The following is a 57,671-nucleotide window of genomic DNA, read 5'->3' as shown; positions in this document are numbered from 1 at the left end:
AATCACAAAGGCCGTCTGGCGTTTCTCATCACCTCTGATGAAGAGGCCAGCGCCACCCACGGCACGGTAAAAGTGGTCGAAGCGCTGATGGCGCGTAACGAGCGTCTTGATTACTGCCTGGTCGGCGAACCCTCGAGTACCGAAGTGGTTGGCGATGTCGTGAAAAACGGCCGTCGCGGTTCACTCACCTGTAACCTGACGATTCATGGCGTCCAGGGCCACGTCGCTTATCCGCATCTCGCTGATAACCCGGTACACCGCGCGGCGCCGATGCTGGCGGAGCTGGTGGCTATCGAATGGGATAAAGGCAACGAATACTTCCCGCCAACCAGCATGCAAATCGCCAACGTGCAGTCCGGCACCGGCAGTAACAACGTCATCCCTGGCGATATGTTCGTTCAGTTCAACTTCCGTTTCAGCACCGAGCTGACCGACGAGATGATCAAGGCGCGCATCATCGCGCTGCTGGAAAAATATCAGCTGCGCTATACCGTCGAATGGTGGCTTTCCGGCCAGCCATTCCTGACCGGTCGCGGCAATCTTGTCGATGCGGTCGTGAACGCCATTGAGCACTATAATGAAGTAAAACCGCAGTTGCTAACCACCGGCGGTACCTCTGACGGACGCTTTATCGCCCGCATGGGCGCGCAGGTAGTTGAACTGGGCCCGGTGAATGCGACCATTCATAAAATTAATGAATGCGTCAACGCCGCCGACCTGCAGCTGCTGGCGCGGATGTATCAACGCATCATGGAACAACTGGTCGCCTGACGACAATAACGATTACCCCGCAGCGCCGCTGCGGGGTAAAAAGAGGACACAGCATGGAATGGCTTATCAACCACTGGTGGATTCTGGTGTTAGTATTTTTAGTCGGGGTAATGATCAACGTGATTAAAGATCTTAATCGCGTCGACCCGAAAAAGTATCTCGACAACAAACCGGATCTGCCGCCGCATCGCGACTTCAATAGCAAGTGGGATGACGACGACTGGCCGAACAAAGACCAGCCGAAGAAGTAAACCTGCGCTCCCCGTCATCGCGCAGGCTGGATGCATTCCCGGGTAGCGGCTGACGCCTTACCCGGGCTACGGCCCGTACCATTGCGAACTGAAACTGCCGGTGTTGGTTGCCTCAAAATTCCCCGGTGGCGCTGCCGCTTACCGGGGCTACAGCGCTGTGCGATTTGGTAGCCCGGAGAAGGCGCAACGCGCCGCGTCCGGGAAAACCCTTATAAAAGTTGTAAACCGATAACAGTATTTACCTAAACCAGCCTACGTTGTACCGCGGGGCCATTACAGCATTTCGATTATATCGTCATCTTTCGGCGTACCGCCGCTTAACGCTTCATCAAAATAGTGCTTCGGTACGGTATACCGCAGACGGTCGAGGGCAAACTGCATACTGCGATCATCAATGGCATGTCCGAGATCTTCAACGATATCCAGCGTAACATCTCCCCCCAACTCCTGCAGCCGCTCCTGCGCGGAAACCGCCCACGCCAGATCGATCACCCGATCCTCGCCACCGTGGATCAGATGCACGGTGGTTTGCGTAGTCGCCGTTTGCGGCAACGTCGCGTAACGGCCGTTAAAGGCAATCACCCGTGACGCCAGCCCTGGCTCGGCTTTAATACTCTCAAGCGACATAATCGCACCCTGCGAAAAACCGATCAGCGCCGTTGCCTGCGGGCCTAAACCGCTCTGTTTTTGCCAGTAGCGCACCGTTTCAATAAAGGTCGGCATAATGGCATCGATGCGTTGCTGACGATTCTCTTCCGTCACGCCTTGCACCGAAAACCACTGCCGCGCCGGCGCCGGACCGCAGGGTTCTGCGCCACCAATACTGACAATAAGCGCGTTGGGAAACAGCGGCGCAAACCAGCTACCTATTTGCCCCATCGAAACCGGATTATCGCCCACGCCATGAAACAGCAGCAGCAACTGTTGCGCAGGCGTCGCCGGGCTCTGAACAATAAAGTGATCGTGTTTCATGGTTGTCTCCTGATGTCTCAGATAAACAGGAATCTGGCTCCTGGTTGATGCAAGGCAGTTTACGCCGCGCAGGGAATATGACCATGCCATTTAACTGAATGAGTTAGTTAAAAAAATTGCAGCTTCCTGACCCACTCTTCCAGCTGTTGCGCGCGGGCAGGATCGAGTCCCGCCATGGCCGCCGCCGCCTCTTCCCGCAGTCGCGCCAGTAGCGCCTTTCGGCCGGATAAACCAAGGTTTGCGCACAGCGTTGCCTCATCCTGCTGCGCTAATCGCGCACGAAGCGCCACTGACGGCAGCGGCGTCGCCTGTAAGAGCCGGTTCAGACTCCCGACCGCCGTCAACAGCGGACGATGCGCAAAGGCAAAACCGGCGACCTCCAGCCAGTCCTCCTCAGTAAGCATAGTTGTTTCATCCGCCGTCACCGGAGCGCGTTCATCACGCCACTGACTTAGCCAGCGCTCATCCCGCGCCAGCCGTTGATGTTCACGCCAGGCCAGCTGGCGCCCCTCTTCGCTGAGCGGATAAAGCGCCATCGCCGTATAACAGCCGCTGCTCGCCTCGCGATGCGTTCCCATACGCACCAGCAGAAACCCGCAGCGCTGCCAGAAGCGCCATAGTTCAGGGGTAAAACCAAAGCTGACGGAGAGATAGTCACACCCATGCGTCTGCTTGACGGCATGGGCGATTAAACGCTGCCCCTGCCCTTCGCGCTGGCGCGCTGGATGTACGGCAATACGGCTGACGCGTCTGCCGGTCAGCGTCGCCGCCAGCGGGCTACCGCCGTGCGCGGCCAATGACTGGGCCACAAGATTGCCGCGCGGGCGGCGATATCCGGCCCAGACGGCGCGGCTAAGCTCAGGTTCGAGACCGCCCTCTTCCACCAGCCACACCGCGCCAGCGACGCCATCCGCGCAGCGAGCCAAGGTAAAATGCTGGCCCGGCGCATCCATCATCCTGCGCAAATCCAGCGGCGAAGTGCGGTAATGCGCGCCGGAAAGCAGTTGATAAGCCTCTGATGGGCGCGAGGGCTGTTCGCGCCAGGCACGCTGGCTTAACGTTTCCAGCTGCGGTTCCCCGTGCGGCGCCTGGAGAAACGCCTCATCGTTAAACAACAATAGCCGATCGATAACCGACTCCAGCGGGCAACCCGGCGCCCAGCGAATCGGCGACGACAGATGATACCGCCGTAGCGTTGGGAAACTGGCGCAGAACTTCAATAAGAAGCCACGACCGGTCCCCTCATAGCCCTGAACCGTCGTCGTCAACAGCGTATGGGGAAAACGCGCCGTCAGCTGGCGTAGCGTCGGCGCCGGGATAGCGGCGGCCTCATCGACCACCAGCCAGTCGGCTTTTGCGTCGCTTGCCAGCAGCGCATCAGGCGCCATAAAGCGCATCTTCTGTCCCGCAAAAGCGGCGATGACCGCTGTCGCGTCGCGCGTTGGCGCGGTGACGATGGCGGAACCAGCTAGTTGATGAATCAACATTCCCGCCAGCGCAGATTTACCGCGCCCGCGCCCGGCGGTGACGGCGGCAATGTGCGGGGGCGACGACGTCAGCGAATTGAGAATAGCGGCCTGTTCGGCCTGCGGGTAACCATCGGCAGCATGCCAGTGCCTGCGCGGCACGGCCTCCGGCAACCGTAAGCCGTAGCCCTGTCGCCACAGGGCGACCTCAGGATCCGCGCTAAAGAGTTGAAGACAACGGTGGACAAAGTTAGGGGTGGCGATCGGTTCAGACGTATCGCTCCAGCGCAGCGAATCGCCATCCGCCTGCTCAGGCCAGCGGGCAAAATCCGGCACCAGGAGCACTAACCAGCTGCCGGCGCGCAGCGTGCCGGCAAGCGCGGCAAAAGCCGCCACGTCAAAACCGTGGCGAGCGTCGAAAAAGGCATGCTGAAATTCGCGCCCGAGCAGCGTTTTCAGCGCGCCCGGCGCCACGCAGGGTTCCTGCTGCGGCAACGCGCCGACCCATAGACTATCGCCGCCCAGCCGCTCTCGCAGCTCAACGGCCTGCGCCAGACACCAATGTTCGTCACCGCTGAGCACCAGCAGGCGACGAATACCCTCGCGCGCCATCTGCGCGGTCAGGTCAAGCAGCGTTTCCATCGGCAAACGTTAGCGAAGCGCGCTGCCGAAGGTATTACACTGCGCAGGGTCGCCGCTATCGAAACCGCGTTTGAACCACGTATAGCGCTGCTGGGAAGTCCCATGGGTGAAGCTATCCGGCACCACGCGGCCCTGGCTCTGCTCCTGCAGACGATCGTCGCCGATGGCCTCAGCGGCATTGAGCGCCTCCTGCAGATCGCCGGTTTCCATCACATCCTGTTTCTGCATGTTATTGCCCCAGACGCCCGCAAAGCAGTCTGCCTGCAGCTCCATTTTCACCGACAGGCGGTTCACTTCGGTCTGCGAAGCCTGCTGCTGCATCTGACGGACCTTAGGTTCAATGCCGAGCAGCTTCTGCACATGGTGGCCGACTTCGTGCGCAATCACGTAGCCCTGCGCGAAGTCGCCGTCAGCGCCGAGTTTGTTTTTCATCTCGTCATAGAATGACAGGTCGATATAGACCGTGCTGTCCGCCGGGCAGTAGAACGGCCCCATCACCGATTGGCCGGTGCCGCAACCGGTACGGGTCGCTCCGCGATACATCACCAGCTTCGGCTGAACATATTGCCGCCCCATCTTTTCGAAAATAGGCCCCCAGGTGTCTTCTGTGGTGGCCAGAATAACGGAGGTGAACTTCGCCGCTTCGTCATCCTTCGGGCTGATGGAACGCTGGGTGGAGGTTTGCTGCTGCGGCATCGGTTCGCCGGTCAGCATGCCGGTTAAATCCACGCCATAATAACCCGCCACCAGAACGATAATCAGCAGGACGATGCCGCCTTTACCGCTTGGAATGCGAAAACCGCCACCGCCGCCGCCCAGCGGCGAACCTGAATCACTACGTCTGTCTTCCACGTTGTCGCTTTCACGACGCCCTTGCCAGCGCATAAGCACCTCTATTCCATCATGTTACGAATATGAGAGATCGTAGGCGGTTCAGCGGAGGATTACCACAGGAAACAACGAATAAGAGTGCCGGAAGAGACGATTTCTTCCGGCGCGGAGGGGATTAGTCGAGCTTGACGCCCAGACGATGGGCCACTTCTTCGTAAGCTTCGATCAGGCCGCCGAGGCTCTGGCGGAAGCGGTCTTTGTCCATTTTATCGAGGGTGTTTTTATCCCACAGACGGCTGCCGTCAGGAGAGAATTCATCGCCAAGCACCACTTCACCTTTGAACAGACCAAACTCCAGCTTGAAGTCGACCAGAATCAGACCGGCATCATCAAACAGCTTGCTGAGTACGTCGTTCGCTTTGTAGCTGAGCTCCTTCATGCGCGCCAGGTTTTCTTTATTCACCCAGCCGAACGTCTCACAGTAGGATTCGTTGACCATCGGGTCGTGCATGGCGTCGTTTTTCAGGAACAAATCGAACAACGGCGGAGTCAGTTCGATACCTTCTTCAATACCCAGGCGTTTCACCAGTGAACCCGCCGCGCGGTTACGAATCACGCATTCAACCGGCACCATATCCAGCTTTTTCACCAAGCATTCAGTATCGGAAAGCAGCGCTTCCATTTGGGTCGGGATACCGGCTTCTTCCAGCTTGCTCATAATGAAATGGTTGAATTTGTTATTCACCATGCCTTTACGATCGAACTGCTCGATGCGGGCGCCATCCCCTGCTGACGTATCGTTACGGAATTCAAGTACCAGCAGATCCGGGTTTTCGGTGCTGTATACCGTTTTCGCTTTGCCACGATACAACTCAGCTTGCTTTTTCATCTTTCACCACTCCAGTGATATTAAGCCAAAAAATTACCTTTCCGCCCGTAGGCAAAATCAGGCAAATTACCGGACTTTGCGGCTACGCACACGTTTGCGTCACTATACATTAAAAAGGGCCGGATTGCTCCAGCCCTTTTTATTACTTGTTAAATGCGGCCTGGAATACGGCTACCAGGGCGTCATTTTGCGACTGCGTCAGGGTGTGGCCTTTCGGGTCGATGAACTGCAGACTACTGCGGTTATCGAGATCGCCGACCTGCAGTTTATAGTCGCCAGAGACCAACTGCGGATCGCTTGCGCCCAGTTCCTGCCAGCTGCTGTCAGACAGCGGCTTGTAAGTTACCGCCATGCTGCCCTGGGAGCGAGTGCTGTCGGTCACCTTCATGCCCACTTTTTCAAGCGTGGCCGGCAGTTTCTGCCATACCATGTTGAATGGCGCGCGCACCACCAGCATCGGCAAGCCGGTGTCATCCGCCGCGCTCTGCACGTCAAAGGTCGCGCCAGCGCTTCTCTGCGCCGCATTCTGCGCATTGGTGGCGTTGGAATCAAGACCGGAGGAGATAACGTTCAGCATCGAGGTGCTGTAGCGCTGCAGAGAAGCCGGGTCAGACACGGGCTTGCCCGCCTGCTCCAGGTTCACGAGCTTCACCACCACCGCCTGCTGATAGCCCTGCGGCTTAACGGAGATTTGATAACGGCCACGGTACTGCTGGTCTTCATCAAGGCGGTTCCACTCTACCCAATCGGTATTCAGCGTCTGGCCTGCATCGTCACGCTTGGTGATGGTGTAGTTTTTCGCCTGTACGATGCTGACAACCTGCGCCCATAAAGAACCGCTACGGCTATTTTCAACCATCAGGGTGGAAGTGTCGCCGTTAAACTGGGTACGCGCGCCGCTGACCAGGGCTAACGCCTGAGCCGGAGGACGAATGTCCAGCGCTTTACCTACCGCACCGGTGCTGGCGGCAACCGGAATGTTGTAGTCGCCAGTCTGCAGCGGCAGGATCATCCCCGCCGGGGCGTGAAGTTCACTGAGCGGCGCGGCATCTAAATAAGCCTCGTCGCCGCTAACCTGACGCTTATAGCGCGAGTCAGAACTACAGGCCGCGAGGAGTAAAACCAGCGAAACACCCGCAACCTTCGCCAGGCGCGACTTCTGTACTGAGTAAGCCATCAAATCTCCCTAAACTCTACAGCAAACCGGCATGCTTCAGCGCTGCGGTAACCGCTTTCGTACCCGTTTCGGTAATCGGCGTCATCGGCAGGCGCAGCGTGTCGGTCGCTACAAGTCCCAACGCCTTACAAGCCCATTTGACTGGGATCGGGTTGGGTTCGACAAATAATTTTGTATGCAGCGGCATCAGACGCTGGTTAATCGCGCGAGCTTCCGCGAATTGACCCGCCATCGCCAGTCGGCACATGTCCGCCATTTCACGGGCGGCGACGTTCGCCGTGACGGAAATGACGCCGACGCCGCCGAGCTGGATAAAGTCCATGCCGGTCGCGTCATCGCCGCTCAGCAGAATAAAGTCGTCTGAAACCAGCTCTTTGATCTGGTGAACGCGACTTAAGTTCCCTGTTGCTTCCTTAATACCGACAATATTTTTAATTTCCGCCAGGCGACCAACGGTTTCCGGCAGCATATCGCAACCGGTACGGGACGGCACATTATACAGAATTTGCGGCAGGTCAGTATGCTCAGCGATAGCTTTAAAGTGTTGGAACAGGCCTTCCTGAGTCGGACGGTTATAATAAGGAGTGACCGTCAGGCAGCCGACAACGCCGCTATCGTTGAAACGTTTGGTCAGGCTAATCGCCTCTGCGGTTGCATTTGCACCGGTACCAGCAATGACCGGGATGCGGCCATCGGCCAGTTCAAGGGTCATCATCACGACGTCGCCATGCTCTTCATGGCTTAACGTTGCGGATTCGCCGGTAGTCCCTACCGAAACAATCGCCGAGGTTCCGTTGGCGACATGGTAATCAATCAGTTTTTTCAGGCTTGACCGGCAGACATTACCGTTATCATCCATCGGCGTGACAAGCGCTACAATACTTCCCGTGAACATGGGCCATCCTCAGAGCAGAAGTGGGACAAGATTCTCAATGTTACGTTTGGTGCCGCAATAAAAGCAAGAGACCCAACGCCATCTGGGATGTTGTACGCCGGTTTTTTTTATGCTTTCCTAATGTTACCTCACCTTTTTAAAGGAAGAACAGGTTTGACAGCCTCATTACAACACTATCTGGTGATTACCGCTCTGGGCGCAGACCGCCCCGGCATCGTAAACACAATCACTCGCCACGTCAGCAGCTGCGGCTGCAACATTGAAGACAGCCGGTTGGCCATGCTCGGCGACGAGTTCACGTTTATAATGCTGCTTTCCGGCTCGTGGAACGCGATTAACCTGATCGAATCAACGCTGCCGTTAAAAGGAGCCGAGCTGGATTTGCTGATCGTAATGAAGCGCACCTCCGCCCGGCCGCCGCAGGCGATGCCGAATACGGTTTGGATCCAGGTAGAGGTGCCGGACTCGCCGCATATCATTGAGCGCTTTACCGCGCTGTGCGACACGTGGAATATGAATATCGCCGAACTGGTCTCCCGTACTCAACCGGGCGAAGATAAAGACGCCGCTCAGCTATTTATTCAAATCACCGCACACAGTCCTGCCTCGCAAAACACGACAAATATCGAGCAAGCGTTCAAAGCCCTATGTACAGAACTGAGCGCACAAGGCAGTATTAACATCGTTAATTATTCACAGCATGATGAACAGGATGGAGTTTAACCAATGACCCCACTGAAAGCCGGTGATATCGCACCGAAATTTAGCTTACCGGACCAGGACGGCGAGGAAGTAAATTTAACCGACTTCCAGGGACAGCGTGTTCTGGTTTATTTTTACCCGAAAGCCATGACCCCGGGCTGCACCGTACAAGCGTGCGGTTTACGCGATAACATGGACGACCTGAAAAAAGCGGGCGTCGAAGTTCTGGGTATCAGCACTGATAAACCAGAAAAGCTGTCCCGTTTTGCCGAAAAAGAGCTGCTGAACTTTACGCTGCTGTCTGATGAAGATCATCAGGTCTGCGAACAGTTCGGCGTCTGGGGCGAAAAATCATTTATGGGGAAAACCTACGACGGTATTCACCGTATTAGCTTCCTCATTGATGCTGACGGCAAGATTGAACATGTGTTTGATAACTTCAAAACCAGCAATCACCACGACGTCGTGCTGAACTGGCTGAAAGAAAACGCATAACGTCTAAATGAAAAACGCCGGGGGATAATAAATCGCCCGGCGTTTTTTTGCGTCAATCAGCGTGTCACTCGTCTTCAATAACCATTCCGTCAGGCCAGGCGTGAACCACCGCTTTGATTAACGTCGCCAGCGGAATCGCGAAGAATACCCCCCAGAACCCCCACAGCCCGCCGAAAATCACTACCGACAGAATAATCACCAGCGGATGTAAATTCACCGCCTCCGAGAACAGCACCGGCACCAGCAGGTTGCCATCCAGCCCCTGAATAATCAGGTATACGGCAAACAGGCTCCAGAACTCAGTGCCCGCGCCGAACTGGAACAACGCCACGCCGATCACCGGAATGGTGACCACAAAAGCGCCGATATACGGGATTAACACCGAGAATCCTACCAGTACGGCCAGCAGCAGCGAGTAGTTGAGACCAAAGAGAATGAAGCCTATCCAGGTGGCGACGCCGACGACAATCATCTCCAGCACCTTGCCGCGGATATAGTTGGTAATCTGCTGGTTCATCTCCTTCCACACCTGCCCCGCCAGGCCGCGATTACGCGGCAATACGCGGCGTACGGCATTCAGCATCTGCTGTTTGTCTTTCAGCAGGAAGAAGACCATCAGCGGAACCAGGACCAGATAAACCGCCAGCGTCAGCAGGCCCACCAGCGAGGCGAGCGAATACTTCACCACCGAATCCCCCACGGTCAACATGCGAGTGCGCACATTTTCCGCCATCGCATCGATGATGCCGGCATCCACCAATGCCGGATAACGCCGCGGCAGCGTGGCGGCGAAATCGGAAAGCTTATTCAGCATGCCTGGCATATCGCGGATGAGATAAATACCCTGTTGCCAGGCCACCGGCATCACCACAAAGGCCATCAACAGCAAGATACCGACAAAAAGCACCAGCACCAACGACGTGGCCCAGGTTCGCGACAAACCGATACGCTCCAGGCGAACGGTCGGCCATTCCAGCAGATAGGCCAGCACGATGGCGACCAGCAGCGGCGCCAGCAGCCCGCTGAAAAAGAACATAATGCCGAAGCCGGCCAGCAGAATAACCAGCAGCGCTATCGCTTCCGGATCGCTGAAACGACGACGATACCACTGCATTAACATCTCAAGCATAAACCCTTCCCTGAAGCGCAAATCGCCACAATCCGGGGAATTGTATCTAAGTGTCACAAAAAAGACTTCGCTTTTTATTGGCTATGACACAAACCTGCACAACTGTGCGAATATCATATTTTCAACGCCATCAACCACAGCTAAACTCGCAGAATCTGCGGCACGGGAACATTGGGCCGCGCAACCGATCAAACTGGCACACCCACATTACAGGACAGAGGTTATGTTCAGGCAGTTAAAGAAAACGCTGGTGGCCGCCGCCGTCGCGTCGTTGACGCTGGGGACGATATTACCTGCCGCCGCTGACTCGGCGGATACGCTGCCGGATATGGGCACCTCGGCAGGAAGCACGCTTTCCATCGGGCAGGAAATGCAGATGGGCGATTACTACGTGCGCCAGCTGCGCGGTAGCGCGCCGCTGATAAACGACCCGCTACTGGTGCAATACATTAACGGGCTGGGCATGCGCCTGGTCGCCCACGCTAACTCCGTGCGTACGCCGTTCCACTTTTATCTGATTAATAACGATCAGATTAACGCCTTTGCTTTCTTCGGCGGCAACGTAGTGCTGCACTCGGCGCTGTTCCGCTACGCGGATAACGAAAGCCAGCTTGCCTCGGTAATGGCGCACGAAATCTCCCACGTCACCCAGCGCCATCTGGCGCGCGCGATGGAAGATCAAAAACGTAGCGCGCCGCTAACCTGGGTCGGCGCGCTGGGCTCTATTCTGCTGGCGATGGCCAGCCCGCAGGCGGGGATGGCGGCATTAACCGGCACCCTGGCCGGCACCCAGCAGGGAATGATTAGTTTCACCCGTCAGAATGAAGAAGAAGCCGACCGCATCGGTATTCAGGTACTGCAGCGCTCCGGGTTCGATCCGCAGGCGATGCCGGCTTTTATGGGTAAATTACTCGACGAATCCCGCTATTCCAGCCGCCCGCCGGAAATGCTGCTCACTCACCCACTGCCGGAAAGCCGTCTGGCCGATGCCCGTAACCGCGCCAACCAGATGCGCCCGGTAGTAGTCCAATCCTCGGCGGATTTCTATCTCGCTAAGGCCCGTACCCTCGGTATGTACAACTCCGGGGAAAATAAGCTCGGCAGCGATCTGCTTGACGCCTGGTCAAAAGGGAATATCCGCGAACAGCACGCCGCGCAGTATGGCCGCGCGCTACTGGCCATGGAGAGCAATAACTACGATCAGGCGCGCAAAGCGCTCCAGCCGCTGCTCGGCGCCGACCCGCAAAATCCCTGGTATCTGGATCTCGCCACCGATATCGATCTTGGGCAGAAAAAGACTACCGACGCGATTAACCGTCTGAAAAACGCCAAAGAGATCCGTACCGATCCGGTCCTGCAGCTGAACCTGGCCAATGCCTATCTGCAGGGCGGACAGCCGGCGGAAGCCGCGACTATTCTCAACCGCTACACCTTTAATAACAAGGATGACGGCAACGGTTGGGACCTGTTGGCGCAGGCGGAAGGCGCATTGGGTCATCGCGACCAGGAGCTGGCGGCGCGGGCCGAAGGCATGGCGCTGGCCGGTAGGCTTGACCAGGCCATCTCGCTGCTAAGCAGCGCCAGTTCGCAAGTGAAATTGGGCAGTTTGCAGCAGGCGCGCTACGACGCTCGCATCGACCAGCTGCGCCAGCTGCAGGAAAGATTCCGCCCCTATCAGAAAATGTAAGGAGACCACATGTCTGACGCGGTAAAAATTTACCACAACCCTCGCTGCTCGAAGAGCCGTGACACGCTCAGCCTGCTGAAAGCCAACGGCATCGACCCTGAAGTGGTGTTGTATCTGGAGACGCCGCCGGATGCCGCGACGCTGCGCCAGCTGTTGAAAATGCTGAATATGAGCAGCGCCCGCGAACTGATGCGCCAGAAAGAAGATCTGTATAAGTCGCTCAATCTCGCCGACCCACAGCTCAGCGAAGAGGCGTTGATTAAGGCTATGGTCGAGAACCCGAAACTCATCGAACGGCCCATCGTGGTCAGCCACGGTCAGGCGCGTATCGGCCGCCCGCCGGAACAGGTGCTGGAAATCGTCAGCTAACCCCCTACGCGCCGCCGGTGTTGCCCGCGGCGCGATTTTTTTCGTGGCCGCTTCCAGAAAAAACAGGCCAATCCCCTCCCCTTGCGCAGTAGTGCTACTGTCCGTCCATCACCTGAATCCACTGGACGGATTGCCAATGAATAAAGCTATTTCCACACCGCATGACGCAGTATTTAAAACCTATCTTTCCCATTCGGATACCGCGCGCGATTTTCTCCAGTTGTATCTGCCTGAAGCACTAAAGGAGATCTGCGATCTGCGTACGCTACATTTAGAATCGGGTAATTTTGTCGAAGAAGATCTCAGACCTTACTATTCCGATATTCTCTACTCGCTGCAAACCACCGCGGGCGACGGCTATATTTACGCGCTGATCGAACATCAAAGTAGCCCCGACCGACATATGGCCTTTCGCCTGATGCGCTATGCCGTCGCCGTCATGCAGCGCCACCTTGATGCCGGACACGAAAAACTCCCTCTGGTGATCCCGGTGCTTTTCTATCACGGCCTGGTGACGCCCTATCCGTTTTCAATGCGCTGGCTGGATGAGTTTGCCGCGCCGGAGCTGGCGACCACACTCTACCACGGCGAATTTCCACTGGCGGATATCACCGTCATACCGGATGATGAAATCGCCACTCATCAACGTATGGCAACGCTGGAATTACTGCAAAAACATATTCGACAACGCGATCTGGCGCAGTTACTCGACAAGCTGGGCGAATTATTATTGACTGGATTAGCCACGCAAACACAGGTGCAGGCGCTAATGCACTACCTGGTGCTCGCGGGAAATAGCCGCGAACCGATAAAGTTTATTCGTGAGCTGGCGCGCCGGACGCCGCAACATAAGGAGACGCTGATGACTATTGCAGAATATCTCGAGCAGCAAGGGCTGGAGCGCGGTTTGCTTCAGGGACGGCAAGAGGGCCGGCAAGAAGGCCGTAAAGAAGAAGCACAGCGTATCGCCGCCGCGATGTTACGTAGCGGTCTCGCCCCCGCGCTGGTGGCGCAGCTAACCGGGCTGGCAGAGCAGGAACTGGCGTCGCTTTCGGCCTAAAGCTTCAGGATCTCTTTAACAAATGGGATCGTCAGTTTTCGTTGAGCGGTAATTGACGCGTGATCGAGCTGATCGAGCGTCATAAACAGCGAGCGCATTTCTCTATCCAGACGCTTGAGCAGGAAACGGCAGACATCTTCCGGCATCTCGAAACCGCGCAGTCTGGCGCGCAACTGCAGCGCCTGCAGCTTATCTTCATCCGACAGCGGCTGTAGCTTATAGATTTGCCCCCAGTCAAGGCGCGAGGCGAGATCCGGCAAGCCAAGATGCAGCTGTCGCGGCGGGCAATCGCCGGTGATCAGCAGGCGAGTTTTACCTGATTCGAGAATACGGTTATAGAGGTTGAAAATAGCCATTTCCCAGGGCTCATCCCCGGCCACGCACTCGATGTTATCGATGCACACCAGCGCCAGTTGCTCCATGCCGTCCAGCACTTCCGGCACGAACCACGTGCGCTTATCCAACGGCACGTAGCCGACGGCATCGCCACGCTGGGATAGCTCAGCGCAGGCGGCATGCAAAAGATGGCTACGCCCCGCGCCTTCGCGTGACCAGATATAGATGTATCCGCTGTGTTCCTGCCGCAACACGTTCTGCAGAGCGGCAAGTAGGGAAGGATTATCACCCGGCCAGAAACTCGCGAACGTTTCGTCGTCAGGAAGATACAGTGGCAAAGAGAGCTGTGCCGGAGCGTTCAGATGGACCTCAACATAGGCTTACAGAAAAACGCGAAGAGTTTAACACAGTTTTAGGTCAGGAGAGAACCGGGCAGGATCGCTGCCCGGTATGAGGATCGTTATTTCGCTTCTTCGCTATCCGCGGCGTCCAGCACCACTTCTTCCGGACGCAGAACGCTGATCAGTTTAAAGATCAGGCTCAGGCAAATACCGACGATCGTCGCCAGCGCCATGCCTTTCAGCTCCGCCGCGCCAATATGTACTTTGGCGCCGCTCACGCCGATGATCAGGATGACTGAGGTCAGAATCAGGTTCTGCGCTTTGCTGTAATCGACTTTTGATTCGATCAGCACGCGGATACCGGATGCGCCGATTACCCCGTACAGCAGCAGAGAAACGCCGCCCATCACCGGAACCGGGATAATCTGGATCGCCGCCGCCAGCTTGCCGACGCAGGAGAGCAGAATCGCGATAATCGCCGCGCCGCCAATAACCCAGGTACTGTATACGCGGGTAATCGCCATCACGCCGATATTTTCCCCGTAGGTGGTGTTTGGCGTTGAGCCAAAGAAACCGGAGACAATCGTCGACAGCCCGTTGGCGAACATCGAGCGGTGCAGACCCGGATCGCGGATCAGGTCGCGCTTAACGATATTGGCGGTCACCACCAGGTGCCCCACGTGCTCGGCGATCACCACCAGCGCGGCAGGCAAAATGGTGAAAATGGCAAACCACTCAAAGCGCGGGGTGTAGAAGGTCGGCAGTGCAAACCAGTGCGCTTCGGCGATAGGCGTCGTATCGACAACGCCCATCACAAAGGAGAGCGCATAGCCCACCAGCACGCCGATAAGAATCGGGATAATCGCCAGGAAGCCGCGGAACAGTACGGAACCAAAAACCGTCACCGCCAGCGTCACCATCGAAATAATAATAGTTTTGCTGTCAGGCGATTGACCGTCAGCCGGCAGCAGCCCGGCCATGTTCGCCGCCACGCCCGCCAGTTCCAGGCCGATAACCGCCACGATGGCGCCCATCGCCGCCGGCGGGAACATCACATCCAGCCAGCCGGTACCGGCTTTTTTGACAATAAAGGAGACGATGCAAAACAGGACGCCGCACATAATGAAACCGCCGAGCGCCACTTCATAACCCAGCGGCAACAACAGCAGCACCGGGGAGATAAAGGCGAAGCTCGACCCCAGATAGGCCGGAATTTTGCCTTTACAGATAAAGAGGTACAACAGCGTACCGATGCCGTTAAACAGCAGTACAGTAGCCGGGTTAATGTGGAACAGGATAGGCACCAGAACCGTTGCGCCAAACATGGCGAACAGATGTTGCAAACTAAGCGGGATTGTCTGTAAAAGCGGCGGTCTTTCACTCACCCCGATTGCACGGCGCGTCATAATATTATCCTCTGAGAGTCGTTTGTTATTTGTTGTGGGCGTGATTTATTCAAAAAAAAGCCGACTCTCAAAGTCGGCTTTTTATCACTTCATCATTTATTTGGTACCGAAAATCTTATCGCCAGCATCGCCGAGGCCCGGAATAATGTATCCGTGCTCGTTGAGGCCCTGGTCGACGGAGGCGGTGTACAGCTCGACGTCAGGATGCGCTTTCTCCAGCGCGGCAATGCCTTCCGGCGCCGCCACCAGCACCAGCACCTTAATGCTCGAGCAGCCCGCTTTTTTCAGCAGGTCGATGGTCGCGATCATCGAACCACCGGTTGCCAGCATCGGGTCAACCACCAGCGCCATACGCTCGTCAATGTTTGAAACCAGCTTCTGGAAATAAGGAACCGGCTCCAGCGTTTCTTCATCACGGTAGATACCAACAACGCTGATACGCGCGCTCGGCACGTGCTCCAGCACGCCTTCCATCATACCCAGACCGGCACGCAGGATAGGCACCACGGTAATTTTCTTACCTTTGATCTGCTCAACTTCGACCGGACCGTTCCAGCCTTCGATAGTGACACGCTCGGTAGCGAGATCGGCGGTTGCTTCGTAGGTCAGTAAGCTACCAACCTCTGAGGCGAGTTCACGGAAGCGTTTAGTACTGATGTCATGCTCACGCATCAGGCCCAGCTTGTGTTTGACGAGTGGATGTTTCACTTCCACGATCTTCATTCTCTTTCTCCTCTGAGGGGCAGCCACAAAAAAAATCGCGGGATTATACCGCTTTTTGCGGATTGCGCCATACCCATCTTGCTTGACGTATATCAAACAAAGTGATTTATGGATTGTTACACATTATAAAACAAACAAAAAAAGCCGGAGGTTCCCCTTCGGCTTTTATCTTTAGCAACGTGACGCTTGCTGGCGGCTATAGGTTTTCGCCGTTACTGGCAATAACCTGCTGATACCAGGCAAAGGATTTTTTACGGCTACGGGCCAACGTGCCGCAACCGTCGTTATCTTTATCGACAAAGATAAATCCATAGCGTTTTTTCATCTCGCCGGTACCGGCGGAGACCAGATCGATACAGCCCCACGGGGTATACCCCATCAGATCGACGCCATCTTCCACTACCGCTTTTTTCATTTCGGCAATATGGGCACTAAGATACTCGATACGATACTGGTCATCCACGCTACCGTCAGCTTCACGCACGTCAATGGCGCCAAAGCCGTTTTCAACGATAAACAGCGGCAGTTGATAGTGATCCCAGAACCAGTTGAGCGAGTAGCGCAGACCAACCGGGTCAATCTGCCAGCCCCAATCCGATTTCTTGACGTAGGGATTGGAAACCAGGCTGGTGCTTTCGTCGTAATCCAGATGCGGATTATCGTCAGTCGCTTTGGTGGCGAAGGACATATAGTAGCTAAAGCCAATATAGTCGACGCAACCCTCTTTTAACGCCAGGCGATCGGCGTCGGTGATATCCAGCGTAAAACCGCGGCGCGCGAAGTAGTTGAGCAAATGCTGCGGATAGCGGCCACGCACGTGCACATCGGTAAACCAGTAACGACGATGCATAGCGTTCATCGCCATCATGATGTCGTCCGGCGCGCAGGTGAGCGGATAGATAGGACACATCGCGATCATACAGCCAATCTGCAGGTCCGAATTAATCTCGCGTGCCGCCTTCACCGCTAGCGCGCTGGCCACCAGTTCATAATGGGCGGCCTGAAACATCACCGGCTCACGGTCTTCTCCGGGCTGATACTTCAGACCGGAGTTGGTAAAGGGGGCGAAATCTTCATGGAAGTTGGCCTGGTTGTTGATCTCGTTAAAGGTCATCCAGTACTTCACTTTGTGCTGATAACGGGTAAACACCACCTTCGCAAAGCGGACGAAGAAATCAATGAGTTTACGGTTGCGCCAGCCGCCGTATTCAGTCACCAGGTGGTAAGGCATCTCAAAATGGGAGAGCGTGATCACCGGTTCAATACCATATTTCAGGCACTCGTCGAACAGATCGTCATAGAATTGCAGGCCCGCCTCATTGGGCTCCAGCTCATCGCCCAGCGGAAAAATGCGCGTCCAGGCAATTGAAGTACGGAAACACTTAAATCCCAGTTCGGCAAACAGCGCCACGTCTTCTTTATAACGATGATAAAAATCAATCGCCTCATGGTTGGGATAGTTATGGCCGGGCAGTACGCCGTCGGTGATCGTTCGCGGCACCCCATGGGCGCCTGCGGTCATCACGTCAGCGACGCTAATCCCCTTCCCTCCTTCTTGCCAGCCGCCCTCAAGCTGATGCGCCGCTACCGCGCCGCCCCACAGAAAACCTTCTTTGAATCCGGACATATACTCTCCCTATAGACGATCGTTATGCGCTTTTCACCAAACAGAAACCGGTTTCATTGGCATAATGATCATTCATTAAAGGCGAGGCAAGCAGAAGACTGTACCCGGTTTCATTTTCGTGAACAGTATCAAATTTGCTCATCTGTAAGCCGTTTTAAATCGAGTGTAAAGCAGGCTCGCAAACGTTTGCTTTCCCTGTTAGAATTGCGCCGATTTTTCTTGCTACCGCAAACGCGTGGAGACTTCGCAGTGACCGATAAAACCTCTCTCAGCTATAAAGATGCCGGCGTGGATATTGATGCAGGCAACGCTCTCGTCGACCGTATTAAGGGCGTGGTGAAGAAAACCCGTCGCCCGGAAGTGATGGGCGGACTGGGCGGATTCGGCGCGCTGTGCGCTCTGCCGCAGAAATACCGCGAACCGGTACTGGTCTCCGGTACCGACGGCGTCGGCACCAAGCTGCGTCTGGCGATGGACCTTAAACGTCACGACACTATCGGTATCGATCTGGTCGCCATGTGCGTCAATGACCTCGTAGTTCAGGGCGCCGAGCCGCTGTTTTTCCTCGACTACTACGCGACCGGTAAACTGGACGTGGATACCGCGGCAAGCGTGATAAGCGGCATCGCCGAAGGCTGCTTACAGTCCGGCTGCGCGCTGGTTGGCGGCGAAACGGCAGAGATGCCGGGTATGTACCATGGTGAAGATTACGACGTGGCCGGTTTCTGCGTCGGCGTGGTAGAAAAATCAGAAATCATCGACGGCAGCAAAGTGGCTGACGGCGACGTACTGGTCGCCCTTGCCTCCAGCGGCCCGCACTCTAACGGCTACTCGCTGGTGCGTAAGATTATCGAAGTCAGCGGCGTTGACCCACAAACCACCGACCTCAACGGCAAACCGCTGGCCGACCATCTGCTGGCGCCGACCCGCATTTATGTCAAATCGATTCTGAATCTGATTGCCAACGTCGACGTCCATGCTATCGCTCACCTGACCGGCGGCGGCTTCTGGGAAAATATCCCGCGCGTACTGCCGGACAACACCCAGGCGGTGATTGACGAGTCCTCCTGGCAGTGGCCGGAAGTCTTCAACTGGCTGCAAACCGCCGGTAATGTCAGCAGCCACGAAATGTACCGCACCTTTAACTGCGGCGTCGGCATGCTGGTCGCTCTGCCGGCAGCCGAGGCGGATAAAGCCATCGCCCTGCTGAACGAGCAGGGTGAAAACGCCTGGAAAATCGGTTACATCAAGGCATCCGATGCCGAACAACGCGTGGTCATTGAATGAAAAACATTGTGGTGCTGATTTCCGGTAACGGCAGTAATTTACAGGCGATTATTGATGCCTGCGCCCGGAAGCAAATCAACGGCACCCTGCGTGCGGTATTCAGCAATAAGGCCGAAGCATTCGGCCTTGAGCGCGCCCGCGAGGCCGGTATTCCAGCCTTTGCGCTCTCGCCGAAAGCGTTTGATAGCCGCGAAGCATTCGACCGCGAGCTGATGCAGCAAATCGATGTCTTCCAACCCGATCTGGTGGTGCTGGCGGGCTACATGCGTATCCTTAGTCCGGCCTTTGTTGGCCACTATCAGGGGCGCTTGCTGAATATCCATCCTTCTCTGCTGCCGAAATATCCGGGGCTGCATACTCATCGCCAGGCGCTGGAAAACGGTGATGAGGAACATGGCACCTCGGTACATTTCGTCACCGACGAACTCGACGGCGGGCCGGTGATTTTACAGGCTCGGGTGCCGGTATTTCCGGAAGACAGCGAAGATGACGTTACCGCCCGCGTTCAGGCGCAGGAGCACGACATCTACCCGCTGGTGGTGAGCTGGTTTGTTGATGGACGCCTGCGTATGGAAGCTAACTCTGCGTGGCTGGATAATCGCAAGCTGCCGCCGCAGGGCTATGCCGCCGAAGAATAAGTTCGACCTGCCCCGGAGCAATCGCCGGGGCACCTTCCTCTCTTATTTCCTCGCTAATTATCGCCGTTTTCCAGACATAGCGCGTTAGGGTTCCAGGCTGCCGGTAATGGTATCGGGCGCTGATAATCAAATTCGCGCAGTGTCAGACCCGCTACGCCGTTGGCGTACAGTACTGGCAAACCGCCGGGATAAGGTTCGACACCCCAAACGCGGCCGCTTTGCGGATTCAGACACCAGGCGTTATCAATCCCCATCCCGGTCGGCGACATCGGATTGCACGGCGGGCGGATATCATAAAGCCCCTGCTCCGCTGCCAGGTTCAGCTTCTGGGTTAGCTGCACGCCGTCAAACAGAATGCGCCGGATCTGACCTGGCGTTTCACTATGCAGGTTTATCGCGCCTTCGCACTCGCCAACCAGCCCGCGGAACTGGATCTGTGAGATTTCGCCGGGTTCAATCGCCGGATCGCGACGGCACGCGGAAAGGAAAACAGGGTCCGCCTCGCCCCAGTGACAGGCCGGCGCGCTCACGCAATCAAAAGCAATGCTGCTAAAAATCATCCGCCGTAGCCGCCCGCCGTCGCGGGATATCAGGCCGATGCCGCGATTGGAGTCAAAGATAGTGCAGTTACTCACCAGCACATCCTCAATATCCTGCCAGGTTTCAGTACCGATTTTAAAGGCGCAGCTTTTCGAGCGCAGCGTGCAGTTAACAATGGTTACCTGACGCAACGGTCGCTGGATGCGCTCAGGTTTATCGGTGGTCTTCAGACAGATGGCATCATCCGCCGCGCTGAAATAGCTATTGGCGATATGTACCTGCTGGCAGCTGTCGATATCCAGCGCATCGGTATTAGCCATCGTCAAATCATTGTCAACGGTGACACCGTCAACCACCACGCCCGTGCAGGAGACCAGATGAATTGTCCACATCGGGGCATGTCGTACGGTGATGTTTTCTAGCCGGACGCGAAGGCAATTTTCCAGCAAAATGATCCTCGGGCGCGCCGTGGCTGGCGTGCGGTAACCCATGGCATCAACGCGACGGGAAAACCAGCCGTCAGCGCTGCCGTAAATCTCACCGCCGCCGCAGATGGTAATATTCTGCGCATCCACAGCATACAGAAAGGCCCGATCTGAAGATTCCGCCCGGCTCAGCGCCGTCGCCTGGGCAAAGTCATCATAGTTTTCGCTAACGATAAGCTCGGCGCCCGGCGACAGCCACAGACAGGTGTTCGAGCCTATCCGTAAACCGCCGAGCGCGTACCTGCCGCAATCAACCACCAACCGGCCGCCGCCCGCCTGCGCCAGTTCGTCCAGCGCCTGTTGAAAGAGTTCGGTATCAGGCGTCACGCCATCCGCATGGGGATGGCGCTGCGAAAGATAAATGTTCATAGCATGTCCTGGAAAATCAACGTGGAGGCTATCTCACCATCTCTCTCACCCTCAGCGTAGGGTCGAAAGCGATATCGCGGAAATATCTGCGTACCCTTTCACAATCGCCGTCACGACCAGGGGCAAAACGTGATAACACCCGCAAACTTTACCCCTGACAAAAATGAAAAAAGGGTCCGCATCACATTTAAGGCCTGATTCAACCACAGAAAACGTGAGGCGCATCGCGGGGTTTATTTCATTTTGTCGCCATTTGGCATGCTGCTCGCAGAACGGTACGAAAAACCGTCTATCGGGATTTTCGCCCCCATCTCCCTCTTTTACTGTGCAACCTCTCATCCCTGATAAAAGAGATACGCGCATGACGAGGACAGTAACCCCGCAACGAGAAGTCAAAACCCGCAATATCCTCTGCTGGGGGATGGGCGATATTTTCGGCAGCGGCGCGATGACCATCACCGGCCTGTGGCTGCTCTACTTTTATATTGAAGTCGCCGGGCTCTCGCCCGCCGCCGCGGCCTCTATTTTCGCCATCGCCAAGATTTGGGACGGCATCACCGACCCGGTAATGGGCTACATTACCGACAACATTCGCACCCGTTGGGGACGGCGACGGATCTTCTTTATTGTCGGCGCGCCGCTATCGCTCTGTTTCGCTCTGATGTGGATAAGTGGTTTTGGCTACGCTTGGTACCTCGGTACCTATCTACTATTCAGCACCGTCTTCACCCTGCTGATGGTGCCTTACGATACCCTGCCTGCAGAGATGACCGCGCGCTATGATTTGCGCTCGAAAATGTCCGGGGCACGAATGCTATTTGCTCAGGCGACAGCCTTTCTCGCGGCGCTAATCCCCGGGCAAATCATGGCCCACGTCGCCGATAAATCGCAGGCGTTTCTCTATATCGGCATTATCTTTGCCCTGCTTTTTGCCTTGCCGTGGATCTTCGTCTGGCGCGGTACCTGGGAACGTGAGCATCTCCCACCACCGCAGACGCAGCAAGGTTTAGGTAAAACGCTGCGCTCGCTGTATCGGGAAATGGCCTCTACCTTCCGTCTGCGGACCTTCCGTATCCATATCATGATGTACGTCGGCGGCGCGGTGGCGCTGGATATTTTCGGCTCGCTGTTTATGCACTACATGACCTACGTGCTACGTGTCGGCACCTCGCTGGCTTCGCAGGCCATGAGTCTGATGACGCTGTTTCAATTCTTCGCGATCCCTTTATTTACCTGGCTTTGCATCCGCGTCGGCAACGGCAACGCCTATAAGGTCGCCATCGCGCTGATCCTCTGCGCGCTACTGTGGTTCAGCCAACTAACCGCTTCTTTCAGCCATCTTTCCTGGCTGCTGCTCGGCGGCGCAATCGTGATGGGCATCGCCCGCGGCGGCACCTATCTCATCCCATGGAATGTCTACAATTTCCTGCCCGATATCGATGAAGCCTACACCGGCGTGCGCCGCGAAGGGATCTACGCGGGGGTGATGATGCTGACGCGCAAATTCTCCCAGGCGCTGGCGCTGTTTATCGTCGGCCTGGCGCTGGAAACCTTTGGATTCACCAAAGGCGCCGAAACGCAGAATACCGCCGCGCTGAATGGTATCTGGTGGGTATTCCTCGTTGGCCCCGGCCTGCTGGCCTTACTGGCGATGTATGGCGCGTTTCGTTTTCGCTTGAGCCAGCCGCGACATCAAATCCTGATTAGCGAACTGGAGCGTCTGCGCGCCGGTGGTCATCCACAGAATGCCAGCCCGCTGGCACGCGAAACCATCGAGCTATTGACCGGCCATCCACATCACAACGATCGCTGGCAACACGCCGCTGTTTCTACTCAAGGAAATCACTATGTCGCAGAAAAACAACCGTCCTGAATTACAGTCACTCATCGAAGCGCTAATCGGCAACTTAACCGCGATTACCGATGATAGCGGCGAGTATTTGCAGCGGCTGGCGGATGGCCGGGTGGTTGATACCAAAGGTTGGGACGGCTGGGAGTGGACGCATGGCATCGCCCTGTTTGGCCTGTTTCGCTACCAGCACCTGACAGGATCGCTTCGGGCTGATGAACTTATCGACGGCTGGTTTAGCGCCCGTTTCGCCGAGGGCACGCCGGAGAAAAACATCAATACCGCTTGCCCGTTTTTAACCCTGGCGCTGCGCTATCAACAGACGCCTCGCAGCGACTGGCGCGCCTATCTGGAAAGCTGGGGAGACGCTATATATCGCCAGATGCCGCGTACCGATGAAGGCTGCCTGCAGCACGTCACCTATGAGGCTCCCCATCATCAACAAATCTGGGACGATACGCTAATGATGGCGGTGCTGCCGCTGGCGATGCTCGGCAAAATGTTTGCTAAATCGCGCTGGGTAGAAGAGGCGAAATTTCAGTTTTTGCAGCACCTGCACTATTTAAGCGACCGCCAAAGCGGCCTGTGGTTTCACGGCTGGCATTTCAACGGCAGACACCATTTCGCCGGCGCGCTGTGGGCTCGCGGCAATAGCTGGATAACGCTGGCGATACCGGAGCTACTGGAGATGCTCGCGCTCGACGAGCACGACGCCTTTTACCGCCAGTTGCAAAATACTCTGCAGATTCAGGTCAGCGCCCTTGCCCGCTGCCAGGCCGAAAACGGCCTATGGCCAACGCTGCTCAACGACCCCGATAGTTATCTGGAAGCCTCTGCGACGGCGGGGTTTGCCGCGGGTATTTTTAAGGCGGTGCGCCTCGGCTACCTCGACGACGCGTTTCTGCCGGTCGCCGAGCGGGCCTGCCGGGGTATAATCGAACATATCTCACCGCAAGGAGAGCTAACGCAGGTGTCGTTTGGCACAGCGATGGGCCGCGACCTCGACCACTATCGTAACATTCCCCTGACCGCCATGCCCTACGGCCAGGCAATGGCGATACTGTGCCTGGTTGAAGCGCTACACCGCACGCTTTAATACGGCTATCTGAGCGCCGTCAGTTCGGTGCTCAGGCTATCAGCCAGATGACGTGCTCGTACGGGATCGAACATCACGTAAAACGCCGGCGAGGCCTCTCCTGTCTGCTGACAAAGCGTTTCCATTTCCGATGCGCAGCGATACAGCGCCTGTACGTTGATATGACAAATTTCCCGCATGCTCCAGCTGTTTTCCACCTCTCGGGCGAAGTGCAGAGTAAAGAAGGCCTTTTGCGCGTGGGTAAATGTCTGGCAATAAAGCGCCAGTCCCTGCCACTCTTCACGCCACCGAAGCGCCAGCGCGGCGGGAAAATCCGCCGTGAGAGCGAACGCTTGCGCCGCTTTCCCCAACTGCTGCGCGCTGGCTGCGACGTCATCTTTTTCTTGCGCGATTTGCGTGAGATTAGCCATCGATTTCTGCGGATCGTCACGCTTGAAGTGGATATCGTGCGCCGAACCGGGTAACCAGTGACTGCGCGCCAGTTGTCCGTAAAGGCTCCACACCGCCTGGCCGTAGCTTTCAGGCAATTGGCTATGGCGATGGAACACATGGTCTCGCACATATATTGACTGATAGAGTGTCTGCGTCGCCTGCTCAAGCAGCGACTGGAACTGCTGCGCGACATCGGCTGGCGGACACCAGCCGTAACGCTGCGCCAGCCATTGCACCAGTAACTGCTGCTGATTTTTTGCCGCCCCTTCGCCCAGCAATTGGCTGCAGGCGAAGAGGTTACATTCGCTTAACGTCGCAGGGATCCAGTGATTATCGATGCTTTCCCAACTGGTTTTGCAGATAGCGCCGGTAATGCGCGGATTGCGGCTCTGGCACCACAGCAGTCGCCCCTGTAGCTCATCAATACGTAAAAACGGCATGACTCCCCATCCCACTTCCTCGCCGGCAAGATCGATATCGATCCATACATCTCGCGTCTGCACCGCCAGCAGCGCCGGATTATTAGGGAATGCAGGCCAGAAACGTTCCGGCGTGAGTTTTATCGATACCGAAACCGCAGGCGGCAGCGGTTCAATCGCATCCAGCACGGCGCTGAGATCGTCATTGCTGGCCGGGAAAACGCGCAGTACCAGATGTTTATTTTGCGCGGCTACCGCCTGGCTCAGGGCATTAAAGCAGCGGCGATACAGCATCAAGCTTTGCGCGGGCTGGCGGGGATCGTCGTGTTGTCTGGCCCACTGCGGGTGAGAGATTGGTAATAAGCCGTCGGTACTGGAGAGCGCGATAATCAAACCGGTGAGCGCTGGCACGCTTTGGCACACGGCGCGGATTTTGTCAGTTAACCAGCGGCTCCAGAAATCGACATCGAAACGCACCCCGCGCGGGGTATCCAGCAGTTCCGGATGCGCTAATAACAGTTCGGTTGGAAAGCTAAGTTCTTTCGCCTGCAGATAAAATCGCAACCCCTGTTCACGGCAGCGTAACGCCAGGCGATTGAGATAGATACAGCGCGCTCGTTGTTGGCTCGACAACCGGTCGTTATAGTCAAAAGGCGTATACCCCTGTGGCGAAACCAGCTTGCCAAACAGCTCGGCCTGCCCCACCACCACGGTATTAAAATCATGCTCAAGTGCGTATTCAATCAACCGGCAGGCCGACGGCCAGTGCCAGATATCCTGGTTGTTAAGCTCCAGCGCCCGCGTTTCCCACATCGTTTCGCCCTCCATTTCGCCCCTGACTGAACATAACGTAAGCAAACAAACGCGTCCGCTTTTTCCTGACATCTGATTGAAAGAAAACTGTCATATTGCTTTGACATAGTTGGACATTCAATGGCAAAGCTCGCCATAATGAAAAAGCGACGTCAATGATCCGGAGTGTGAGTTGTAATGGGCCAGGAAAAGCTATACATCGAAAAAGAACTCAGCTGGTTGTCCTTTAACGAGCGCGTACTTCAGGAAGCGGCGGACAAGAGCAACCCGCTTATCGAGCGCATGCGCTTCTTAGGAATTTACTCCAACAACCTTGATGAGTTTTACAAAGTGCGCTTCGCCGAACTTAAGCGACGCATTCTTATCAGTGAAGAACAAGGTAGTACCGCCCATTCACGTCATCTGTTAGGCAAAATCCAGGCCCGCGTGCTAAAGGCCGATCAGGAATTTGATGGTCTTTACAATGAACTGCTGCTGGAAATGGCGCGTAATCAGATCTTCCTGATTAACGAACGCCAGCTGTCCGTTAACCAGCAGTCCTGGCTGCGCAACTACTTCAAACAGTATCTTCGCCAGCATATTTCGCCGATTCTGATCAACCGCGAGACGGACCTGGTTCAATTCCTGAAAGATGATTACACCTATCTGGCGGTGGAGATTATCCGCGGCGACACCATTAATTATGCGCTGCTGGAGATTCCATCTGATAAGGTGCCGCGCTTTGTGAACCTGCCGCCGGAAACGCCGCGACGCCGCAAGCCAATGATTCTGCTGGATAACATTCTGCGTTACTGCCTGGATGATATCTTTAAGGGCTTCTTTGACTACGATGCCCTGAATGCATACTCGATGAAAATGACCCGCGATGCCGAGTACGATCTGGTACACGAAATGGAATCGAGCCTGATGGAGCTGATGTCCTCCAGCCTGAAGCAGCGCTTAACCGCCGAGCCGGTACGTTTTGTCTACCAGCGCGATATGCCGGACGCGATGGTTGAAATGCTGCGCGATAAGCTCTCCATCTCCAACTACGATTCAATGCTGCCGGGCGGGCGTTATCACAACTTTAAAGACTTTATCGGTTTCCCGAATGTTGGCAAGGCCAATCTGGTCAACAAACCGATGCCGCGCCTGCGCCATCTGTGGTTCGATAAATTCCGCAACGGCTTTGACGCTATCCGCGAACGCGACGTACTGCTCTACTACCCATACCATACCTTCGAGCATGTGCTTGAACTGCTGCGTCAGGCGTCGTTCGACCCAAGCGTGCTGGCGATCAAAATCAATATCTACCGCGTCGCTAAGGATTCACGGATTATCGATTCGATGATCCACGCCGCCCACAACGGTAAAAAAGTGACCGTGGTGGTTGAACTGCAGGCTCGCTTCGACGAAGAGGCCAATATTCACTGGGCCAAACGTCTGACAGAAGCCGGCGTACACGTTATCTTCTCGGCGCCGGGGCTGAAGATCCACGCCAAACTCTTCCTCATTTCGCGTAAAGAAGGCGATGAGGTAGTGCGTTATGCGCATATCGGCACCGGCAACTTCAACGAGAAAACCGCTCGTATCTACACCGACTATTCACTTCTCACCGCCGACGCGCGCATCACCAATGAAGTTCGTCGCGTATTTAACTTTATCGAAAACCCTTACCGGCCAGTTAGCTTCGACTACCTGCTGGTGTCGCCGCAGAACTCGCGTCGTCTGCTGTATGAAATGATCGACCGCGAAATCGCCAATGCGCAGAATGGGCAACCGTCCGGAATTACGCTTAAATTAAATAACCTGGTCGATAAAGGGCTGGTGGACAGACTCTACGCCGCCTCCAGCACCGGCGTGCCGGTGAACCTGCTTATCCGCGGCATGTGCTCGCTGATCCCCGGTCTTGAGGGAATAAGCGAAAATATTCGCGTGATTAGTATCGTTGACCGTTTCCTTGAGCACGACAGGGTCTATTGTTTTGAAAACGGCGGTGATAAACAGGTGTGGTTATCCTCCGCCGACTGGATGACGCGCAATATCGACTATCGTATCGAAGTCGCCGTACCGCTGCTGGACCCGCGTCTGAAGCAACGCGTACTGGATATTCTCGATATCCTGTTCAACGATACCGTAAAAGCGCGCTATCTTGATAAAGAACTGAGTAATCGCTACGTGCCGCGCGGCAATCGTCGCAAAGTACGCGCACAGATGGCGATTTACGATTATCTCAAATCACTCGAACAACCCGATTAACCTATGCCAATAAACGAAAAAACCCCTCGGCCGCAGGAGTTCGCTGCGGTCGACCTTGGTTCGAACAGTTTTCATATGGTGATCGCCCGTGTCGTCGACGGGGCAATGCAGATCATCGGTCGCCTGAAGCAACGCGTCCACCTGGCCGATGGCCTGGATGAAAACTCGGTGTTGAGCGAAGAAGCGATTACTCGCGGACTGAACTGCCTGTCGCTGTTTGCTGAACGTCTGCAAGGGTTCTCCCCTTCCAGCGTTTGTATCGTCGGGACGCATACCCTGCGCCAGGCGGCCAACGCGGCGGACTTTCTCAAACGAGCGGAAAAAGTTATTCCTTATCCCATCGAGATAATCTCCGGTAACGAAGAAGCGCGTCTGATTTTTATGGGCGTTGAGCATACGCAACCGGAGCGCGGTCGTAAGCTGGTTATCGACATCGGCGGCGGCTCGACTGAGCTCGTGATCGGCGAAGATTTCGAACCCCGCCTGGTGGAAAGCCGACGTATGGGCTGCGTAAGCTTCTCCCAGGCCTATTTCCCCGGCGGCGTTATCAATAAAGAAAACTTCCAGCGCGCGCGCCTGGCGGCGGTGCAGAAGCTGGAAACGCTGGCATGGCAGTTCCGTATTCAGGGATGGAACGTGGCGCTGGGCGCCTCTGGCTCCATCAAAGCCGCGCATGAAGTGCTGATCGCCATGGGGGAAAAAGACGGATTTATTACGCCTGATCGCCTGGAAATGCTGGTTAGTGAGCTGCTGAAGAATAAAAACTTCGATTCATTAAGCCTGCCGGGATTGTCGGAAGACCGCAAAGCGGTATTCGCTCCGGGCCTGGCGATTTTGTGCGGGGTATTCGACGCGCTGGCGATCAAAGAGCTGCGCCTGTCCGACGGCGCCCTGCGCGAAGGCGTGTTGTACGAGATGGAAGGCCGCTTCCGCCACCAGGATATTCGCAGCCGAACGGCCCAAAGCCTGGCGAACCAGTACAATATCGATCGCGAACAGGCCCGCCGGGTACTGGAGACCACCACTCAGATGCTGGAACAGTGGCAGGAACAAAACCCGAAACTGGCGAATCCGCATCTGTCTGCCCTGCTGAAGTGGGCGGTAATGCTACATGAAGTGGGGCTGAACATTAACCACAGCGGTATGCATCGCCACTCCGCCTATATCCTGCAAAATAGCGACTTGCCGGGCTTTAATCAGGAGCAGCAGATGCTGATGGCCACGCTGGTGCGCTATCATCGCAAGGCTATCAAGCTGGATGATTTGCCGCGTTTTACCTTGTTCAAGAAAAAACAGTTCCTGCCGCTTATCCAACTACTGCGTCTGGGCGTGTTACTGAACAATCAGCGTCAGGCGACGACGACGCCGCCAAAACTGACATTGAAGACGGAAGCCAACCACTGGACCTTAATTTTCCCGCACGACTGGTTTAGCCAGAACGCGTTGGTACTGCTGGATCTGGAAAAAGAGCAACAGTATTGGGAAGGCGTGCCGGAATGGCTGCTGAAAATTACTGAAGAAGAAGCGTAAAGCTGACATCTTTGACTAAAACGGCCGGGTCATACGCCCGGCCGTTTTTTATGCGACTTCAGCCGCACAGGCCAACTGTTCTATCGGAACCGGCATACCAATGTCATAGCCCTGCATATAATCAATCCCCAGAGAAATCGCCGCCTGGCGGATCTCCGGCGATTCCACATACTCCGCCACTACCTGCATATTTTTGATTTGCGCCAACCGGCAAATCGACGCCACAACCTGATAATCCAGGCTACTGGTCACCAGATTACGGATAAAGCTCCCATCAATTTTCAGCATGTCGACGTTGAGCGTTTTCAGCCGCGCATAGCTGGCATAGCCGGTCCCGAAATCATCAATCGCCACCCGGCATCCCAACTCCTGCAACCGCGCGAGCGTTTGTTGCGCCTGCTCCGGATTACTGAGCGAGTGATTTTCCGTCAGTTCAAAAATAAGCTGCCACGGCTCGATATTATAATGATGCAACATTTCCTCGACTTCGTCCGGGAACCGGCTGCGGCTGACCGAGACTGGCGACAGATTGATGGCCAGACGCATGCCTGGCAGCGTATGTCGATTATCGTTCATAAAAGCCAGCGTATTGTCGATAACCCAGCTGTCGATGCGCGAAGCCAGGCCAAATTCGTGCGCCGCGGGCAAAAAATTATCCGGCGCAACCAGTTCGCCCTGCTCGCCCACCATACGCAACAGGACTTCATGATAGCTATCGCCACGCATGCCGATAATGGGCTGCGCCATCAGCCGAAAGCGATTCTGCTCCAGCGCCTGCAGGATCTGGTTCATCATGGACACGCGTTCTTTTAATCCCTGCTGGACGTGAACGGCGCCGCGGCGCTGCACGTTTTCCGGTTGTCCGCTGGTTAACGACATATCGGCAATATTATTCAGTTCGCCGAGCAGTAAATACAGATGCTTGACCGGAGAGCGCACGTTGCAATAGCTGATCCCGACGGGCGGCTGCAGCGGAATACCATCCCAGATGAAACGGAACTGCTTAATCCGCACATCCAGCATCACGATGCGTTTTTGATGATCGTCGCTATTCAGGCGTACCACCAGATCATGGCCCGAAAGGTGATAGACCATTTCATTCGGCTGCAGCATGTGACTTAAGTATTCCGACAGCTGCTGCTTATACTGAATGCGTAGCATCACGCCATAGTGCCGACCAAGCAACTCCAGCTCCGGCATGCGTAAAAAGCATAGTACCGACCAGGTCGAGTGGTTTAGCGCTCGGCTCAGGGCCCGTAAATTTGGCATATGAACGACCGGGTCGAGAAAGGCCATCCTACGAACCCGACGGTGGATCATCCGCTGCTGCGTCGCCAGCATCGCCATATAAGCGATAATAAAGGAGAAAACCAGGTAGCTGGAGGAGGTAATCGCCAGCTGGTTATTGTAGATCGGGGAAAATGGCAGATAGCTGTAATGAAAATGGATAACCAGAATTAATATCGGCGGCCACACCAGGGAAATAAAACGATAACCGAAACGCATCGCTCCCCATAGCATGACCGGCATAAGTAATGAAAGTGTATAATTTGTGCTAAATATCGTGCTGTTGGCATTTAACGGCATGAATAATAAAGCCAGTATTATTAACAATACTATTGCCCAGACAATAATTTCCAGCGGTTTTATTTTTTGGTCGATTTGTAAACGTACCTGGGATATAAAGCCGCGTAAGTGTAGCGGATTACGAATAACGCGAAGCAAAAAATAGCACAGCGGCACGCCGGTCAGACAACCGACCATCAGCGCCTGAAAAGTGATTAACGATCGTAAACTAAATGGCGTTGTCCCAACCAGTTCCGCCGCACGCGGATGCAGGCCAAGATACTCAGCAAGTTGAGAAATAATGAGAAAAATCACCGAAGGCAGCAGCATTTGCCAGAACAACCGATGCGGCATCAGGGCAACATTGCCGTGGGAAATCTGCTGACGGCGCGGAACGAAAATACGATACCCGCCCCAGCACAGCACCGCGGGGATCAAAAAATGAAATAACACACCGATGGCTTGCTCAAAGGTCATGCCGCGCGTAATGGTCAGCAGCAAACCGATAACGATTCCCGGCAGCGCCGCCCAGCCAAAAAAAAGCATCAGGCTTAATACTAGCGCCAGTGGAAGGTAATACAGGAAGACGGTATGACCGTTAAGATTTGCAAATGTATTCGCGGCGCGCGCCAGCGGCAACAGCAGCGTAGGCAGGATGAGCGGTAGCGCCCACCATTTATCCTGATATCGTTTGTATAGTTTAATAATACTCATAGATGCTCGACAGATTACCCCAACTCCTGCGGAGTATATTCAGACAGGCATCCAACCCGACCAGGCTAACCGCGAAAGTAATAACGATGCGGAACAGATGGACGATTTTAGTGAGCAATGGAATCAAGCAATTGACGCAAATCAATAAACTATTTAGCTAATATTAATAAAACTTATTTTTTTGCGACCTCGTGCAACAACCAAAATCTGTGTAAATACGATATTCATCTTATATAACATTAAGTAATGTTTTAGCACTACGATTTTTACACCGCCGACAATTGACCCCACCGCTATACTATGACTTAATACCCCCATCGCCCGTCTTCGGGTATACTTCAAGGAACCTTTTGTGAGTCAGGCACCCAGTATGCGTAAACGACATCGATTTAACCGTCGCATGACCCGTATCGTACTACTTATCAGTTTTCTCTTCTTCTTTGGACGCTTTGTCTACTCCTCTATCGGTGCCTGGTACCATCATCAGGACAAACAAGAGTCGCAGCAATCGACCATCACCATTGACGCTCCGGCGACGCCAACGACTCCAGCCCAGGAATAACGCCTACGGCAAAATTTTTAGTTGTTGCAGCAGACGCAGCATCTCCGCTATCCCTTTGTTGATAACTTTATCCTGACGCATCACCACGCCCAGTTGGCGATAGAGCCGCGGCGATAGCGACTGTATACGTATTCCGGTGCGGTCATCTTCATCCGCCACCGCCATCTTCGGTACGATACTGTATCCCAGACCGGCACGCACCATACGCTTGATAGCCTCAATGCTACCGAGTTGCATCACCGGCGCCGAGTTTACCCCGGCAGCGCGAAACCAGCCATCGATTAGCCCACGGGTCCCGCTGCCGGCTTCAAATGCTATTAGCGAAAGTGCCTGTAGCAGTGAAGGCGTCACTTGCCCCACTAGCGGTTCATCATCGTTGGCAGTAATAAATACAAACTCTTCCTCCAGCACTGGCGTTACCGCCAGGCTGCGGCCGCTGGCAGGTAAGGTCACCAATCCCAGATCAAGCCGGCTCTCTTCCACCGCACGTACAATGTCAAGCGTATTACCGGTCGTGACGCCAACCGTTAACAGCGGATGCTTCTCGCGTAGATGGCGCAATAGCGGCGGCAGCAAATGAATACAGGCCGTCGCCCCGGTACCGAAGCTCATCGTGCCGTGCACTTCATGGTTAAACTCAGCCACCGACTGCACCGCCGTATTCACCGCCTGCTCAATAATTTCACTATGGGCCAGTAGCGCCAATCCGGCGGCAGTGGCTTTGACCCCTCGGCCGGTACGCTCAACCAACCGCGTCTTCAGGAACTGCTCAAGCTGGCGAACCTGCTGGCTTACCGCCGGCTGCGATATTCCCAGTACATCAGCGGCGGCGGAAAAACTGCCGCGCTGCGCCACCAGCCGAAAGGTCGTCAGATTTACCAAATTCAGCATCGTCATCACAAAGTTTCTCTTATGCAGGCTATAAGCCCCAGGGACTGCCTGCACAATAGCGCGCGCGATATGCTGCCGACAACTGCATAACGCTTTGGAATTCAATGAAAACGTCAACCTTGCCTGGCACCGCGCCTCTTTCCCTTACTCTCGCAGCCGGCGGCAACCAGCTCATCAACTGGGGGATCGTTTTTTATATGCCCGGTACCTTTGCCGGCGCTATTGCTAGTGATACTGGCTGGGGCGGAACGGAGATCTATCTCGGTTTGACCTTCGCCATGCTGATGATGGCGGCGATCTCGCCTTTTATCGCCCGCCTGTTGGCCTGGTTTGGCGGTCAGCGGGTGGTGTTCATCGGTTCATTAACCATCGCGGCAAGCTGCCTGGCTATGTCGCAGGCAGACAGCCTGATCTTCTGGTACGTCGCATGGCTACTGGCCGGTGTCGGTATGCGGCTGGCGCTATACGATGCGCTGTTCGCCGCGCTGGTTAACCTGTATGGTCAACGCGCGAGAATGACTATTTCACGGGTGACCCTGGCTGGAGGACTGGCCTCAGCGATATTCTGGCCGCTGGGCACCGCGCTGCTCGCGCTAATGGGATGGCGTGGAGCGCTGGTAATCTACAGCCTGTTTGGCCTGTTTAGCGCACTACTGCTGTGGCGGATGCCTAATCAACGCTTGCCCGACCGGAGCGCTCATCAGGAGAAAGTGCCGCTTTCCCGCCGCGACCAGCGCACAGGCCTGCTGTACGCCTCGCTTATCGCTTTGGTCACCTTTATTTCTAACGGCACATCCACCCATCTGCCTGAGTTTATCGCCAGCTACGGTCTGCCGGTAACAATAGGCGTACTATGGGGCATCGGACAGACCGGCGCCCGCTTTCTTGAGGTGATTTCAGGAGCGCGACTCACCCCACTCCGGCTAACGCTGTTGACCACAGCGCTATTGCCGCTCTGCTTTTTACTGGGCCTCAACGCCACCTCGCTAAGCTGGACCGTTGGCGGTTTTGTTTTCGCCTATGGGGCAATTAACGGCCTGACAACGGTATTTAAGGCAACATTACCGTTGCAGCTATTCGCAGCGGAAGATTACGCGCGGCGTACCGGACGGCTGCTGATCCCTGCGCAACTGCTGGCCGCCGTCTCGCCATTTGCCTATGCCTGGCTAAATCAACATCTGGGGATAGAAAGGAGCCTTGCTATTTCGGGTCTATTATCGCTGGTCGTACTGGGGCTGGCGCTGAGAATCGGCTGGCTGCAGCGGCGGCAGGTTGTGCGGATAAATCAGGGACAAAATGAAGAGAGGGTATGAAAAACCCTCTGTAAAACACACACATTTAGGGCTATCAGGCCATGATCAGACGATTAAACAGCAGCTGCTGGACGTCCTGACGATGTGCCAGGATCGCATGCGCGGTCACTAACGTTCCGTGTACGGAATACAAAACCCGGTAGCCTTCAGCGTGATTAAACTCCCGGTATTTGGCGCAGCCAATTTTCAGCAATTCGGGGCAAATCTGGCAGCCCAAGGGGAACTGGCCTACGGTGCTCTCAAACTGTGTAAGAATATCTGCGATAACCCAACCGAAATTTATCACATGGTACTTTTTCAAACCTGAATTCTAAATCAGAGAGTACCATCAAAAATTCCATTGAAAAAACAGTGCTTCCCGTTGCTAAAAGCTGCCAAAAAGTGCCAGGCACACAAAAAAAAGCCCGCATTTACGCGGACTTAGAGGTACTTTACTGCTTTTACGTGCAGGCTGTTGCCAGACGCGAAATCATTCCCACTCAATAGTCGCTGGCGGCTTACCGCTGATGTCGTACACCACGCGGGAAATACCGTTAACTTCGTTGATGATGCGGTTGGAAACACGGCCAAGGAAATCATACGGCAGGTGCGCCCAGTGCGCGGTCATAAAGTCGATGGTTTCTACCGCACGCAGGGAGACGACCCAGTCGTATTTACGGCCATCGCCCATCACGCCGACGGAGCGAACCGGCAGGAACACGGTAAATGCCTGGCTCACTTTGTCATACAGGTCGGCTTTGCGCAGTTCTTCAATGAAGATAGCGTCCGCGCGACGCAGCAGGTCGCAGTACTCTTTCTTCACTTCGCCGAGTACGCGAACGCCAAGGCCCGGCCCAGGGAACGGGTGACGGAACAGCATGTCATACGGCAGGCCCAGCTCCAGGCCAATCTTACGCACTTCGTCTTTGAACAGCTCTTTCAGCGGTTCAACGAGGCCCATCTTCATCTCTTTCGGCAGCCCGCCCACGTTGTGGTGAGACTTGATGACGTGCGCTTTACCGGTCGCGGAAGCGGCGGATTCGATCACGTCAGGGTAGATAGTGCCCTGCGCCAGCCATTTCACGTCTTCCAGCTTCAGCGCTTCTTCGTCGAACACTTCAACGAAGACGCGGCCAATGATTTTACGCTTCGCTTCCGGATCGTTTTCGCCCTTCAGCGCGGTCAGGAAGCGGTCTTCCGCCGCAACATGCACGATGTTCAGGCCGAAACGGTCGCCGAACATATCCATAACCTGCTCGGCTTCGTTCAGGCGCAGCAGGCCGTTATCCACGAATACGCAGGTCAGGTTTTTGCCGATGGCGCGGTGCAGCAGCATCGCGGTAACGGAAGAGTCAACGCCGCCGGACAGGCCGAGGATGACTTTATCTTCACCCACCTGCTGACGAATACGCTCAACCGCGTCGTCGATGATCTTCGCCGGCGTCCACAGCGCTTCACACTGGCAGATATCGCGCACGAAGCGCTCCAGCATACGCAGCCCCTGACGGGTGTGGGTGACTTCCGGGTGGAACTGTACGCCGTAGAAGCGTTTTTCTTCATTAGCCATGATGGCGAACGGGCAGCTTTCAGTGCTGGCGACGGTCACAAAGTCGGAAGGGATAGCGGTGACTTTATCACCATGGCTCATCCACACGTCCAGCAGCGGCTTACCGTCAGCGCTCAGCGCATCTTCGATGCCCTTGATCAGCGCGCTATCGGTCTGCACTTCCACCTGCGCGTAACCGAACTCACGCTCGTTGGAAGCTTCAACGTGGCCGCCCAGCTGCATGGCCATGGTCTGCATGCCGTAGCATACGCCGAATACCGGTACGCCGGCTTCGAAGACGTACTGCGGCGCGCGCGGGCTGTTGTCTTCGGTGGTGCTTTCCGGGCCGCCGGAAAGAATAATGCCGTTCGGGTTGAACTCGCGGATTTGAGCTTCGGTCACGTCCCAAGCCCAGAGCTCGCAATAGACCCCTAATTCACGTACGCGACGCGCAACCAGCTGGGTGTACTGAGAACCGAAGTCCAGGATAAGAATGCGATGTTTATGAATGTTATCCGTCATTGACGTTAATTCCAGAGAAGTAGCGATGATTGAATAAAAATCGCCCGGCGCGTAGCCGGGCGATGAAAATCAGGAGCCCATGCGGTAGTTCGGGGATTCCTTGGTGATCGTCACGTCGTGAACGTGGCTCTCCTGGATGCCCGCGCCGCTGATGCGCACGAACTCTGCTTTGGTACGCAGTGCGTCAATAGTACCACAACCGGTCAGACCCATACAGGAGCGCAGGCCGCCCATCTGCTGGTGAATGATCTCTTTCAGGCGGCCTTTATAGGCAACGCGGCCTTCGATACCTTCCGGTACCAGTTTGTCAGCGGCGTTATCGCTCTGGAAGTAACGGTCGGAGGAACCTTTGGACATCGCGCCCAGGGAACCCATACCGCGGTAGGATTTGTAAGAACGACCCTGATAGAGCTCGATTTCACCCGGGGATTCTTCGGTACCGGCCAGCATGGAGCCAACCATCACCGCGGCGGCGCCTGCGGCAATCGCTTTTGCGATATCGCCGGAGAAGCGGATACCGCCATCGGCGATAACCGGAATACCGGTGCCTTCCAGCGCTTCAACCGCGTCGGAAACGGCGGTGATCTGCGGAACGCCTACGCCGGTAACAATACGGGTAGTACAGATGGAGCCTGGGCCGATACCCACTTTCACCGCGCTGACGCCAGCTTCCGCCAGGGCACGAGCGCCCGCGCCGGTCGCCACGTTACCGCCGATGATTTGCAGGTCAGGATATTTAGCGCGCGTTTCGCGAATACGCTGCAGAACGCCTTCGGAGTGACCGTGAGAGGAGTCGATCAGCAGAACGTCAACGCCTGCGGCAACCAGCGCGTCAACGCGCTCTTCGTTACCGGCGCCAGCGCCAACGGCCGCGCCAACGCGCAGACGACCGTGCTCGTCTTTACACGCATTCGGTTTACGTTCCGCTTTCTGGAAATCTTTTACGGTGATCATGCCGCGCAGATGGAAGCTATCATCCACTACCAGCGCTTTTTCTACGCGTTTTTCGTGCATTTTAGCGAAGACCACTTCACGGCTTTCGCCTTCACGCACGGTAACCAGGCGCTCTTTCGGCGTCATATAAACGCTGACCGGCTGATTCAGGTCGGTAACAAAACGCACGTCGCGGCCGGTGATAATGCCGACCAGTTCGTTGTCTTCGGTCACTACCGGATAACCGGCGAAACCGTTACGTTCGGTCAGTTCTTTCACTTCGCGCAGGGTGGTAGTCGGCAGAACGGTCTGTGGATCGCTTACCACGCCGGATTCATGTTTCTTCACGCGACGGACTTCTTCAGCCTGGCGCTCGATTGACATGTTTTTATGAATAAAGCCGATGCCGCCTTCCTGGGCCAGGGCAATCGCCAGGCGCGCTTCAGTTACGGTATCCATCGCCGCGGAGAGCATAGGAATATTCAGACGAATAGTTTTCGTCAGCTGCGTGCTGAGATCGGCGGTATTCGGCAGAACGGTAGAATGAGCGGGAACAAGGAGGACGTCGTCAAACGTCAGGGCTTCTTTAGCGATACGTAGCATGGGCAATATCTCGACCAGGGTGGATAAATATTGCCGTGGCATTATACAGAGCGTAACCGATTGCATCCACCCTTTTTTGCAAATAATACTTGCGATCCCCTCTCAGCGCGTTACTATCGACTGAATAACCTGCTGATTTAGAATTTGATCTTGCTCACATGTTGCCATCTCAATCCCCTGCAATATTTACGGTCAGCCGCCTGAATCAGACGGTTCGCTTACTGCTGGAACGCGAAATGGGCCAGGTCTGGATAAGCGGCGAAATCTCTAACTTCAGCCAGCCCTCTTCCGGCCACTGGTACTTCACCTTAAAAGACGATAACGCACAAGTGCGCTGCGCGATGTTTCGCAACAGCAACCGCCGCGTCACGTTTCGCCCGCAGCATGGCCAGCAGGTGCTGGTTCGCGCCAACATTACCCTTTACGAGCCGCGCGGCGACTACCAGATCATCGTCGAAAGCATGCAACCCGCCGGTGAAGGCCTGCTGCAGCAGAAATATGAGCAGCTCAAGGCGCTCCTGACGGCGGAAGGGTTATTCGATCAAAGCCACAAGCAGGCGCTCCCCTCTCCCGCGCACTGCGTCGGCGTCATCACCTCCAAAACCGGCGCCGCGCTGCATGATATTTTACATGTTTTGAAACGCCGCGACCCCTCGCTGCCGGTGATCATTTATCCAACGGCGGTGCAAGGCGATGATGCGCCGGGGCAAATCGTGCGCGCGATAGCAGTAGCCAACCTGCGCCAGGAGTGCGACGTGCTGATCGTCGGGCGCGGCGGCGGTTCGCTGGAAGATTTATGGAGCTTTAACGACGAACGGGTGGCGCGGGCGATTTTCGCCAGCCGCATTCCGGTAGTGAGCGCCGTCGGCCATGAAACCGACGTCACCATCGCCGATTTCGTCGCCGACCTACGGGCGCCGACGCCCTCTGCGGCGGCAGAGATCGTCAGCCGCAATCAGCAGGAGCTTCTGCGTCAGCTACAGTCAGGCCAGCAGCGCCTGGAGATGGCGATGGATTATTTCCTCGCCAACCGCCAGCGCCGCTTTGCGCAGTTGTTTCACCGCTTACAGCAGCAACATCCTCAGCTGCGCTTAGCGCGTCAGCAAACCGAGCTGGAACGCCTGCGGCAGCGGATGCGCTTTGCGCTGGAAAGCCAGCTCAAACGCGCCGACCAGCGTCAGCAGCGCGCCGCGCAGCGGTTGAATCAGCAAAACCCGCAGCCGCGCATCCATCGCGCGCAGTCGCGTATTCAGCAACTGGAGTATCGTCTGGCGGAAAATATTCGCGCCCGCCTGAGCGAGCAGCGCGAGCGTTTCGGCAATACCGTGACGCATCTGGAAGCCGTCAGTCCGCTGGCGACGCTGGCTCGCGGCTATAGCGTCACCTCAGCCGGTGACGGCAAAGTGCTGAAAAAAATTAAACAGGTGCAGGCTGGCGATGTCGTGACTACCCGGCTGGAAGATGGTTGGGTCGAGAGCGAAGTGACAACCATCACTCCAGTGAAAAAAACGCGCGCCCGCAAAAAAGTCTGATTATCCTCCCGATTCATGCGGGGATAACTATACTGCTGTCATGCCCTTTTAAAACCGTTCATCCGGCCAGGGAGCGTGATATGCCAGATACTTGTCCTCGTTTCGTGATTCCACCCTACATTTTACGCCGCATTGTCGATCATGGTTCCGTTCAGCAGCAGCGCTGCGCGCAGCAAACGCTGAGCCATGTACAAACCCTGATGACGCACGTGCCGGGCCGCCCCGCCGCCGCCCATGTCGCCACGCCAGGCCAGCTTGAGCGCGACATTTACGATGCCAGGCAGACTCAGGAACTTCCAGGATTCCAGGTGCGCTTTGAAGGACAGCCTTCCAACGGCGATGTCGCCGTGGATGAGGCCTACGACTATCTCGGCATCACCCATGAGTTTTTCTGGACAAGCTATCATCGTGATTCGCTGGACAACCGCGGATTGAAGCTGACCGGCAGCGTCCACTATGGTCACGAATATCAAAACGCTTTCTGGAACGGGCAGCAAATGGTGTTTGGCGACGGTGATGGTGAAATCTTTAATCGCTTTACTATTGCGATTGATGTGGTGGCGCACGAGTTAAGCCATGGCGTTACGGAGAGCGAAGCCGGGCTTATCTATTTCGAACAATCCGGCGCGCTCAATGAATCGCTTTCCGATGTTTTTGGCTCACTGGTCAAACAATATCAGCGCCAGCAAACGGCAGATAAAGCAGACTGGATAATTGGCGAGGGGCTACTTGCGAAAGGTATTCACGGCCAAGGACTGCGATCGATGTCGCATCCCGGAACCGCCTATGATGACCCCATTCTTGGTAAAGACCCGCAACCCGCCCATATGAAAGATTTTGTGCATACCCAGCAGGATAACGGCGGCGTGCATATTAACTCCGGCATTCCTAATCATGCTTTCTATCTCGCCGCCAGTGCGCTGGGTGGTTTTGCATGGGAAAAAGCGGGATATGCCTGGTACGACGCGGTTTGTGATAAGTCACTGGCCAAAGACGCCGATTTTTCAGCCTTTGCCAGACTGACGATTCAACATGGCGAAAAACGTTTTGGTAAAACGGTCGCCGAGGCGATTCGCCAGGCCTGGGAGGGCGTTGGAGTCACATCATGAACGAGGCCGACCTCAGCGATGACGCAATTATTGAACTGGCGCGCGAGGGCGGCGTCGCCTGGATCCCGACGCTGAGCGGCATGCGTAAGATTGTCGTGGCGCAGCTTAACGAGCAACAAAAACAGCGCATCGCCGCAATACTGCAGCAGTCGTTGCCGCTGGGCAAGCCGCCGGGGCAGCCGGATTCTCCGGGTAGCGGCGACCAGCGTTTTTTTCGCATTCAGATAATCAGCGCCCAGCACTATCACAGCCTGATTATTCTCATCCCGGAAGAGCGCGCGCCGCAGGCGCTGGTTGAACTCTGGCGTAATGGTGAAGGCTGCGTTAGCGATTAGACAGGCACAAACTCGACGCGCTTTTTCGAGATCAGCCCGTGGCCTTGCTGGCAGAAATAATCCACCGCGCCGCAGGCCTTCAGCACTTCCAGCGGCTGATGGCAGTCCGGGCAGCGCGCCTCTAAAGCAAAATTTTTCTCACAGTGCGCGCAATGCGCGCTGTTGCCTTGTGCTTCCAACCGGGCATGACAAACGGGGCAATTGAGTTCCATGGCGTCTCCTTCTCATAATGAATAGCATGAGTTTATCACGTCATACGTCAGCGTTGCTGACCCGGCGAAGCGTTGAATAGGGTAGATAAAAAAACCCGCCGGCGGCGGGTTTCTGCATTATTTGCTTTTCTTGATATGCTTAATCAAGCGTTTACGCTTACGCATCTGGTTCGGCGTCAGGGTATTACGTTTATTGGCAAACGGGTTCTCCCCTTCCTTGAACTGAATGCGGATCGGCGTTCCCATGACATCCAGGGATTTACGGAAGTAGTTCATCAGGTAACGCTTGTAGGAATCCGGCAGGTCTTTCACCTGGTTGCCGTGAATCACCACGATCGGCGGGTTATAACCACCGGCGTGCGCATACTTCAGCTTCACGCGGCGACCGCGTACCAGCGGCGGCTGATGGTCTTCTGCCGCCATGGTCATAATGCGGGTCAGCATGGCGGTACCCACGCGACGGGTGGCGCTGTCGTAAGCTTCGCGCACCGATTCGAACAGGTTGCCAACGCCGCTGCCGTGCAGAGCGGAGATAAAGTGCACGCGGGCGAAGTCGATGAAGCCCAGACGGAAGTCGAGGGTCTCTTTCACCTGCTCTCTCACTTCCTGGCTCAGGCCATCCCATTTGTTAACCACGATAACCAGGGAACGACCGCTGTTAAGAATAAAGCCCAGCAGCGACAGATCCTGATCGGAGATGCCTTCACGGGCATCAATGACCAGCATCACCACGTTGGCGTCTTCAATCGCCTGCAGCGTCTTGATGACCGAGAATTTCTCCACGACGTCGGTAATTTTGCCGCGCTTACGCACGCCGGCGGTATCGATAAGCACATATTCGCGTTCATCGCGCTGCATCGGGATGTAGATACTGTCGCGGGTTGTACCCGGCATATCGTAAACCACCACGCGGTCTTCGCCGAGAATACGGTTAGTCAGCGTTGACTTACCGACATTTGGACGACCGACGATCGCCAGCTTAATCGGGAGATCTTGCGGGTTGAAGTCGTCTTCCGGCTCTTCAACTTCTTCGCCGTTTTGCTCGGCTTCAAACTGCGCCCAGTATGCGGCGTCTTCATCCACTTCTTCCTGAGGATTAACCTCATCTACCCACGGCAGCAGCACGTGTTCCAGCAGGCTGGTGACGCCGCGGCCATGCGAAGCGGCAATCGGATAAATATCGCCCAGCCCCAGCGACCAGAAGTCGGCCATCGCCTGATCGACGTCGATGCCGTCAGTTTTGTTCGCCACCAGGAAGGTCGGTTTTTCGCGAGAACGCAGATGTTTGGCGATCGCGGAATCCGCCGGCATCAGGCCCGCGCGCGCATCAACCATAAACAGCACCACGTCGGCCTCTTCAATCGCCAGCAGAGACTGTTCCGCCATCCGGGTTTCCACGCCTTCTTCCGTACCGTCGATACCACCGGTATCGATACAGATGAATTCGCGGCCTTCCACTTCAGCACGACCGTACTTACGGTCGCGAGTCAGCCCCGGGAAATCCGCGACCAACGCGTCACGAGTGCGCGTTAAGCGGTTGAAGAGCGTGGATTTTCCAACGTTAGGGCGCCCGACAAGCGCGACCACAGGTATCATGTTAAATGCCTCATACAAATTGCAATACAACCTCATTTTACGAGGTTTTTTAAAAAATCAAAACGGCCCCTGTCTGCCAGGAGCCGTTTATTAAAGCGATACTACCGCGCGAGTTAACGCGTGATCGAATACAGCGTACCGTCTTTGGCCTGGATAAGCAGGCGACCATCGGCGATAACCGGGTCGGTCAGGAAGCCGGAACTATCGACTTTCTGCTGCGCCACAAAGTGGCCGTCTTCCGGATTAATCCAGTGCATGTAGCCTTCGCTGTCGCCTACCACCAGGCTGCCGTTATACAGCGCCGGAGCGGTCAGCAAACGGTGCAGCAGGTCGCTCTGGGTCCACAGCGTTACGCCGCCATCGGTGGTCAGCGCCAGCAGGCGGTCATTCTGATCGACCAGATAGATACGGTTGCCGTCAACGATGAAATCGTTCACTGAACCCAGTTCGCGTTTCCAGATAATCTGGCCGCTGCGCAGATCCAGCGCGGTCAGGTTGCCATTATAAGCCAACGTATAAACAACGCCATTAACGATAACCGGCGTGGTGTCAACATCGTTCAGACGGTCGATTTCAGTCGGGCCGGTGGCCGTAGAAATACGCTGCTGCCAAATCATCTGCCCCTGTTGCATCAGCACGGCGCTGACACGACCGTTGTCGCCGCCGACAATCGCCGCGCCATAGGCGGTAGCCGGAGCGGATTCACCGCGCAGGGAGAGCGCAGGCATGTCCAGGTTCACGGTCCATTTCACCGCGCCGTCGGTTTCGTTCAGCGCCTGCAGCTGACCGTTACTGGTATGCACCAGTACCATGCCATCGCTAACGACCGGACGAGAAATCGCTTCACCCGCAACACGGCTCTGCCACGCGACGGTACCGTCACTGGTATTCAGCGCGAACAGCTGCGCCTTTTCAGTACCAACATAAACGTGGCCGCCGGAAACGGTCAGCCCGCCGGAGAGCAGCGCCGGAGCGCGCGAGAACCAGCCGTCTTTTTCCGCCAGGTTCACTGACCAGACTTCTTTACCGTCTTCAGCGTGCAGCGCTTTCACGGTGCCTTTACGGTCAGCCGCATACACAACGCCGTCGGCAAACGCCGGGTGCAGGTTGGAATAGAAATCACCGATACCATCGCCAACTGAAGTGCTCCAGGACGTGGACGGCGTAAACTGATTTTCCACCGTCGGCAGCGGTGACATTTTCACCACATCTTCTTCGCTGTTAAACAGCGAGCAACCGCTCAGTAAGGTGACGGAAAGCAGCCCTGGCAAAAGTAATTTACGCAATTGCATCGAGTCCCTCTCAGATGGACAAATTATTTATTTTCATACGCATCATTTCGCTGAGCGCTGGCGATGCATCGCTTTTCACGCCTGCTTCCCAGGCCGCGCGGGCGCCCTGCTTGTCGCCTTTGCTCAGCAGAATTTCACCACGCAAATCGGCGACGATAGCGGTCCAGCCTTCGCCTTTAATGCCTTCCAGGGTTTTCAGCGCCGCATCCGGCTGCTTGAGCTGCAGCTGTACGCGCGCCAGACGCATATTGATAACTGATTTCAGATTATCATCAGAGGCGGCAGCCAGCCCTTGTTGCAGCTGCTTCTCCGCGCCCTGCAGATCGTTTTTATCGACCAGACGCTGCGCGAGCTCCAGCGATGCGAACGCGCCATAGGTGTTTTTACTGTCGGCGGCGAATTTCTCCGCCGCGGTCAGCGTTTCAGGCGAACCTGACTTCAGCGCGGAAATGGCATTCTCATAGGCCAAAGAGGAATCCCGGGCCGAATCCAGCTGATGGGAAGTCCAGTAGCGCCAGCCAACCAGCGCGCCGATCCCTAAAATCACCCCGACGGCCAGCGCTTTACCGTTCTCGGCAAAGAAACGCTTGAGGGCGTCGACCTGCTCGTTTTCGTTGTTGAAAGTTTCCACGCAGTCCTTCTCCTGACTAATGGTTTCCGGGAAATTAACCCAGAAGTGTGCGCAAATGCGCGGCAACGCTATCCTGCGTTACGGTAGTTTGCTCACCTGAGCGTAAATCCTTCACTACCACGTTTCCGTCAGCAATTTCTGACTCACCGACCACCAGCGCGACGCGCGCGCCCCACTTGTCAGCGCGGGCGAACTGCTTCTTAAAGTTACCGCCGCCGTGGTTAGTCATCAGCTTAACGCCGGGCAGCGCATCGCGAACCTGCTCAGCCAGACGCATTGCTGCGGACTGAGTATCGGTACCGGAGGCTACCAGGTATATATCGACAACAGGATCGGCTTTAAATTCCGGATTGACGGCCTGAACCAGTAAAACAAGACGTTCCAGGCCCATCGCAAAGCCAACGCCAGGCGTTGCGCGACCGCCAAGCTGCTCAACCAGACCGTCGTAACGGCCGCCGGCGCAGACGGTGCCCTGCGAACCGAGGCTGGTGGTGACCCACTCAAATACGGTGCGATTGTAATAGTCAAGCCCGCGCACCAGACGCTGGTTGACGGTATAGCGAATTCCGGCCGCGTCGAGCAGCGCGCACAGACCGGCGAAGTGTTCTTTGGACTCGTCGTCCAGATAATCGCCCAGCGCCGGCGCATCGTTCAGCAGCGCCTGTACTTCCGGATTTTTAGAGTCCAGCACACGCAGCGGGTTGGTATACATGCGGCGTTTGCAGTCTTCATCCAGCTTATCTTTGAATTGTTCCAGATAGGCCACCAGCGCGTCGCGATAGGCGGCACGCGCCTCCAGCGAACCGATGGAGTTCAGCTCAAGGCTGACGTGATCGGAAATGCCAAGCTCGCGCCACCAGCGCGCGGTCAACATGATAAGCTCGGCGTCGATGTCCGGGCCCTGCAGGCCAAAGACTTCCGCGCCAATCTGATGGAACTGACGGTAGCGCCCTTTCTGCGGACGCTCGTGGCGGAACATCGGCCCCACGTACCACAGACGCTGTTCTTGATTGTACAGCAGACCATGTTCGATGCCGGCACGTACGCAGCCCGCCGTTCCTTCCGGACGCAGCGTCAAGCTATCGCCATTGCGGTCTTCGAAGGTATACATCTCTTTTTCAACCACGTCGGTCACTTCGCCGATCGCGCGTTTGAATAACGGGGTCTGCTCTACAATCGGCAAACGAATTTCGCTGTAACCGTAGCTACCGAGCACCTGCTTCAGTGAGCCTTCAATGCGCTGCCAGAGAGCGGTTTCGCCCGGCAGATAATCGTTCATGCCACGGATGGCTTGAATGTTCTTTGCCACGTTTATTCTCTTTATATATAAAAATGAACCCCGGCGCCTTGCGCCCGCAGGTTCAATCATACACGGGAAGCGTATTGCTTCCCAACACGTTATTTTGCTTCAACCTGCTGAACTTCAATACGACGCGCTTCATCCAGCATGGTAGCTTTCGCGCGGATACGCGCTTCCAGCTGGTCGATCATGTCGTTATTGTCCAGTCGGTCTTTGCGCACGCCGTCTTCGTACAGGCCGCTTTTCTTGTTGCCGCCGGTGACGCCGAGGGTGGAAACCAGCGCTTCGCCTGGGCCGTTAACCACGCAACCGATGATCGAAACATCCATCGGAGTGATGATATCTTCCAGACGCTGTTCCAGCGCGTTCACCGTACCAATGACGTCAAATTCCTGACGCGAGCAGGTCGGGCAAGCGATGAAGTTAATACCGCGAGAGCGGATGCGTAGCGACTTGAGGATATCGAAACCGACTTTGATCTCTTCCACCGGGTCGGCGGCCAGCGACACGCGCAGGGTATCGCCGATCCCTTCAGACAGCAGCAAACCTAAACCGATTGCGGATTTCACCGCGCCGCTACGCGCGCCGCCGGCTTCGGTGATCCCGAGATGCAGCGGCTGATCGATCTGCTTCGCCAACAGGCGATAGGATTCAACGGCGAGGAAGACATCAGAGGCTTTTACGCTAACTTTGAACCGATCGAAGTTCAAACGATCGAGATGATCGACGTGACGCATGGCGGACTCTAACAGCGCCTGCGGCGTCGGCTCGCCGTATTTTTCCTGCAGATCTTTTTCCAGCGAACCGGCGTTGACGCCGATGCGGATAGGAATGTTTTTGTCGCGCGCGCAGTCCACGACCATGCGGATACGCTCTTCGTTACCGATGTTGCCTGGGTTGATGCGCAGGCAATCAACGCCATATTCCGCGACTTTCAGCGCAATACGGTAGTCAAAGTGGATATCGGCGACCAGCGGCACGTTGACCTGCTGTTTGATGAGCTTGAAAGCTTCCGCTGCGTCCATCGTCGGGACGGAAACGCGGACGATGTCCGCGCCCACGCGCTCCAGCGCTTTAATTTGATTTACCGTCGCGGCCACATCGGTGGTGCGAGTATTGGTCATCGACTGTACGGCGATGGGAGCCCCATCGCCAATCGGCACATTACCAACGTAAATGCGTTTGGACTTTCTACGTTGAATCGGAGCCTGGTTATGCATGAAAAATCTCCCGCGTTACCCGTCTGTTACTGCGCCGGTGATTGTTCGGCATTTAGGGTCAGACGCGCAACCTGGTTAGTTCTGATAAAACGACTCAAATCGACTGGTTTGCCCAGATACTGGATTTGTACCGCAGCCGGGGCGCCGATTTTCAGCTTATATGGCGCCTGACCGCTCAGGTTCAGGTTCCCGCCTTTACGCTGCAGGCCGCTGAACAGTTTTTTACCGGTCGCATCGCTCACTTCCAGCCAGCAATCGGCGCTAAAGTTCATTACCAGATCCTGAGCGGAAGCCGCCGCTGCGGCATTCGCCTGATCGGTCGGCAACGCGGAGGTCGGGGCTGGCGAAGCCGGCGCGGCGGCGGCGGTATCGACGTTAGCCTGCGAAGGGGCGACCACGGCGTTGTTATCCACCGGCGCGGAGGTAGCCGCTGGTGCGCTTGGCGCAGGTGCGGTGGAGGTATCGACCGGCGCGCTATTGGTATTGGCTGCCGTCGTATCCGGCGCGTTATTCGCCGAGCTGGTATCCAGCGGAATTGACTGACTGCCGTTCAGGTCGCTGGTGGATTGATCGGCCATGCTGGTGATCTCTTCCTGCTGCGCTTTGTGGTCTTGCCACCACCATGCGCCGCTCAGGCCGATAACCACAAACAAAATCAGCCAGGTAAAGCTCATCAGCCAACCGTCGCGTTTTTTACGACGTTTACCCAGCGAGAAGCTCTGCATCGGCGCCACTTTGGCGGCGCGAATTGGCGCTTGCTTCGCCATCATCGGCAGCAGTTCTTCTTCCGGGATATGTACGAGGCGAGCGTAGGAACGGATATAGCCGCGCAGGAAGGTCGAAGCGAGATCGGCTGGCGCCTTATCTTCTTCAATATCACGAACCGTGGAAACCTTCAGGCATAAGCGTTCAGCCACCGCTTGCTGGCTGAGTCCGAGTTGTTCGCGGGCGTTACGCAGGCGCGCGCCCGTAGAGTTTGCTTCTTGATGGTCTTGAGTGGCTTCAGTATTCATTCGCTACAACTACTGGTACGTGAAATTTAAAGTTCAGCGCGGGAAAGAGCCTGCGCCGCGAGACACTGCTCAACGTCAACCGACAGTATAAGGCTGTCCGGGCGACTATCACAGAGACTTATCAATATTGAATGCTAAGCGGTTGTTGTACCGCTACATACTGCCTCAAAGTCGACAAAAACGCACCGTAATTATTAACCGAATCAGCGTATTTCGCCTGGCAATTCGACATATTTATGCAGCGCGCAACGAAAGCTGTGCGCTGCATAACTTATCAGACGGCTTTAACGTCGATCGCTTCGCCCTGCATACGCTTACGCAGCGTACGTTTGGTGCGGTCGATAACATCGCCCGCCAGCTGGCCGCAGGCAGCATCGATATCGTCGCCGCGGGTTTTACGCACGATGGTGGTGAAACCATATTCCATCAGCACTTTGGAGAAACGATCGATACGGCTGTTAGAACTACGGCCATACGGCGCGCCCGGGAACGGGTTCCATGGGATCAGGTTGATCTTGCACGGCGTATCTTTCAACAGCGCCGCCAGTTCGTGGGCGTGCTCGGTACCGTCGTTGACGTGATCCAGCATGACGTACTCGATGGTCACTCGGCCCTGGTTGGCGTTGGACTTCGAAATATAGCCGCGCACCGAGTTCAGGAAGGTCTCAATATTGTACTTTTTGTTAATCGGTACAATTTCGTCACGGATGGTATCATTCGGCGCGTGCAGAGAAATCGCCAGCGCAACGTCGATCATATCGCCGAGTTTATCCAGCGCCGGCACCACGCCGGAAGTGGACAAGGTCACGCGGCGTTTGGAGAGACCAAAACCGAAATCATCCAACATGATTTCCATCGCCGGAACGACGTTGTTGAGATTCAGCAGCGGCTCGCCCATACCCATCATTACCACGTTGGTAATTGGACGCACGCCGGTAGTCTTCACCGCGCCGACGATTTTCGCCGCGCGCCAGACCTGGCCGATAATTTCGGAAACGCGCAGGTTACGGTTGAAGCCTTGCTGAGCGGTGGAGCAGAATTTACATTCCAGCGCACAGCCAACCTGTGAAGAGACGCAAAGCGTGGCGCGGTCTTCTTCCGGGATGTAGACCGTTTCAACGCGCTGATCGCCAACGGCAATCGCCCATTTGATGGTGCCATCGCTGGAGCGCTGCTCTTCAACGACTTCCGGGGCGCGGATCTCGGCGACTTCCTTCAGTTTGCCGCGCAGGACTTTGTTGATGTCGGTCATTTCATCAAAGTCATCGCAGCAGTAGTGATACATCCATTTCATCACCTGATCGGCGCGGAAAGGCTTCTCGCCCATGTTTTTGAAAAACTCGCGCATCTGCTGACGGTTTAAATCCAGCAGGTTGATTTTGGCATCTTTATTCGGCACCGTCAGAGCGGCGGTATCAGGTGTGACAATTTGTTCAGACATAATTTTTCCGGCCTCGTTATTACACGTTATGGCCCCAGGTGGGTTGAAAAAGAAACGCCCCGGAGAGCGACTGCTCGTCCGGGGGCGCTATATTCTACAAATTCTGGCGCATAGAAGCCATGCCTACACGCAGTCAATGATGAAAAAATCTGTTGCTGCGTACTTAATCCTCTAAGGCTTTTCGATTGTCGCAAGGCGGCAAGCTAGTGAATCCCCGGGAGCATAGATAACTATGTGACCGGGGTGAACGCGCGCAGCCAACGCCGCGACGGTCGAAAAGACGACGAGGATTAGCGAGTACGCGGGCAAACCTCGCCTTCAGCAAAGAAGAACGCGATTTCGCGAGCCGCAGACTCTACAGAGTCGGAACCGTGGGTGCCGTTCTCGGTGAAGCTGTCAGCGTAGTCAGCGCGCAGGGTACCAGCCAGGGCGTTGTCCGGGTTGGTGGCGCCCAGCAGGTCACGGTGACGCTGAACCGCGTTTTCGCCTTCCAGTACGGAAACCACGATCGGACCGGAGGTCATGAACTCAACCAGACCGTCGAAGAACGGACGGCCTTCGTGCTCAGCGTAGAAGCCGCGAGCCTGCTCAACGGTCAGATGCAGCATTTTGGTGCCGACGATTTTGAACCCTGCAGCTTCAAAGCGAGAAAAGATGCTGCCAATAACGTTTTTTGCCACCGCGTTTGGTTTGATGATGGAAAAAGTACGTTCAATAGCCATGATTACCTCTAATTAAATGTTCTGTTGTTGCACATACGATCGTATGGCCTGGCGCGCATTATAATGAGCAACGTCGGCGATGCCTACGGATGAAGGTAACATTTTGTTAAAATAAGATGAGTATTAGCAACACAAACCGCCAACAACAGATTTACCCTGTTTATTGTAAGGTAAAACTGGCGGCTGCCGTTTGCCCTGCCTCATCCATTACCACCAGTTGCCACTCGCCAGGTTTATCTATCGTAATTGTCGTTCTTGCGCCTGTCGCCTCTAACGGTTCGCCGTTAATAAACCACCAGCGCCGCCCTTCTCCACCGCTCGTTTGCACGGGTAACATCACCCGCGCCTCGCCCGGGAGCCGTTTTATCACCGCCCCTTCGCGAATGCCGGAAAGCACCAGCGGCGCGGCATCCTGAGTTTGCAGCGGCGGACACGTCCTCGATGCCATGCCCAGCCGCGCGCGGCGGCGCTCGCTAACCGGCAGCCAGGATTCCAGCGGTAGCGGCCAGACATCAACAGAAGTTTCTGTCGCGCCAGGACAATCCGCGGCGACCCTTTCTCCTGCTGCGTTGCGCCATACCGGGAAGCGGATACCGCGCACGCCCTCCTGACCCGGCAGCAGCAGCGTCGGCGGCTGGCTGGCATCCAGTAGCCAGCTGGCTAAGCGCCGGCGGCAGTTGCTATCGCCAACCGGCAGATCCTGCCCACCGGGCCAGCAGATAGTGCCGCGGCTGACCGACTTTGGACGCGGGTCGACCGGCAGCCCGCCACGGCTCATTAACGGACGCGCCAGCAGCATATTATTGACCTGGTTTAACAGCGGCACAGCGCTGGCAAAACCAAACTGCCCCACCACCGGCGTACCATCTGGCCGTCCGGTCCAGATGCCAATCAAATAACGCGCGTTGAGGCCTACCGCCCACGCATCGCGATAGCCGTAGCTGGTACCGGTTTTCCACGCCAGCGGCACCGCTTGCGGCAGCGACGCATCGGGTAACGGCTGGGCTTCGCCTGCCAATATCCGCCGGGTGATCCACGCCGCGCCCGGCGACATTAGCGCTCTTTCCACCAGCGGGTCGTCGGGTTTCATGCGCAGCCGCGCCGCCTTGCCATGGCGGGCGAAAGCGCCGTACGCCGCGACAATATCTTCCAGCCGCGCCCCGGCGCCGCCGAGGATCAGCGACAGATTCGGTTCGGCGCCGGAGGGTAGCATCAGAGGGAGCCCGGCATTACGTAAATTAGCCGCAAAGCGTTTTGGTCCATAGGCTTCGAGCACCTGCACCGCCGGCAGATTCAACGAACGCACCAGAGCCTCGCTGGCGCTCACCGGGCCATGAAACCCGCTGTCGAAATTACCTGGACGATAATCGCTAAAGCGCCGTGGCACATCCTGTAATAGCGATGCCGGGTGAATCAGCCCGTCATCCATCGCCATCGCGTAGATAAAGGGTTTCAGCACCGACCCCGGCGAGCGCACCGCCGAGACCATATCAATGTGGCCAAAGCGGCTATCATCGCGGATATCCACCGATCCCACCCAGCCGCGGACTTTCATATCAGTATGATCGACGACAACAATCGCCAGTGAGCTGCGCGGCGGCAGACGTGATTTCCAGTTCATCGCCAGATCTTCAAGCTGCCGCTGGAGCCCGGCATCGAGCGTTGTCGTCACCTTTTCATCACCGCTTGTCGCCAGCGCCCGGCGCGCAAACAGCGGCGCCAGCTGAGGCATCTGCCGTGGGAATAGCCATACAGGTTCTTCCATCGCTTCCTGTACCGCTCGCTGCGGCCAGACGCCCTGGCTGAGCATCCGCCCCAGTACCTTATCGCGAGCGGCCTGGGCCCGCTGCGGCCAGCGGTCCGGGCGTAAACGGCTCGGCGCCTGCGGGAGCACGGCCAGTAGCGCCGCCTCGCCGTAGCTAAGCTGAGCGGGCGGTTTACCAAGATAAGCCCAGCTAGCCGCGCCGATCCCCTGCAGGGTGCCGCCAAACGGCGCGCGGTTCAGATACAGGGTAAGAATTTCGCTTTTTGACAGATGCCACTCCAGCTGCAGCGCCCGCCATAGCTGGCGTAGCTTGCCGCCGAAGGTGCGTGGATGAGGGTCGAGCAGACGCGCCACCTGCATGGTGAGCGTGCTGCCGCCAGAAACCACCCGCCCGGAAGTCAGATCCTGCCAGGCGGCGCGCAGCACCGCGAAGGGATTGACCCCCGGATGTTTCCAGAACCAGCGGTCTTCATACTGAATGAGCGCCTGCAGATAGCGCGGCGAAACGTCGTCGATGGTGACCGGATAACGCCAGACGCCCTGCGCATCGGCAAAGCGCCAGAGCGGCGTGCCGTCTTCCGCCACCACCACGCGGGCAGGCGTGACTTCATGCAGCGGCAGCGGCCACAGACGATCGGCCGCCAATAGCGCCAGCCACACTAGAAAAATAAACGCCGCCAGCCAGCGCCAGCGACGTTTTATGCGAGGTAATGCGCGCATTTACGGCGTAACGGTAAGCGGGCCGCTGGCCGTTCCGGTTGCCCGCCACTGCGGTACATACATCGATTCCACCTGCGGTTGCGGAACCTGATAGGTGCCCGGCGTCACCGCCCGCGCCAGATAGACCAGCGTCACCGGCTGACCTTCATTAATGGCGACTGCGGCGACAAAGCGGTCATCGCGGAACTCGAGATGCTGAATATCCGCCTGCTGCATCTGGTTAAGCAGGTTTTGTACCGCTTCGCCATTCTCCTGCAGGCTGGCGCTGCTATTGGCCAGGTTCTGGTTTTCCAGCTCAAGTCCAGCCGGCAGCAGATCGACCACCAGCGCGTCAGGAACGTTACGTTTGGCGGTCACCTCCAGCTTGACCAGCACCAGTTCGCCGCTGCGCAGCGAGGTCAGCGATTTCTGCTGTCCGTGGGTATCGAAAATAGCGCGTTCAATCCCCAACACGTTGCCTCCCGACTGCGGCGCGCTTTGCGGATAACCGCTGCTATCGAGGCGCAGCCACAGCGGCTGATTGCCGGTATTCGTCACCTGCAGCGACGCCAGCCGATCGCCGTCGAGATTGCGGGTTTGCGCTTTGTCGCTGGCAAGCGGCTCCGCCTGCAGCGAGGTTTGCGCCTGCCAGTTGCCCGGCAGGTCGGCAAGCGTACGCCCGGCAAGGAACAGCGCGTTGGTTTCCTGCGTCGACAGCCAGCGCTGGCCATAGGCCTCTTCCGACAAGCTGCCCAACAGCTGGTTTTGCACCTCCGGCAGCAGCTTGTTTTCTTCCAGCAGCGCCAGCTTCAGCGCATCATCGCGAAGTTGGCTGCCGTAATCGCCCAGCCAACGATTCTCATCCTGGCGCGGCGTGGCAACCGCCAGCTTCATAGCCTCAGCGCCGCGCGGCGCATCGCCCATGGTTTTCAGCGCAATACCGAGTTGCAGCAGCGGCAATCCGGAGCGCGCCTGTTCGTGACGGCTCCAGATTTCACGCAAGGCGCCGAGCGGCGCTTTTTGCTGACGCGCCAGTACCAGCGCGGCGTATGCCTGAGCGGCAAATCGGCTGGCCTGGGCATCGTCGCTGTAGCGCACGGTCATCAACCCCGGTTCCTGCAGATAGCGCAGCAGGCGCTCGTTGCCTTTATTAAGGGCGTTGACCGGAACGCTATAGCCCTGCTCGCCCGCGCGGACGAGGAAGTCCATGGCGTAGGCGGTCAACCAGTACTCTTCCGGGCCCTCTTTATCCCATAGCGCAAAGCCGCCATTTTCCAGCTGCATCTGCAGCAGGCGCGAGATACCTACATCGACCGCCGCGCGGCGTTTTTCATCGCTATCGCCGCTGATCCCCAGCGCTTTTAGCTGCGCCGCGCTGGTGTATAAAGAAGGGAACAGGCCGCTGGCGGTCTGCTCAAGGCAGCCGTAAGGATAGGCTTTCAGCTCGCGAATATAGCGGGCGAGATTCAACGGCGGTTTACCGCTGAGCAGCAGTTGGCCCTGCAGCGTTTGCGGGGCGAACCCCTGACTCTGCGCCGCCGGCGCCAGCCAGCTTTCGCCAGGTTGTAGCACCGCGCCGCTATTGACGGTCTGCGCCGGGAACGCCGGACGCACGCCGATTTTCCACTGTTTTTGCAACGGCGCGAAGGTTTCGCCCGGCAGGTTCAGGCCGCTGATGGTGGCATTGACCTGACCATCGCCGAATCCCGCTAACGCGGTCACCGGTATAAACAGCGTGCTGCGCGCGCCCGGGGCCAGCTGTACCGGCGGCAGTTGGCCATCGGTCAACGTGACCAACCCGCTGGCGGTAAGATGCACCTGCAGGGTTTGCGGTTTGTCGGTCAGATTGCTGAGATCCAGCGCCAGACGCGTGGCGTCGCCGCTGGCAAGGAAACGCGGGGTATTCAGTTCCGCGATAACCGGGGCGGCAACCACCACTTTATCTTCGCTGCTGCCGAAGTCATCTGCCGTCCACGCCTGGGCCATCACCCGCAACTCGCCGTTAAAATCGCCGATGGGTAACGTCACCGTGCCTTCTCCCTGGTCATTCAACACCACCGGCTGCGCCTGCTGGGCGACGATCGTCACGTGATTAACCGGCGGTTTGCCGCCGCGTTTTAACTCGTCGCCATCGCCGCCGAAACGCAGGCTGGCTAAGCGTCCCTGCCCTTCGATCACCTGGCTGTAGATGTCATAAATATCCGCGCCGTAACGTTTCTGGCCGAAGAAAGCGTTCCACGGATCCGGCGTAGCGTAATCGGTAATATTCAGCACCCCGCTATCCACCGCCGAGAGCAGAACGTTAATCTGTTTCGGCACCTCGCCCTCTTTCACGCTGGCCTTCACTTTCACCGTCAACGGCTGATTCGGGCGCATTTTATCCGGCGCCTCCAGCGCCAGAGACAGACGGCGGTTTTCATCGCCCAGCGGCAGATGCAGCAGGCCGACCGCGCGTTTCGGCGTCGCCGAGCGCGATTTATCGCCGGGGCGAACCACCAACGTGCTGAGGTAGAGATCGTGGCGATTCCAGGCTTTATCGACCGGAATAGACAGATCCATGCCCTCCGCCGGGACGTCAATTTCCTGCCACCACAGCGGCCCTTCGCTGGATTCGACCATCGCGTAGCCTTTACCCGCCGCCGGGGCGGCAATATGCAGCTTGATGGTGTCGCCCGGTTTATAGCCAGGTTTGTCGAGCTTCATCGTTACGCGGTCAGGACGCGCCGCGCCGGCGCCTTCGCTGTTATCCTGCCAGCTATAGCCCGCCCAGAAGCGCACGCTGCTGACAACGTCATCCGGCCCTTTCACCTCCAGACGATACGAGCCCCACTCTACCGGGAAACTCACTTTACCTATCTGCCCGGCCTGCAAATCCAGCGACTCCTCGCCCTCCTGCAGATCTTTTTGATCGAACTGCGACTGCCAGCCTTCGCTATCGGACCAGTTCCAGTAGTAGTCGCGCCGCTCGCGGATCAACCGCACCTGCAGACCGGAGACCGCTTTTTTCTCGCCTTTGGCATCGGCATAGACGATGTCAAACGCGGCGTTACTGTTTTCATCGACTACCGGCTGTTTCACCGTGGTATCGGTGCGGTAGTCGTAAACGTCCTTCAGCGTAAATTGCGGACGGATCCCCGGCAGCGCCTCGGCAGGCCAGATCGGCTGCTGTACGGTACGGGTCACCGGACGGCCGCCGGATTCCAGCAGGCTGGCCTGCAACACGACCTGCAGCGGCGAATGGCTATCCTGCCACTGGCTCGCGGTGGTCACTTCGCCATGGCCTTTTTCATCCAGCGTCAGTTGGACTTCATCGAGGCTACGGGAGAGGTTTTCTTCCGCGATATCGCCGAACTGGAAGCCCGGCAGCGCAGCGACGGCATCGCGTAGCGGACGCAGGAATAGTTTGCCCTGCAGCTGATTGCCGCTGGCTGGCGCGCCGTAGAGATAAGCGCCGCTGACGCTAAAGGCGACGTCGGCATCAGGGGCGATAGGCGCGGCCTGCGGCGTCAGATTCAGCGCCATGCGCTCGGGCATAAAGTCTTCGACGTGGAAATCCCACTCGCGGGGTTGATTATCGCCGGTGCTGGCGCGAATGTGCCACATACCGGTGGCCGCGCCGCTGTCGAGCGGATAAGTAAACTGATACAGGCCATTGACCGGTTTGCTCATCACAGAGCGAATCACCTGGCCATCCGGCTGCACCACTTCCAGCTTCACCGGCTGCTCCGCCAGCGGTTTTCCATCGCCGTCACGCAACAGCGCGTTAAGGATAACCGTTTCCCCCGGGCGATAGAGATCGCGCGGGCCAAACATAAAGAACTGTTTGCTGAAGCCAGGAGCGCCAGCGATGGAGAACTCCGCCAGATCCAGCGCCGGCAGTTTAAGGTCAAGCAGCGTAGTCTGCCCGTCTTTTCGCGCCAGCAGCAGCGCCGCCTCTTTATCGGTTTGCAGAGTAACATGACCCTGGCTATCGCTTTTCGCCTGCGCCAGCGTCTGCCCTTTGGCGTTTAGCAATTGCACTTCAATTCCCGACTGCGCGGCGCCATTTTCGAGGCTCTGGGTAAAGACATCAAGCCGGTTATGGTAGCGATGCGCGGAGACGCCGATATCGCTGAGGGTGAACAGCGTTGCCGCGTTACTGTAGCTATAATGACCGGCCGGGTTCATCACCGCCACATAGACGCCTGGCTGCTGGAGCGGCTTGATGTCGTTAAGCGGCAGCAGCAGCTTTTCACGGGTATTCCGCGCCGGGTTGAGATCGAAGCGTCCGCTATAAACCAGGTCGGCCATCTTCAACAGTTCGTCTGATTCCCAATTGCTTAACGAGTTCCGGTATTCCCACTGACTGACGAAGGCCGAGAGTGATTCCGGCTTGATACGGAAGAAATTAACATCGACATTGTCGACGTTCAGCGCCATCACCGGCAGCCCGGCGACCACTTTCCCCGGCAGCAGCGAACCGCGGCTGGCGAAACCGACGCTCGGCGCGATATCGCGAGTGGCGATGGTTTTTTCAAAAGGGCTGCCGAGGGTGGCGTCATTGAGGGCAATGAGCGTTGGGTCAACGGTGACGATCAATTCACGCTTTGGCTCGAGGTGGCGCAGACGCAGCTCTTTGAGATTCGGCGCCAGCTCCCACGCGCCGTCAACCTTGCCGCTTTTCTTATCGACCAGATGGACGCTGCGAGAAAAATCCTGATCCGGTTTGAG

At 56.5% G+C, this 57,671-nt stretch carries 46 protein-coding genes and 1 pseudogene (2 of these 47 running past the window's edge); 18 read left to right on the top strand and 29 right to left on the bottom strand.

The annotated features are described in order from the left end of the window. Both dapE and ACSEMK_RS07455 read left to right on the top strand, forming a co-directional pair. Window positions 1-771, top strand: partial view of a succinyl-diaminopimelate desuccinylase gene (gene dapE / locus ACSEMK_RS07460; protein ID WP_113374476.1) — the 3' portion only. The gene continues 357 nt to the left of window position 1, outside the view; the window shows 771 of its 1,128 coding nt (coding positions 358-1,128); its start codon lies off the left edge, out of view; it ends in the stop codon at window positions 769-771. Between the two features lie 53 nt (window positions 772-824). Then, window positions 825-1,022 (top strand): YpfN family protein, encoded by a 198-nt coding sequence (locus ACSEMK_RS07455; protein ID WP_045362276.1) that lies wholly within the window; start codon window positions 825-827, stop codon window positions 1,020-1,022. A gap of 273 nt (window positions 1,023-1,295) precedes the next feature. Here the strand turns inward: ACSEMK_RS07455 and ypfH are convergent, their stop codons facing one another. The 6 genes from ypfH to dapA form a co-directional block, all read right to left on the bottom strand. Next, window positions 1,296-1,994: an esterase gene (ypfH, locus tag ACSEMK_RS07450; protein WP_047043485.1), complete on the bottom strand. Its 699-nt coding sequence runs from the start codon at window positions 1,992-1,994 to the stop codon at window positions 1,296-1,298. Window positions 1,995-2,101: 107 nt separating this feature from the next. Next, window positions 2,102-4,102, bottom strand: coding sequence for a tRNA(Met) cytidine acetyltransferase TmcA (locus tag ACSEMK_RS07445; protein WP_430914717.1), 2,001 nt, complete (start codon window positions 4,100-4,102; stop codon window positions 2,102-2,104). Window positions 4,103-4,111: 9 nt separating this feature from the next. Continuing rightward, window positions 4,112-4,987: a KPN_02809 family neutral zinc metallopeptidase gene (gene ypfJ / locus ACSEMK_RS07440; RefSeq protein WP_045392648.1), complete on the bottom strand. Its 876-nt coding sequence runs from the start codon at window positions 4,985-4,987 to the stop codon at window positions 4,112-4,114. A 121-nt stretch (window positions 4,988-5,108) separates the two neighbouring features. Next, entirely contained in the window at window positions 5,109-5,822 is a 714-nt protein-coding gene (gene purC / locus ACSEMK_RS07435; protein ID WP_015703148.1) for a phosphoribosylaminoimidazolesuccinocarboxamide synthase, read from the bottom strand. A 142-nt stretch (window positions 5,823-5,964) separates the two neighbouring features. Further along, window positions 5,965-6,999: an outer membrane protein assembly factor BamC gene (bamC, locus tag ACSEMK_RS07430; protein WP_087858426.1), complete on the bottom strand. Its 1,035-nt coding sequence runs from the start codon at window positions 6,997-6,999 to the stop codon at window positions 5,965-5,967. 16 nt (window positions 7,000-7,015) lie between these two features. After that, entirely contained in the window at window positions 7,016-7,894 is an 879-nt protein-coding gene (gene dapA, locus ACSEMK_RS07425) for a 4-hydroxy-tetrahydrodipicolinate synthase (RefSeq protein WP_032712143.1), read from the bottom strand. A 153-nt stretch (window positions 7,895-8,047) separates the two neighbouring features. Here dapA and ACSEMK_RS07420 point away from each other — a divergent pair, with 153 nt between their 5' ends. Further along, window positions 8,048-8,617, top strand: a complete 570-nt coding sequence (locus ACSEMK_RS07420) for a glycine cleavage system transcriptional repressor (RefSeq protein ID WP_015365463.1) — start codon at window positions 8,048-8,050, stop codon at window positions 8,615-8,617. Window positions 8,618-8,620: 3 nt separating this feature from the next. Continuing rightward, window positions 8,621-9,091: a thioredoxin-dependent thiol peroxidase gene (gene bcp / locus ACSEMK_RS07415; RefSeq protein WP_015365462.1), complete on the top strand. Its 471-nt coding sequence runs from the start codon at window positions 8,621-8,623 to the stop codon at window positions 9,089-9,091. Between the two features lie 64 nt (window positions 9,092-9,155). Here bcp and ACSEMK_RS07410 read toward each other — a convergent pair whose 3' ends face one another. Then, entirely contained in the window at window positions 9,156-10,220 is a 1,065-nt protein-coding gene (locus tag ACSEMK_RS07410; RefSeq protein ID WP_087858424.1) for an AI-2E family transporter, read from the bottom strand. A 223-nt stretch (window positions 10,221-10,443) separates the two neighbouring features. Between ACSEMK_RS07410 and bepA the strand changes: the two genes are divergently transcribed. From bepA to ACSEMK_RS07395, 3 genes are all read left to right on the top strand, one after another. Beyond that, on the top strand, window positions 10,444-11,907 hold the full coding sequence (gene bepA, locus ACSEMK_RS07405) for a beta-barrel assembly-enhancing protease (RefSeq protein ID WP_015703149.1): 1,464 nt from the start codon (window positions 10,444-10,446) through the stop codon (window positions 11,905-11,907). Between the two features lie 9 nt (window positions 11,908-11,916). Further along, on the top strand, window positions 11,917-12,276 hold the full coding sequence (arsC, locus tag ACSEMK_RS07400; RefSeq protein ID WP_047043470.1) for an arsenate reductase (glutaredoxin): 360 nt from the start codon (window positions 11,917-11,919) through the stop codon (window positions 12,274-12,276). Between the two features lie 136 nt (window positions 12,277-12,412). Next, window positions 12,413-13,336 (top strand): Rpn family recombination-promoting nuclease/putative transposase, encoded by a 924-nt coding sequence (locus tag ACSEMK_RS07395; RefSeq protein ID WP_308959147.1) that lies wholly within the window; start codon window positions 12,413-12,415, stop codon window positions 13,334-13,336. Here the strand turns inward: ACSEMK_RS07395 and ACSEMK_RS07390 are convergent. The 4 genes from ACSEMK_RS07390 to ACSEMK_RS07375 form a co-directional block, all read right to left on the bottom strand. Next, window positions 13,333-14,034 carry a DnaA inactivator Hda gene (locus ACSEMK_RS07390; protein ID WP_026612247.1) on the bottom strand — a complete coding sequence of 234 codons (702 nt, stop codon included), beginning with the start codon at window positions 14,032-14,034 and terminating at the stop codon, window positions 13,333-13,335. The genes ACSEMK_RS07395 and ACSEMK_RS07390 overlap by 4 nt on opposite strands. 98 nt (window positions 14,035-14,132) lie before the next feature. Further along, window positions 14,133-15,419 (bottom strand): uracil permease, encoded by a 1,287-nt coding sequence (gene uraA, locus ACSEMK_RS07385; protein ID WP_015370403.1) that lies wholly within the window; start codon window positions 15,417-15,419, stop codon window positions 14,133-14,135. A gap of 96 nt (window positions 15,420-15,515) precedes the next feature. Beyond that, window positions 15,516-16,142, bottom strand: coding sequence for a uracil phosphoribosyltransferase (gene upp / locus ACSEMK_RS07380; protein ID WP_015370402.1), 627 nt, complete (start codon window positions 16,140-16,142; stop codon window positions 15,516-15,518). A gap of 196 nt (window positions 16,143-16,338) precedes the next feature. Further along, a complete protein-coding gene (locus ACSEMK_RS07375) occupies window positions 16,339-17,769 on the bottom strand; it encodes a 6-phospho-beta-glucosidase (protein WP_316424311.1) in 1,431 nt (476 codons plus the stop codon). A gap of 249 nt (window positions 17,770-18,018) precedes the next feature. On the opposite strand from ACSEMK_RS07375, the gene purM reads away from it, so the two are divergent. Then, on the top strand, window positions 18,019-19,056 hold the full coding sequence (purM, locus tag ACSEMK_RS07370) for a phosphoribosylformylglycinamidine cyclo-ligase (protein ID WP_020078194.1): 1,038 nt from the start codon (window positions 18,019-18,021) through the stop codon (window positions 19,054-19,056). Continuing rightward, window positions 19,053-19,694 (top strand): phosphoribosylglycinamide formyltransferase, encoded by a 642-nt coding sequence (gene purN / locus ACSEMK_RS07365; RefSeq protein WP_015370398.1) that lies wholly within the window; start codon window positions 19,053-19,055, stop codon window positions 19,692-19,694. The genes purM and purN overlap by 4 nt, the downstream gene beginning before the upstream one ends. A gap of 53 nt (window positions 19,695-19,747) precedes the next feature. Here purN and ACSEMK_RS07360 read toward each other — a convergent pair whose 3' ends face one another. Then, window positions 19,748-21,088: a glycoside hydrolase family 28 protein gene (locus ACSEMK_RS07360; RefSeq protein WP_430914716.1), complete on the bottom strand. Its 1,341-nt coding sequence runs from the start codon at window positions 21,086-21,088 to the stop codon at window positions 19,748-19,750. A gap of 421 nt (window positions 21,089-21,509) precedes the next feature. On the opposite strand from ACSEMK_RS07360, the gene ACSEMK_RS07355 reads away from it, so the two are divergent. Together ACSEMK_RS07355 and ACSEMK_RS07350 are read left to right on the top strand one after the other, a co-directional pair. Continuing rightward, complete coding sequence (locus ACSEMK_RS07355) at window positions 21,510-22,961, top strand: MFS transporter (RefSeq protein WP_430914783.1); 1,452 nt, start codon at window positions 21,510-21,512, stop codon at window positions 22,959-22,961. Then, on the top strand, window positions 22,936-24,033 hold the full coding sequence (locus ACSEMK_RS07350) for a glycoside hydrolase family 88/105 protein (RefSeq protein WP_430914715.1): 1,098 nt from the start codon (window positions 22,936-22,938) through the stop codon (window positions 24,031-24,033). The genes ACSEMK_RS07355 and ACSEMK_RS07350 overlap by 26 nt, the downstream gene beginning before the upstream one ends. Before the next feature lie 5 nt (window positions 24,034-24,038). On the opposite strand, the gene ACSEMK_RS07345 is transcribed toward ACSEMK_RS07350, so the two are convergent. Next, a complete protein-coding gene (locus ACSEMK_RS07345; protein ID WP_087858445.1) occupies window positions 24,039-25,697 on the bottom strand; it encodes a hypothetical protein in 1,659 nt (552 codons plus the stop codon). Window positions 25,698-25,874: 177 nt separating this feature from the next. On the opposite strand from ACSEMK_RS07345, the gene ppk1 reads away from it, so the two are divergent. After that, a complete protein-coding gene (gene ppk1 / locus ACSEMK_RS07340; RefSeq protein ID WP_047043447.1) occupies window positions 25,875-27,935 on the top strand; it encodes a polyphosphate kinase 1 in 2,061 nt (686 codons plus the stop codon). Window positions 27,936-27,938: 3 nt separating this feature from the next. Further along, on the top strand, window positions 27,939-29,465 hold the full coding sequence (gene ppx / locus ACSEMK_RS07335; protein WP_087858415.1) for an exopolyphosphatase: 1,527 nt from the start codon (window positions 27,939-27,941) through the stop codon (window positions 29,463-29,465). Window positions 29,466-29,513: 48 nt separating this feature from the next. Here ppx and ACSEMK_RS07330 read toward each other — a convergent pair whose 3' ends face one another. Next, window positions 29,514-31,745, bottom strand: a complete 2,232-nt coding sequence (locus ACSEMK_RS07330) for an EAL domain-containing protein (protein WP_430914714.1) — start codon at window positions 31,743-31,745, stop codon at window positions 29,514-29,516. A 370-nt stretch (window positions 31,746-32,115) separates the two neighbouring features. On the opposite strand from ACSEMK_RS07330, the gene ACSEMK_RS07325 reads away from it, so the two are divergent. Beyond that, window positions 32,116-32,307: a YfgG family protein gene (locus ACSEMK_RS07325; RefSeq protein ID WP_015370389.1), complete on the top strand. Its 192-nt coding sequence runs from the start codon at window positions 32,116-32,118 to the stop codon at window positions 32,305-32,307. A gap of 3 nt (window positions 32,308-32,310) precedes the next feature. Here the strand turns inward: ACSEMK_RS07325 and ACSEMK_RS07320 are convergent, their stop codons facing one another. After that, the gene (locus ACSEMK_RS07320; protein WP_308958508.1) at window positions 32,311-33,204 is read right to left on the bottom strand and encodes a LysR family transcriptional regulator; all 894 of its coding nucleotides are present in this window, start codon (window positions 33,202-33,204) and stop codon (window positions 32,311-32,313) included. A gap of 98 nt (window positions 33,205-33,302) precedes the next feature. Here ACSEMK_RS07320 and ACSEMK_RS07315 point away from each other — a divergent pair, with 98 nt between their 5' ends. After that, on the top strand, window positions 33,303-34,511 hold the full coding sequence (locus ACSEMK_RS07315; RefSeq protein ID WP_113374483.1) for an MFS transporter: 1,209 nt from the start codon (window positions 33,303-33,305) through the stop codon (window positions 34,509-34,511). A 34-nt stretch (window positions 34,512-34,545) separates the two neighbouring features. On the opposite strand, the pseudogene ACSEMK_RS07310 reads toward ACSEMK_RS07315, so the two are convergent. The 3 genes and pseudogenes from ACSEMK_RS07310 to guaB all read right to left on the bottom strand — a co-directional run. Next, window positions 34,546-34,779: pseudogene (locus tag ACSEMK_RS07310) on the bottom strand (type II toxin-antitoxin system RelE/ParE family toxin); the annotation flags it as partial. Between the two features lie 201 nt (window positions 34,780-34,980). After that, window positions 34,981-36,558 (bottom strand): glutamine-hydrolyzing GMP synthase, encoded by a 1,578-nt coding sequence (guaA, locus tag ACSEMK_RS07305; RefSeq protein ID WP_015703162.1) that lies wholly within the window; start codon window positions 36,556-36,558, stop codon window positions 34,981-34,983. Between the two features lie 69 nt (window positions 36,559-36,627). Then, window positions 36,628-38,094: an IMP dehydrogenase gene (guaB, locus tag ACSEMK_RS07300; protein WP_015370334.1), complete on the bottom strand. Its 1,467-nt coding sequence runs from the start codon at window positions 38,092-38,094 to the stop codon at window positions 36,628-36,630. Window positions 38,095-38,252: 158 nt separating this feature from the next. Here guaB and xseA point away from each other — a divergent pair, with 158 nt between their 5' ends. The 3 genes from xseA to ACSEMK_RS07285 all read left to right on the top strand — a co-directional run bounded on the left by xseA (window position 38,253) and on the right by ACSEMK_RS07285 (window position 41,070). Next, the gene (gene xseA, locus ACSEMK_RS07295) at window positions 38,253-39,626 is read left to right on the top strand and encodes an exodeoxyribonuclease VII large subunit (RefSeq protein ID WP_430914713.1); all 1,374 of its coding nucleotides are present in this window, start codon (window positions 38,253-38,255) and stop codon (window positions 39,624-39,626) included. A gap of 80 nt (window positions 39,627-39,706) precedes the next feature. Continuing rightward, complete coding sequence (locus ACSEMK_RS07290) at window positions 39,707-40,735, top strand: M4 family metallopeptidase (protein ID WP_308958506.1); 1,029 nt, start codon at window positions 39,707-39,709, stop codon at window positions 40,733-40,735. Beyond that, on the top strand, window positions 40,732-41,070 hold the full coding sequence (locus ACSEMK_RS07285; RefSeq protein ID WP_045386960.1) for a protealysin inhibitor emfourin: 339 nt from the start codon (window positions 40,732-40,734) through the stop codon (window positions 41,068-41,070). Before ACSEMK_RS07290 ends, ACSEMK_RS07285 begins: the two co-directional genes overlap by 4 nt. On the opposite strand, the gene ACSEMK_RS07280 is transcribed toward ACSEMK_RS07285, so the two are convergent. The 11 genes from ACSEMK_RS07280 to ACSEMK_RS07230 form a co-directional block, all read right to left on the bottom strand. Next, window positions 41,067-41,282: a zinc ribbon domain-containing protein gene (locus tag ACSEMK_RS07280; RefSeq protein ID WP_430914712.1), complete on the bottom strand. Its 216-nt coding sequence runs from the start codon at window positions 41,280-41,282 to the stop codon at window positions 41,067-41,069. The two genes, ACSEMK_RS07285 and ACSEMK_RS07280, sit on opposite strands and share 4 nt — an antisense overlap. 117 nt (window positions 41,283-41,399) lie before the next feature. Beyond that, the gene (der, locus tag ACSEMK_RS07275) at window positions 41,400-42,878 is read right to left on the bottom strand and encodes a ribosome biogenesis GTPase Der (protein ID WP_015370328.1); all 1,479 of its coding nucleotides are present in this window, start codon (window positions 42,876-42,878) and stop codon (window positions 41,400-41,402) included. Window positions 42,879-42,991: 113 nt separating this feature from the next. Then, window positions 42,992-44,170 carry an outer membrane protein assembly factor BamB gene (bamB, locus tag ACSEMK_RS07270; protein ID WP_045392712.1) on the bottom strand — a complete coding sequence of 393 codons (1,179 nt, stop codon included), beginning with the start codon at window positions 44,168-44,170 and terminating at the stop codon, window positions 42,992-42,994. A gap of 10 nt (window positions 44,171-44,180) precedes the next feature. Further along, window positions 44,181-44,801: a YfgM family protein gene (locus ACSEMK_RS07265; RefSeq protein WP_045377550.1), complete on the bottom strand. Its 621-nt coding sequence runs from the start codon at window positions 44,799-44,801 to the stop codon at window positions 44,181-44,183. A 34-nt stretch (window positions 44,802-44,835) separates the two neighbouring features. After that, window positions 44,836-46,110, bottom strand: coding sequence for a histidine--tRNA ligase (gene hisS / locus ACSEMK_RS07260; protein ID WP_015703166.1), 1,275 nt, complete (start codon window positions 46,108-46,110; stop codon window positions 44,836-44,838). 89 nt (window positions 46,111-46,199) lie between these two features. Continuing rightward, the gene (gene ispG, locus ACSEMK_RS07255; RefSeq protein WP_087858408.1) at window positions 46,200-47,321 is read right to left on the bottom strand and encodes a flavodoxin-dependent (E)-4-hydroxy-3-methylbut-2-enyl-diphosphate synthase; all 1,122 of its coding nucleotides are present in this window, start codon (window positions 47,319-47,321) and stop codon (window positions 46,200-46,202) included. Window positions 47,322-47,347: 26 nt separating this feature from the next. Next, on the bottom strand, window positions 47,348-48,334 hold the full coding sequence (gene rodZ, locus ACSEMK_RS07250; protein ID WP_087858407.1) for a cytoskeleton protein RodZ: 987 nt from the start codon (window positions 48,332-48,334) through the stop codon (window positions 47,348-47,350). A gap of 274 nt (window positions 48,335-48,608) precedes the next feature. Beyond that, window positions 48,609-49,775, bottom strand: coding sequence for a bifunctional tRNA (adenosine(37)-C2)-methyltransferase TrmG/ribosomal RNA large subunit methyltransferase RlmN (locus ACSEMK_RS07245; protein ID WP_015370322.1), 1,167 nt, complete (start codon window positions 49,773-49,775; stop codon window positions 48,609-48,611). A gap of 290 nt (window positions 49,776-50,065) precedes the next feature. Beyond that, window positions 50,066-50,497, bottom strand: a complete 432-nt coding sequence (gene ndk, locus ACSEMK_RS07240) for a nucleoside-diphosphate kinase (RefSeq protein WP_004866348.1) — start codon at window positions 50,495-50,497, stop codon at window positions 50,066-50,068. A 160-nt stretch (window positions 50,498-50,657) separates the two neighbouring features. Further along, entirely contained in the window at window positions 50,658-52,982 is a 2,325-nt protein-coding gene (pbpC, locus tag ACSEMK_RS07235; RefSeq protein WP_435336331.1) for a peptidoglycan glycosyltransferase PbpC, read from the bottom strand. Next, window positions 52,983-57,671 carry the 3' portion of an alpha-2-macroglobulin gene (locus ACSEMK_RS07230; RefSeq protein WP_430914710.1) on the bottom strand. It continues 255 nt past the right edge of the window, so 4,689 of the gene's 4,944 nt are visible here — the last part of the coding sequence; the start codon falls outside the window, past its right edge — the gene reads right to left on this strand; the stop codon is at window positions 52,983-52,985.

It is taken from the genome of Klebsiella sp. K-3 (assembly GCF_051207495.1).
GTDB classification, from domain to species: Bacteria; Pseudomonadota; Gammaproteobacteria; order Enterobacterales; family Enterobacteriaceae; genus Klebsiella; species Klebsiella aerogenes.
Note: the sequence above shows the minus strand (reverse complement) of the source record. Positions and strands in the feature narration are given on the sequence as shown.

What these genes read in the sequence shown, in the direction of transcription:
- arsC (WP_047043470.1), top strand. Translation starts at nt 11,917, where the DNA reads ATGTCTGACGCGGTAAAAATTTACCACAACCCTCGCTGCTCGAAGAGC.
- ypfJ (WP_045392648.1), bottom strand. Translation starts at nt 4,987, where the DNA reads ATGCGCTGGCAAGGGCGTCGTGAAAGCGACAACGTGGAAGACAGACGT.
- ACSEMK_RS07445 (WP_430914717.1), bottom strand. Translation starts at nt 4,102, where the DNA reads ATGGAAACGCTGCTTGACCTGACCGCGCAGATGGCGCGCGAGGGTATT.
- pbpC (WP_435336331.1), bottom strand. Translation starts at nt 52,982, where the DNA reads ATGCGCGCATTACCTCGCATAAAACGTCGCTGGCGCTGGCTGGCGGCG.
- ACSEMK_RS07350 (WP_430914715.1), top strand. Translation starts at nt 22,936, where the DNA reads ATGTCGCAGAAAAACAACCGTCCTGAATTACAGTCACTCATCGAAGCG.
- ACSEMK_RS07455 (WP_045362276.1), top strand. Translation starts at nt 825, where the DNA reads ATGGAATGGCTTATCAACCACTGGTGGATTCTGGTGTTAGTATTTTTA.
- ACSEMK_RS07280 (WP_430914712.1), bottom strand. Translation starts at nt 41,282, where the DNA reads ATGGAACTCAATTGCCCCGTTTGTCATGCCCGGTTGGAAGCACAAGGC.
- purN (WP_015370398.1), top strand. Translation starts at nt 19,053, where the DNA reads ATGAAAAACATTGTGGTGCTGATTTCCGGTAACGGCAGTAATTTACAG.
- ypfH (WP_047043485.1), bottom strand. Translation starts at nt 1,994, where the DNA reads ATGAAACACGATCACTTTATTGTTCAGAGCCCGGCGACGCCTGCGCAA.
- xseA (WP_430914713.1), top strand. Translation starts at nt 38,253, where the DNA reads ATGTTGCCATCTCAATCCCCTGCAATATTTACGGTCAGCCGCCTGAAT.
- bcp (WP_015365462.1), top strand. Translation starts at nt 8,621, where the DNA reads ATGACCCCACTGAAAGCCGGTGATATCGCACCGAAATTTAGCTTACCG.
- ppk1 (WP_047043447.1), top strand. Translation starts at nt 25,875, where the DNA reads ATGGGCCAGGAAAAGCTATACATCGAAAAAGAACTCAGCTGGTTGTCC.
- upp (WP_015370402.1), bottom strand. Translation starts at nt 16,142, where the DNA reads ATGAAGATCGTGGAAGTGAAACATCCACTCGTCAAACACAAGCTGGGC.
- ACSEMK_RS07290 (WP_308958506.1), top strand. Translation starts at nt 39,707, where the DNA reads ATGCCAGATACTTGTCCTCGTTTCGTGATTCCACCCTACATTTTACGC.
- ACSEMK_RS07325 (WP_015370389.1), top strand. Translation starts at nt 32,116, where the DNA reads ATGCGTAAACGACATCGATTTAACCGTCGCATGACCCGTATCGTACTA.
- ispG (WP_087858408.1), bottom strand. Translation starts at nt 47,321, where the DNA reads ATGCATAACCAGGCTCCGATTCAACGTAGAAAGTCCAAACGCATTTAC.
- ACSEMK_RS07410 (WP_087858424.1), bottom strand. Translation starts at nt 10,220, where the DNA reads ATGCTTGAGATGTTAATGCAGTGGTATCGTCGTCGTTTCAGCGATCCG.
- rodZ (WP_087858407.1), bottom strand. Translation starts at nt 48,334, where the DNA reads ATGAATACTGAAGCCACTCAAGACCATCAAGAAGCAAACTCTACGGGC.
- ACSEMK_RS07245 (WP_015370322.1), bottom strand. Translation starts at nt 49,775, where the DNA reads ATGTCTGAACAAATTGTCACACCTGATACCGCCGCTCTGACGGTGCCG.
- ACSEMK_RS07330 (WP_430914714.1), bottom strand. Translation starts at nt 31,745, where the DNA reads ATGAGTATTATTAAACTATACAAACGATATCAGGATAAATGGTGGGCG.
- ACSEMK_RS07285 (WP_045386960.1), top strand. Translation starts at nt 40,732, where the DNA reads ATGAACGAGGCCGACCTCAGCGATGACGCAATTATTGAACTGGCGCGC.
- bamC (WP_087858426.1), bottom strand. Translation starts at nt 6,999, where the DNA reads ATGGCTTACTCAGTACAGAAGTCGCGCCTGGCGAAGGTTGCGGGTGTT.
- bepA (WP_015703149.1), top strand. Translation starts at nt 10,444, where the DNA reads ATGTTCAGGCAGTTAAAGAAAACGCTGGTGGCCGCCGCCGTCGCGTCG.
- uraA (WP_015370403.1), bottom strand. Translation starts at nt 15,419, where the DNA reads ATGACGCGCCGTGCAATCGGGGTGAGTGAAAGACCGCCGCTTTTACAG.
- dapA (WP_032712143.1), bottom strand. Translation starts at nt 7,894, where the DNA reads ATGTTCACGGGAAGTATTGTAGCGCTTGTCACGCCGATGGATGATAAC.
- guaA (WP_015703162.1), bottom strand. Translation starts at nt 36,558, where the DNA reads ATGACGGATAACATTCATAAACATCGCATTCTTATCCTGGACTTCGGT.
- purC (WP_015703148.1), bottom strand. Translation starts at nt 5,822, where the DNA reads ATGAAAAAGCAAGCTGAGTTGTATCGTGGCAAAGCGAAAACGGTATAC.
- ACSEMK_RS07360 (WP_430914716.1), bottom strand. Translation starts at nt 21,088, where the DNA reads ATGAACATTTATCTTTCGCAGCGCCATCCCCATGCGGATGGCGTGACG.
- ACSEMK_RS07315 (WP_113374483.1), top strand. Translation starts at nt 33,303, where the DNA reads ATGAAAACGTCAACCTTGCCTGGCACCGCGCCTCTTTCCCTTACTCTC.
- ACSEMK_RS07395 (WP_308959147.1), top strand. Translation starts at nt 12,413, where the DNA reads ATGAATAAAGCTATTTCCACACCGCATGACGCAGTATTTAAAACCTAT.
- ACSEMK_RS07375 (WP_316424311.1), bottom strand. Translation starts at nt 17,769, where the DNA reads ATGTCCGGATTCAAAGAAGGTTTTCTGTGGGGCGGCGCGGTAGCGGCG.
- ndk (WP_004866348.1), bottom strand. Translation starts at nt 50,497, where the DNA reads ATGGCTATTGAACGTACTTTTTCCATCATCAAACCAAACGCGGTGGCA.
- ACSEMK_RS07320 (WP_308958508.1), bottom strand. Translation starts at nt 33,204, where the DNA reads ATGACGATGCTGAATTTGGTAAATCTGACGACCTTTCGGCTGGTGGCG.
- ACSEMK_RS07345 (WP_087858445.1), bottom strand. Translation starts at nt 25,697, where the DNA reads ATGTGGGAAACGCGGGCGCTGGAGCTTAACAACCAGGATATCTGGCAC.
- der (WP_015370328.1), bottom strand. Translation starts at nt 42,878, where the DNA reads ATGATACCTGTGGTCGCGCTTGTCGGGCGCCCTAACGTTGGAAAATCC.
- bamB (WP_045392712.1), bottom strand. Translation starts at nt 44,170, where the DNA reads ATGCAATTGCGTAAATTACTTTTGCCAGGGCTGCTTTCCGTCACCTTA.
- ACSEMK_RS07355 (WP_430914783.1), top strand. Translation starts at nt 21,510, where the DNA reads ATGGGCGATATTTTCGGCAGCGGCGCGATGACCATCACCGGCCTGTGG.
- guaB (WP_015370334.1), bottom strand. Translation starts at nt 38,094, where the DNA reads ATGCTACGTATCGCTAAAGAAGCCCTGACGTTTGACGACGTCCTCCTT.
- ppx (WP_087858415.1), top strand. Translation starts at nt 27,939, where the DNA reads ATGCCAATAAACGAAAAAACCCCTCGGCCGCAGGAGTTCGCTGCGGTC.